This window comes from Pseudomonas sp. SH10-3B (assembly GCF_019891415.1).
Classification (GTDB): Bacteria; Pseudomonadota; Gammaproteobacteria; order Pseudomonadales; family Pseudomonadaceae; genus Aquipseudomonas.
In genome coordinates, this window is the sequence record NZ_JAFLXD010000045.1 from 1 (window position 1) to 52,310 (window position 52,310).

The window sequence follows — 52,310 nt, forward strand, 5'->3', positions numbered from 1 at the left end:
TCTCGCTCGCGAAGATCGTCAACGATAGCGGGGGGCATCTGACTCCCCGTGGCGTTCTCGGGCTTTTCGCGAGCAAGAACTAGGCGTCCCCCTCGCTCCTACAGAAAGCACAGCGTTTCACAGAGGTTTTTGAAATGAATGTTTTGATCATTGGCAGCGGTGGCCGTGAACACGCCCTGGCCTGGAAAGTTGCCCAGGACCCACGCGTCCAGAAAGTTTTCGTCGCCCCCGGCAACGCCGGTACCGCCATCGAAGCCAAGTGCGAAAACGTCGCTATCGACGTGCTGGCCCTTGAGCAACTGGCCGACTTCGCCAAGAAAAACGTCTCCCTGACCATCGTCGGTCCGGAAGTCCCACTGGTTGCCGGTGTCGTGGACCTGTTCCGCAGCCGTGGCCTGGATTGCTTCGGCCCCACCGCCGGCGCGGCCCAACTGGAAGGCTCGAAAGCCTTCACCAAGGATTTCCTCGCGCGCCACAAGATCCCGACTGCCGACTACCAGAACTTCACCGAGATCGAGCCGGCCCTGGCTTACCTGCGTGAAAAAGGTGCGCCAATCGTGATCAAGGCCGACGGCCTGGCCGCCGGTAAAGGCGTGATCGTCGCCATGACCCTGCAGGAAGCCGAAGACGCCGTGCGTGACATGCTCGCCGGTAACGCCTTTGGTGATGCCGGTTCGCGCGTTGTCATCGAGGAATTCCTCGATGGCGAAGAAGCCAGCTTTATCGTGATGGTCGACGGCAAGAACGTGCTGCCGATGGCCACCAGCCAGGACCACAAACGCGTCGGCGACGGCGACAGCGGCCCGAACACCGGCGGCATGGGTGCCTACTCCCCTGCCCCGGTGGTCACCGCCGACGTGCACCAGCGCGTGATGGACCTGGTGATCTGGCCAACCGTGCGTGGCATGGCCGACGAAGGCAATGTGTACACCGGCTTCCTCTACGCCGGTCTGATGATCGACAAAGCCGGCAACCCGAAAGTCATCGAGTTCAACTGCCGCTTCGGCGACCCGGAAACCCAACCGGTGATGCTGCGCCTGCAATCGAGCCTGGTGCTGCTGGTGGAAGCCGCATTGGCCCAGGCCCTGGACAAGGTTGAAGCGCAGTGGGATCCACGTCCGAGCGTCGGCATCGTGCTGGCCGCCGGAGGTTACCCGGCCGACTACGCCAAGGGCGATGTGATTGAAGGCCTGGACGCGGCGGCTACGCTGGAAGGCAAGGTGTTCCATGCGGGCACCGCGCTCAAGGACGGCAAGGTTGTCACCGCCGGCGGTCGTGTCCTGTGCGCCACCGCAATGGGCGCCAGCGTCGACGCTGCGCAGCAACAAGCCTACAAGCTAGCGGCAAAAATCGACTGGAAAGGCTGCTTCTACCGCACGGACATCGGCTACCGCGCCATTGCCCGTGAACGTGGCGAAAGCCAGTAACACTAGCTATCCGTTCGGTTAGGCAAGGGCCTCTGGCCCTTGCCGTATACAGGCCTCCCCGCGCATAGTTAACCGTGCATCAACCTACGAAGGGATTTCGCCGTGCGCTGGCTCAGGATCGCCATAGGTTTTACTGTCAGTCTGCTGACACTGCTCTGCTTGTTTCCGGCCCAGGCCGCCGCGCAAGGCAGTGGCTGGGCAGTATTGCTTGATGAACAGGCTGACCTGCAGCTGAGCGACATCCGCTCCTCGCGCTACACCAATCAATTCAGCCCCATCGAACTGGACCGCATTACCGCAGCGGCACCGGACGGCGCGTTGTGGGTACGTTTCAAGCTGCAGCCCGGCAAGCACGAGCAAGTGCTGCGGATATTCGCCCCGGACCTGTCGCACCTGAACCTCTATGTGCTGGACGGCGACTCCCTGGTCGAGCAGCAAAGCACTGGCACCCGCCAGCCCCAGGCGGAACGCCCATTGCCCAGCAGCGACTTCATGCTGCCGATGCCACAGAGCCCAAAGCCCCTCGACGTCTACCTGCGCCTGGTCTCGGAACACGAACTGCGCCCCTATATCACCCTGGAACCGGCCGTACTGGCCGCTGCGGACCAGACCCAGTCACTGATCTACGGCCTGCTGTTCGGCTGCCTGCTGATGCTGATCCTGCATAACCTGACGCGCTTCGCCTACCATCGCTCGCGCAGCAGCCTGTGGTTGGCGGCCTGCGAACTGCTGCTGATGCTCAGCCTGGCGCTGCTGCTCAACCTGGTGGGCCCTTGGTTGCCGAACTGGCACGCGGTCCAGACCCCAGGGGCCTACCTGGCCCTGCTGCTGACCGCGCCGTGCGGACTGATGTTTGCCTATCGCTTCTTCATGCCCCTCGGTCCGCACCCGCTGAACAAGCTGTTGATGGCCGACATCCTGTTTATCGTGCTGTGCGGCCTGTTGCTGTTGTTCGTCAACACCCTGCCACTGAACATCATCACCTACGCGCTGGTGGCCCTGGCCGGCCTGAGCATGCTGTTTGTCTCGGCGTGTCACTGGCAGAAAGGCTACCGCCCGGCGCGCTTGTTCGTGGCAGGCATGGTGGTGTTCAACATCGGTACGCTGATCATCCTCCCGGCGTTACTGGGGCTGACGATGGTGTCGCCCCAGGGTCTGATCGTGACCCTGCTGGCCTTTATCTGCCTGAGCGGCCTGTTGATGAGCCTGGCCCTCGGCGAGCGCCAGCGCGCCATTGTCGAAGCCCGCTTCAGCCTCAGCCGCGACCTGGCCGCGAGCAATGCCGAGATCGCTGCCAAGGCCGAATTCCTGGCGAAGATCAGCCACGAAATCCGCACCCCCATGAACGGCGTGCTGGGCATGACCGAACTGCTGCTGGGCACGCCGCTGTCGGTGAAGCAGCGCGACTACGTGCAAACCATCCACAGCGCCGGGAACGAACTGCTGACGCTGATCAACGAGATTCTCGACATCTCCAAGCTCGAATCCGGGCAGATCGAACTGGATGACGTGCAGTTCGACCTCAATGCGCTGATCGAAGACTGCCTGAGCATCTTCCGCGCCAAAGCCGAACAGCAGAATGTCGAGTTGATCAGCTTTATCCAGCCCCAGGTGCCGCGCGTCATCAGCGGTGACCCGACACGCCTGCGCCAGACGATGCTGAGCCTGCTGGAAAACGCCCTGCACAAAACCGACGAAGGCGAAGTGCTGATCGTCGTCGCCCTGGACGACCGCAGCACCAAGCCGCGCCTGCGCATTGCCGTGCAGGACAGCGGCCTGCCAATGGAAGCCGCCGAACGCGAAGCCTTGCTGCACAGCGAACTGCACAGCAAGAATTTCCTCTCGGCGACCCGTTTGAGCGGCCACCTGGGCCTGGTGATCGCGCGCCAATTGATCCTGTTGATGAACGGCGAATTCGGCATCAAGAGCGGCAGCCATCAAGGCAGCACGCTGTGGCTGACCCTGCCGCTGGACCCGGAACGCCTGGAACACCCCACCTCCGACCTCGATGGCCCGCTCAAAGGCGCGCGCGTGCTGGTGGTGGACGACAACGACACATGTCGCAAAGTGCTGGTGCAGCAGTGCACGGCCTGGGGCCTGAATGTCAGCGCGGTACCGTCGGGCAAAGAGGCCCTGGCGCTGCTGCGCACCAAGGCGCACCTGCGCGATTACTTCGATGTGGTGCTGCTGGACCAGAACATGCCCGGCATGACCGGTATGCAACTGGCCGCGAAGATCAAGGAAGACCCGAGCCTGAACCACGACATCCTGCTGATCATGCTCACCGGCATCAGCAATGCGCCGAGCAAGGTCATCGCGCGCAACTGCGGGATCAAGCGCATCCTCGCCAAGCCGGTCGCCGGTTACACCCTCAAGACCACCTTGGCGGATGAGTTGACCCAGCGCAGCAAAGGTGGCGTGCAGCCCCGCGCGTCCCTCAGCGCCCCGGCGGCGGTAATCGTGCCCAGCGATTTCAAGATCCTGGTAGCCGAAGACAACAGCATCTCCACCAAAGTGATTCGCGGCATGCTCGGCAAGCTCAACCTCAACCCGGACACGGCCAGCAACGGTGAAGAAGCGCTGGAGGCGATGAAGGCCCAGCGTTACGACCTGGTGTTGATGGACTGCGAGATGCCGATCCTCGATGGTTTCTCGGCCACCCAGCAACTGCGCGCGTGGGAAGTCAGCCACCAGCGCATTCGCACGCCGGTGGTGGCGCTCACCGCGCATATCCTCTCGGAACACAAAGAACGCGCACGCCAGGCCGGCATGGACGGGCATATGGCCAAACCGGTGGAGTTGTCGCAGTTGCGTGAGCTGGTGGAGTACTGGGTGGCGCAGCGTCAACAACGGCCTGAGCACGCGTCCTCTTGATCTGAAATGTTTTCCCCATGTGGGAGGGGCAACCCCCTCCCACATTTGCTCTGTATCGCCTGTTAGACTCTCCACACTTTCCCCGCCCGCGAGCCACCCCCATGCTCCACGTGTTATTCAGCGTTTACCTGAAGATGCTGGTGCTCTACAGCCCGTTCTTCGTGCTGTCCTGCTTTATCAGCCTGACCCGTGGCTATTCCAGCAAAGAGCGGCGGCGCCTGGCCTGGAAAGTGGCGCTGGCAACCCTGGTGTCGAGCGTGTTGCTCTACCTGTTCGGCCGGGTGATCTTCAGCGTGTTCGGCATCACCGTGGATGCCTTCCGCATCGGTGCCGGCAGTGTGCTGTTTATCTCCGCCCTGGGCATGGCCCAAGGCAAGTCGGCGGTGCAGACCGACAACGTGCAGCAGGACGTGACCATCGTGCCGCTGACCATCCCCCTTACAGTCGGCCCCGGCACCATTGGTGCGCTGTTGGTCATGGGCGTCAGCCAACCGCACTGGGACGACAAGCTCACCGCCATCCTCAGCATCGCCCTGGCCAGCCTCACGGTGGGCGTGGTGCTGTACCTGTCCAACCGTATCGAACGGATTCTCGGTGACCAAGGCTTACAAATTGTCAGTCGGTTAATGGGGTTGTTCGTATGCGCCCTCGCCGCGCAGATCATCTTTACCGGCGTGCGCGGTTACCTGGTGCCTTAGATACGGTACTTGGCAATCGCCAACTGCACCTTGTCGCCCGCGCTCTCGCGCATCAGTTGGATGGTTTTTTCGTTGACCACCGAGGTATTCAGCACCAGGCAGGTTTGCCCACTGAAAGCCTCGAACGAGGAACTGTCCCATTCCAGGAACGGCAGCCCCACCTGTTTGCTCACGCCCTGGGTGCTGTAGGTCACCAGCACCATCATCAATTCGCCGTCCGTTTCGGCGCAGGACGCCAGGCCGAAATCACCGCCCTGATGCACCGTGCTGTTGCGCTTGAACAGTTCGAAAGAGCTCGGTTGCTGCTTCAGCGCTTCCAGTGCATCGGCCGCCAGCTTCGGCAGCGCCGCGATCAACGGCGCCGAAACCGAGATTGTCGCCAACATCGCGCTGATGATATTCAGTGCGGCCAGTTGCACCGTCAGGCCCTTGCCCGAATGAGAGACCCGCTCGAAACTGCTGCGCACCGGCAGCCAGCCCAGACTGATCATCACCTTGATAAATTCGTCGTACCAGGCCTCGGTACCTCGGTGGATTTTCAATACATCGCTGACGTAACTGCTGGCCAGCAGATAGCTTTTGCGGATGTACTCCCGGTTCAGCCCGGACAAGCCCTCGGCAAACGAAATCACACTGTTGTTGACCACCGCCGCGTTGCTGTCGTCCTCCGTGTCGAGCGGCAATGAGGGCTGCACGCCTGGCGCCCTGGATAATGTGTAGGCGGCAATCAACTTGCGCCGTTTTGTGTTGTTGATCCTTCTGTGATGTCGCTCCATGTTCGGTTCTCCACAAACACCCCAACGCGGGGCTTGTGTCCACACTAGTCCAGTCACCGGCGGCTCTTCCAGGCCACAAACATCGCTTGCCGGCCCCCGGCAAAAAACGCTGCCCAGCAATGACGGGGCGCGCCTCCAGGCCTTCCGGCTTTCGTGATTCAAAAAAGAAAAAGCCCCGAGCGACAACAGATCATCACCCGTTGTCATTCGGAGCTTTCGTGCGGCCGCCCAGGCGTTTTCAGGACGTGGGCTTTTCGCCGTACCAGCGCGGCGTATAGACCCATTCACCGCCACCGGCGCGAGGGAATGTGCAGGTGGTGGATGAGCCGATCAACACCATGGTGCGCATGTCGACTTGGTCTGGCGTGAGTTGCCCCAGGGTGGTGACGCGCAAAGTCTGGCCCGGACGACCAATATCGCGGCCGAGCACCACCGGGGTTTCAGGCGTGCGGTGCTGCGCGACGATTTCCAGGGCGCGCCCCAGCTGCCACGGCCGCGAACGCGAGATCGGGTTGTAGAACGCCAGGGCCAGATCGGCCTGGGACGCAAGGTCCAGGCGCTTTTCGATAATCGACCAAGGCTTGAGGTTGTCCGACAGCGACATCACGCAGAAGTCATGGCCCAGCGGCGCACCGGCCTGGGCGGCGGTGGCCAGGGAGGCCGAAACGCCCGGCAGGATTTCCAGGTCAACCTGGTGCCACGCCGGGTCGCTGGACTCGTGTAACGCCTCGATCACCGCCGCAGCCATGGCGAAGACGCCGGGGTCGCCGGACGACACCACCACCACCGAGCGCCCCTGCGCGGCCAGCTCAAACGCGTGGCGGGCGCGTTGCATCTCTTCGCGGTTATCGGTGCAGTGCTGTACTTGGTCGTCACGGAACGGTCCGGCCATGCGCACGTAGGTTTCATAGCCCAACACATCGGTGCAACGCGCGAGTTCGGCCTTGACCGCCGGCACCATCAACTCGGCGGCGCCAGGGCCCAGACCGATCACGGCGAGGCGACCACGGCGGCGGCCGACCTGGGCCAGGTCCAGAGGCTGCTCGGCAACGCTGATGGCGATGTCTGCGCCTGGCGTCACCTCGGCAAAGCGCAGCGGCACACCCAACTGCAACGCGGCTTCATGCAGCGACGCTTCGGCCATCTGCCGATCACTGGCCAACAGGCAGGCCAGGGATTGCACGGCGATACCCGCCTCGTGCAACGCCGTGCGGACACGCTCCGCCAACTGCGCACCCGGCTGGCAGGTCACGCACACATTCTTCGGATAAATCAGCAACTCGTTGGCGGCGGGCGCGCGCTCGGCATTCCCCACATGGATGGCTAAATGCGCGTGCTGGTCCTGGGGCAAATTCGCCTGATCCAACCACGGCGCCGCACCTTCGATACGCACGCTTTCGCCGGCCAGCAGGTCCGAGACAAAGCGCTTGCCCAGCTCCAGATCCGCCAGTTCATAACCCGCAGGCGGGTTGAGCAGGCAGGTACCGAAGCGCAGCTCGCCACTGGTGGTGATCGCCGCAGCAACGCCTAGGGCCGCTGCGATGTCACGCGCCATGACGTTCACACCACCAAGGCCACCGAGCAACGGCACCACGGCGCTGCCATCCTCCGCCACAGCCAGTACGGCCGGCTCCTCGCCCTTCTCCAGCAGCAGCGGCGCCAGGGTGCGGATCACGATGCCCGCCGCACACAGGGCGATCAGCGGCGAGCCCTGCTGGTACAGCTGACGCAGGGTCGCGCCAAATTCGCGGTAAGTCTGGTCGGCACCTTCAACTCGCCCGACCAGTCCGTGGATCAGTGCGCCAGGGTAAACCTGCTGGATCCTGCGCGCGGTGGCCAGGCTGCCCTGGCCCAGAATGACAATCTCCGGGTTCATCAACCTTGCCACCTTTCACCCGGCACGATGATCAGCGAGAAGTACGGCGAAGACATCGGCTCCACCTGGTCCAGCGGCACGATTTTCTGGTTGGCCATGGTCGCGCGCTCCACATACAGCGCGCGCTCGGCCAGGCCAAGTTCTTCGAGGACCTGGCGCACCTTGGGGAAGTTGCGCCCCAGCTTCATGATCACCGCCGCATCGGCATCTGCCAGGCGGCGCTTGAGGTCTTCATGGGGCAGCACCCCCGACAGCACCGACAGGCTCTGGTTGCGATACACCAACGGCGCGCCGAGTACCGAGGCGCCGCCGAGCATCGAGCACACGCCGGGGATGACCTGGGCTTCATAGCGCTCGGCCAAACGGTCATGCAAATACATATAGGAGCCGTAGAAGAACGGATCACCCTCGCAGATCACCGCCACATCGCGACCGGCGTCCAGGTGCGCGGCCACATCGACACTGGCGGTGTCGTAGAAGTCGCTGATCACCTGTTCGTAGGACAGCGGCGCCGGCAGCGCTTCGGTGGTCACCGGGTACACCAGTGGCATCAAGGTTTGCTGAGGCACCAAGTGGTCTTCGATGATGCCGAAGGCGTTGCCCTTCTTGCCCTTGGCCACGAAATACGCCACCACTGGCGATTCGCGCAGCAGGCGCAGGGCCTTGACGGTAATCAACTCCGGGTCGCCGGGGCCGACGCCCAGGCCGATCAAACGTCCGCGTGCCGGCATTATTCGACCTCCGTGGCGAGCGCATTCACCGCCGCGGCGGCCATGGCACTGCCGCCCAGACGGCCCTGCATAATCACAAACGGTACGCCACGGCTATCCGCCGCCAGCATGGCCTTGGATTCGGCAGCGCCGACAAACCCGACCGGGAAGCCGAGGATCAACGCCGGTTTCGGCGCGCCGGCATCCAGCATCTCCAGCAGGTAGAACAGCGCCGTCGGCGCATTGCCGATCACCACCACGCTGCCTGCCAAGTGCGGACGCCACAGCTCCAGGGCGGCGGCGGAACGGGTATTGCCCAGCTCCCGTGCCAGCTCCGGCACGCTGTCATCGCGCAGGGTGCAGATCACTGGGTTGTTGGCCGGCAAGCGCGCACGGGTCACGCCTTCGGAGACCATCCGCGCATCACACAGAATCGGCGCGCCAGCGGCCAGCGCATCGCGCCCGGCCTTACCCGCGCCGTCGGAGAACTGCAGGCCATCGATGGCCTCGACCATGCCGCACGCATGAATCACCCGCACCGCGAGTTTCTCCAGGTCGGCCGGGATGCGCTCCAAGTTGGCTTCCGCGCGAATAATGGCGAAGGAGTTGCGATAGATCTCCTGACCGTCGCGGATGTAATCAATCATCGGTGTTGCTCCGTGGGCGAGCGCGCAGCAAGGCGCCTGCCGCTTCAATGGAAAGAGTGCGCGCGTGCAGCCGGCCAAAACCGGGTTGGGCTGCCTCGCGAAAATAGAGGTCGTAGTGGCCGGGGCTCACCGCCAGCAAGGTGACCGGCGCAACGTGCGCGGCGGCGCAGGAGCGCGAGCAGCCGGACAGGTGCACGTCATGGCCGGGATGCAGCGCGGCCAATTGCACGGCGTCGGCCTTGGTGTCGGCGAGGGCCTTGCCGCAGCCGCTGGAGCCGGTGCAGGCGATCATGTGCGCCAGGGGTTGGTCGACTGAGCAGAGAAAGCCCAATTGCTCCAGGTGTTGGGTCACGGCGTGGGGTTTTTCGACGTTGGGCAGCAGCACACCTTGCCAAGGGGTGAAGCGCACTGTGCCGTCGCCATGTTCGTCGGCGAGTTGCGCGACGCCCTTGAGCATCGTCGAATCCAGGCGCCCCAAGGGTGCGATGGCGGCGACATAGAATTGATTGTTCTGCGCTTGCGGATACGTTCCGAGGTGCAGCAACGCGCCGCTGGGCGGGCGTTTGAAGCCGTCGACCGGCAGCAACGACAGGCTGAGGCGGCTCAGCAACTTATCCACAGCCAGATGGCGCATGCGGGTTTGTTCTGGGGTGGCGAGGTCAAGAAACGCCTCCAGCACCGCCACCACCAACGCATGACCCTGCTCCAGCGGTACGGCGGCCAACGGTGCATCCAGTCCTGGACACCCTGCCAGGCCGAACGCGAGGAGCGTCTCGCCATTGCGTACGAACGCCGACAGCCACAGATCATGATGATGTTCGAGCATCGCCAAGGCTTCACCGCCATCCAGTTGTACGGCGAACTTGGCCGACAGCTCATGGAAACGCGGATGATTTTGCAAGGTGGCGAGTATCTGCTCGGCCAGCGGCCGGGTGTCGAACAGCATCTGCGGATCGATACCGGCGCTGGGGCTGAGCATCAGGTTGCGGACGTCGTCGCCAGCAGCGTTACTCGGGCCCAGGTCGGCAGCCAGCAGCATGGCAATCAAGGCGTCTTGCTCGGCACCGATCCCACGTATTTGCAAGTTGGCACGATTGGTCGCCTCGATCACCCCGCCCGCGTAGGCCTGGGCTGCATCCGCCACGGCATGGGCCTGGGCGGCGCTGATCGAGCCACCGGCCAATTTGATCCGGCAAATACCGCCATCCAACGCCTGGACGATACGCAGCAACCCCGGACAAGCCGAGGGGCGCAAGGTATTCACAGCGGGCGTTGGGTTCACGGGGCTACCGGTTGACGGGTAAAGGCGCGGTATTATGCCTGCTTTGTCCGGCGGCATGAAAAGCCTGCCCGTCGGATGTCGCTCAAGGAATTGATATGTCGCCCTGGCTGACGGTTGTAGGCATCGGTGAAGACGGCTTCAAGGGGCTGGGCAGGAATGCCCGGCATGCCCTGTTGCGCGCTTCGCGGATTATAGGTGGTCAGCGCCAGTTGGACCTGTTGCCGGTGTGTATTCGCGGTGAGCGCCAGTTGTGGCCAAGCCCTTTCTCCCTGGAACCGGTACTGGCGCGGCGTGGCGAGCCTGTGTGCGTGCTAGCCAGTGGCGATCCGATGTTCTATGGCGTGGGCGCCAGCCTGGCGCGGCAGGTGGCGGCTGAAGAACTGCTGATTTTGCCGGCGCCGTCGTCGGTGTCATTGGCGGCGGCGCGGTTGGGCTGGCCGTTGCAGGAGGTGGTGACGCTGTCCGTCGTGGCTCGGCCGGTGGCGGCGATCAATGCGCATCTGGCCACCGGTGTGCGTTTATTGGTACTGAGTAATGACGGCGGCAGTCCCGCGTTGATTGCTTCGTTGTTGGCTGAATCCGGGTTTGGACCCAGCCGATTGACAGTATTTGAACACCTGGGCGGCGCGGATGAGCGGCGCATCGACGGTTTGGCTGAGGATTGGCAGCACGCCTGTGTCGCCGATTTGAACCTGGTCGCCATCGACTGCCAGGCCTCCAGCGACACACCACGTCTGTCGCGCCTCGCTGGCTTGCCCGATTCTGCCTTCCAGCACGACGGCCAACTGACCAAGCGCGATGTACGTGCCATGACCCTCGCTCGCCTCGCGCCGATGCCCGGCGAGTTGCTGTGGGACGTGGGCGCGGGCAGTGGCTCCATCGGTATCGAATGGATGCGCGCCCATCCGAGCTGCCGAGCATTGGCGATTGAAGCAGACGAAGGCCGCCAGGACCTTATTGAACACAATCGCGACGCCCTCGGCGTGCCCGGTTTGCAGTTGATTCGTGGCAAAGCCCCGCAAGCGTTGCACGGCCTTACAGCACCCGACGCCATCTTCATCGGCGGCGGCGTCACCCGCGATGGCGTGCTCGACACCTGCTGGCAACACCTGCGCCCCGGCGGTCGCTTGGTGGCCAATGCCGTCACCCTGCAAAGTGAAATGACCTTGATGAACTGGCGCGCTCAACATGGCGGCGAACTGACCCGCATCCACGTCGCTCAGGCCCAGCCGCTGGGTGAATTCGATACCTGGCGGCAGGCGCTTCCCATCACCCTGTTGGAAGTGGTCAAGCCGCGATGAAACGCATCCTGCTGCTGGGCGGTGTGACCGAAGCACTGGCTATCGCGCGCACCTTGGGGCCGGCGCATATCTACAGCCTGGCGGGTGTGGGACGTGTGCCTACCGATCTCACCTGTCAGGTGCGTGTCGGCGGTTATGGCGGGGCTGAAGGCTTGGCGCAGTTTGTTCGCGATGAACAGATCAGCCTGATCCTCGACGCGACCCATCCGTATGCGGCGCAGATCAGCCAGAACGCCGCGCTGGCGGCGCAGTTGTGCGGTGTCCCCTGCTGGGCGTTGCGCCGACCGGCGTGGCAGCCGCAGGCCGGTGACGATTGGCGTGAGGTCAGTGATTGGGCCGAGTTAGTTGCGGCGTTGAAACCGTTCAAGCGCCCATTGTTCACCTTGGGTCGCGAGCCGTTGCAGCACCTTGATGAAATCCCGCCCGAGCAGTTCTGGACGTTGCGCGCGCTGGATGTGTATCCCGGCAATGATCGCTGTGAAGTGATTGGCGCACGCGGTCCGTTTCTGCTTGAAGATGAACGCGCGTTGTTTGAACGGCGCGGGATCGATGTGCTGATCAGCAAGAACAGTGGCAGTACCGCCACCGAACCGAAGCTGGAAGTGGCGCGGGAACGGGGGGTGCCGGTGTTGGTGTTGAAGCGGCCGGTATTGGCGGCGGTGGACCGGGAGTTCGCCACAGTGGCGGCGGTCTTGCAGGCAATCCAATCTCCCTGAACAACTCAGTTCAAATGTGGGAGGGGGCAAGCCCCCTCCCACATTTTGAACTGCATTGTTAGCTGCTCGCGGCGGACACCTGCCCAACGCCGCTGTGCACCCGATCAGCCAACAACTGCGCCAGTTCGATCAACTGAGCAACGCCCAGCAATTCCTCGCGTTTCGGACCTTCCAGGTCAAACGCCAGATCGCAACTCAGCGCATTGGCCGAGGCGAGTGTTTCGCTGAGATTGACCAACAGGTCTTCGGTGCTGATGCCATCGGCCACGGTGAACAGCCGGACGGGGGGATTGGGGGTGGGTTTGATCATTGTGAAGCTCCTTAATCTAAGTGGAGCTGCCACTGATCGCCGCGATGCGATGGGGGTGGCAGCTGTGCGCAGGTTCGCGGACCGGAGATCAAGGAAGCCGGCATACCCGAAGGTATCCCGCGCACAGCCACCATAGCGCCACACAGTAGACGATAAAAAAGCGTCGACTGAAAGGAGGCAATGCTTAATCAATCCGGGCCGCGACGCCCGTCCGCTGAGTTTTCAGCGGTGTCCGGAGACTAGAGATTGAGTTTCCTACCGGCAACCTCAAAGAGTTGTCGGAAGTTTCCGTGGAACGACCTCATATTCGGGCTGCGCGGCGGATCAAGGAGAATTTACCTACATGCGTAACGGAACCCGCTGACTACCTAGAACCACATACCCTTGGCGATGATCCTCGCCGCTTTGTCCTACGGCGTAAATATGAGGTTCACATGACTAACAAACCCCGTACGCAGCACCTGACTCGACCTGCTGAAAGCACAATTATCGAGCACATAATCGCGAACCCAGAGTTCGCGCACGCGCTAAGCCTTGAGGCCGACGAACTAAAATTGGATGAACCCGAAGTCGCAGCTCGATTAAACCAATGGCTGGAAAAAGCCCAATACCTATCTGACAGAAAGACAACGTTCACAGTTTTCGACGCTGCTGACCATCTCCACACACAAGAAGAGATGGATGCTTTCCTTGAAGCCTGTCTCGAAGAAGACCCAGGCGATGGCTCATTGATCAAGGTGGCGCGAGCCGACATCGCCCGCGCGACTCGCAGGCTCAACGCCAAGCAATAGCCAAACACAATCCAAAATGTGGGAGGGCCGTTGACTTGAAGATCGGCATCCCCTCAATTCCCCGTCTATCCTCAAACCCAGCACTGCGACACCAAACCACACCACCGCTTTTTACTTATCCCCTCCGATCAGGCTAAATACCCGCCTGATCGTTTAACCCTACGGATTGTCCGCCATGGCCCGTCAACGCTTTGCAATTGCCTGGATCGCCTGCCTTGCAGTGCTGTTCAACGCCGTTGCCATGCCGATGGCCAGTGCGATGCAGCAGTCCAAGGACCCTGTGCAGCAATTGCTGTGGGGCAGTTTCTGTTCGTCCAATGGCGCCAGCCTGAAGACCATTGCCCTGGGCAAGCTGGAGATTCCGGCGCCGCAGCAGGACGATCATTCCACCATGCAGCATTGCTGGTGTTGCTCCGGCTCGGCGCCGTTGGTGGCGTTGCCGGGGCATGTGCCGCAGTTGTATCTCACGCGATTCGAGACGCTACAGCGTCAACCACACACCCCATTGCAAACCCCAACCCCGCGCCAGCAATGGCCGAGCCTTAACCCCCGCGCCTCTCCAACGGCCTGATCTTCTTCGCACATCAACTGCGTTTAGAACCCTTCTGGAGAACTGCCATGCTCAAATCATCCCTGCTTCTGGCCGCCTTGCTGCTGCCGGTGTTCAGTGCTGCCAATGCCGAAGACTACAAGGCCGGCGACCTGCTGGTCAGCAATCCCTGGTCCCAGGAGTTGCCGCCGAATGCGCCGACCGTCGCGGCGTATTTCGTGATTCATAACACCGGCGAAAGCCCGGATCGCTTGCTCAGTGTCGACACACCGGTGGCGGACAAGGCTGAGCTGCATGAGCATGTGATGCAGGGCGACTTGATGAAGATGCAGCAAGTGCCCAGTGTTGCCGTACCGGCCAAGGGTGACCTTACCTTCGCGCCCATGGCGTATCACGTGATGTTGCTGGGCCTCAAGGACCGCAGCGTGCTGGCCGATGGCAAGCAATTCCCACTGACCCTGACCTTCGAAAAAGCCGGCAAGGTCGTGGTGGAAGTGTCGGTGCAAAAAGTGCCGCCGATGGCCGGCCACGCACATAAGCCCGTCCAATAGGCTGACGTTCGATGGGCGCCCCCCGCGCCAGGTTATCTCCACACCACCGCGTGATGCGCGGCAGTTGGATCAGCCTGTTCGCCATGCTGATGATCTTTATCGGTCCGCTGATTTCCCAAGCGATGCCGATGGATCATCACGCCGGTATGTCGATGGAAATGTCCATGGACATGCCCGGCGAGCATGGCGAAGGCCACCACCCTAAAGCCCCCGACGAACATCACGCACTCTGGGCCAAGTGCGGTTATTGCGACCTGCTGTTCAGTTGCCCGGCGCTGCCTGGCAACGTGTCATTCGTGGCCATCGGCACTCCGCCGCCGGCCAATGCCCTCACCCCCGCCCCGCGCCTGGGCCATGCCCGGCAGAGCATCTTCCCCGGCGCGCGCAGCCGCGCCCCGCCCATCGCCTCGTAAGCACCTGACACCGTTACTTCACCCCGGCCGACTTTAGACAGACAGCCGCAGGCTGCTGGCCGTGTTGTTTACGATTGATTGATGGAATTTGTCATGTCCAGGTTTACTGCTGACTCCCGTTTGGGATGCACCCCTGTGCTCGCTGCCCTATGCGGCGCCCTGCTCGCCCCCCACGCGCTGGCCGATGAACACGCCGAGCACGAGCTGACCCCCACCGTGATCACGGCGATCGCCCCCAGCTCGCCGCTGACCGTGGTCACCAACCCCAAGGACCCGCGCCAACCGGTGCCCGCCAGCGACGGCGGCGACTACCTTAAGACCATCCCCGGCTTCGCCCTGGTACGCAACGGCGGCACCAATGGCGACCCGGTGCTGCGCGGCATGTTCGGCTCGCGCCTGAACATCCTCACCAACGGCAGCATGATGCTCGGCGCCTGCCCCGGCAGGATGGATGCACCGACCTCGTACATTTCGCCGGAAACCTACGACACGCTCACCGTGATCAAAGGCCCGCAAACCGTACTCTGGGGCCCGGGCGCGTCGGCCGGCACCGTCCTGTTCGAACGCGAACCGGAGCACTTCGGTGAACTCGGCACGCGGCTCAATGCCAGTGTATTGGCCGGCTCCAACGGGCGCTTCGACAAGGTCATCGATGCCGCCGCTGGCGGGCCGCTGGGCTATGTGCGGGTGATCGGCAACCAGGCCCATGCCGATGACTACAAGGACGGCAACAACGACACCGTCGCCTCCCGTTATGACAAGTGGAATGGCGACGTCGCCGTCGGCTTCACCCCGGATGCCGACACCCTGCTGGAGCTCACCGCCGGCCGTGGCGACGGCGAAGCGCGTTACGCCGGGCGCGGCATGGACGGTTCGCAGTTCCTGCGCGAAAGCCTGGGCCTGCGCTTCGAGAAATCGAATATCGGCGAAGTGCTGGATAAGGTCGAAGCCCAGGTCTACTACAACTACGCCGACCACGTGATGGACAACTACAGCCTGCGCACGCCCTCGGGCACCGGGATGATGGCCGGGCCCATGGCCTCCAACGTCGACCGCCGCACCCTCGGCGCACGCATCAAGGCCACCTGGCGTTGGGCCGATGTGCAACTGATCAGCGGCCTGGATGCGCAGACCAACGAGCATCGCCAACGCAGCAGCATGGGCATCGACACCTACAAGGATTTGCCCAAGGTCAAGGACGCCAATTTTCACAACTACGGCGTGTTCGGCGAGCTCACCTGGTACGCCGCCGACCGTGACCGCCTGATCACCGGCGCGCGCCTGGACCGCGCCTCGGCCAAGGACTTTCGGCAAACCACCGGCTCGGGGATGAGTGCACGCGCCAACCCGACCGCCGACGACACCCGCGCCGATACCCTGCCCTCGGGCTTTATGCGCTACGAGCATGACCTGGCCGACAGTCCTACCACCCTCTACGCGGGCCTGGGTCACTCGGAACGCTTCCCGGATTACTGGGAGCTGTTCTCGCCCAACACCGGCGCAGTCGGTTCGGTCAACGCCTTCGACGGCGTGAAGCCGGAGAAAACCACCCAGCTCGACGTCGGCGCGCAATACAAGGCTGACGACCTGGAGGCCTGGGCGTCGGGCTACGTCGGCCAGGTACGTGATTTCATCCTGTTCGACTATCGGGCGGGGATGATGGGCACCACCTCCCAGGCGCGCAATGTGGACGCGCGCATCATGGGCGGCGAACTGGGCGCGGCCTACACGCTGACGCAACACTGGAAAGCCGACGCCACCCTCGCCTACGCCTGGGGCAAGAACAGCAGCGACGGCAAGGCCTTGCCGCAAATGCCGCCGTTGGATGCACGTTTCGGCCTGACCTACAGCGAGGACGACTGGAGTGCCGGCGCCCTGTGGCGGGTAGTGGCGGCACAAAACCGCATCGACCAGAACAAGGGCAACGTGGTCGGCAAGGACTACGACAAGAGCGGCGGTTTTGGCGTGTTCTCGCTCAATGGTGCGTACCGCATCAACAAAAACTTCAAGGTCAGCACGGGCGTCGACAACCTGTTCGGCAAGGCCTACGCCGAGCACTTGAACCTGGCCGGCAACGCCGGGTTCGGCTACCCGGCCAACGACCCGCAAGCCATCAAGGAACCAGGGCGCACCCTGTGGACCAAGGTGGACATGAGCTTCTAAAAGCATCGGGGGCAAGCCCCCTCCCACAGTTGGAATGCACTCCACATGTGGGAGGGGGCTTGCCCCCGATGGCGGCCTGACCAACGACAAAAATTCAAGCTTTGCGGAGCATCCCTGATGACCACTCAAAAAATCTCCTTCTACAACCTGGCCTGGCGCTGGCACTTCTACGCCGGCCTCTTCGTCGCCCCCTTCATGGTGCTGCTGGCCCTGACCGGCATCATCTACCTGTTCAAGCCCCAGCTCGACCCGCTGATGTACGGCGACCTGCTCAAGGTGCAAAGCGCCGAACACGCACTGAGCGCCGACGAGCAGTTGCAACGCGCCCAGGCGGCCTTTCCCCAGGGCAAGATCAGCAAGTACCTGCCACCCGCCGACGCCACCAGCAGCGCGCAGTTCGTGATGCACGACGGTGGTCGCGAAGTGACGGTGTTCGTCGACCCCTATCGCGGCACCGTACTCGGTGAGCAGGACGCAAAAAACAACCTGCAAGCCATCGCCCGCGCCCTGCACGGCGAACTGATGATCGGCACCGTCGGCGATCGCCTGATTGAACTCGCCGCCGGTTGGGGCGTGATGCTGGTGGTGTCCGGCCTGTACCTGTGGTGGCCGCGCGGCAAAACGTCGGCCGGGGTGTTATGGCCGCGTTTCACGAGCCGTGGCCGCGTGTTCTGGCGTGATCTGCATGCCGTCGCCGGCTTCTGGGGCGCGGCGTTTTTGCTGGTAATGCTGATCAGTGGCATGACCTGGACCGGCTTCTGGGGCAAGCAATACGCCGATCTCTGGAACACCTTCCCGGCGGCGATGTGGAACAACGTGCCGCAATCCGATCAGCAGGCGCGGGTGCTCAACACCGCGACGCAACAGACCGTGCCCTGGGCCATGGAAAACACGCCGATGCCGATGTCCGGCGCCCATGCCGAACACATGAACCATGGCGCCATGCACGCCGCTCCCGCCGCGCCCACGGTGCGCTTGCAGCAAGTAATGGACTTGGCCACTGCACGTAAAGTCGAGCCTGGCTACAGCATCACCTTCCCGACCACTGCCGAGGGCGTGTTCACCGTTGCGGTGTTCGCCAACGACCCGCGCAACGACGCGACCCTGCATGTGGACCAATACACCGGCAAGGTCCTCGCCGATGTGCGCTGGGAGCACTACAACATCGTGGCGCGGGCCACCGAGACAGGCGTAATGCTGCACGAGGGTAAGATGTTCGGCTGGGTGAACCAGCTGATCGTGCTGCTGATCTGCCTGATGATTCTGCTCAGCGCCGTGAGTGGCGTGGTGATCTGGTGGAAGCGCCGGCCCCAGGGCGGCCTGGGCGTTCCGCCACTGCGCCATGACCTGCCGAAGTGGAAAACCGCAATGGTGATCATGCTTGCGCTGGCGATTATTTTCCCGCTGGTGGGCGCTTCGTTGATCGTGGTCTGGGCATTGGATCGCCTGGTGCTGTCGCGGTGGTTCGGGCAACGTGAATCCACTTCCGGCCCGATATGATTCGTCCATGCCGCAGGAAGCGTTAACGCGTAACACTTCCTGCAGACCTCAGCTCGCCGCACCCAGCGGCGAGCACCACCTTGAATTGGCGGGTTGTTTTTTATTGGCCTGATGCGCAGGCGCTAAGGCCCTGGCTTACAACTCATCCCGGTCGCGCATCCCCAGTGCTTCATCGATCTGGGTTTCTTCGGTTGAGCTGCGTGGGTCTACCTGAGCTTCCAGCAGGCGCCCCTCGTACCTCCAGAAATCATCCCGATCCAGTACAACAAGCTGTCCGCTACCGGTCAGGTCTTTCAGGAAATCACTGGGCTGAGACCCCACACCCCGCACCATGACTTCGTCTTCCATCGGCGAATAACTCGGAATGTATTTGAGTAGCGCCCCTTCGCGAACCGACACGTAAACACTTACCCCTCGCCGCCCATACGCACGTAACGCACGCATGAACAAGCTGAGGAGTGCCGGGCCGACAAAGTTGTTTATCAGCCGCTGCTCATTGGGATCGTTGCTTTGAGTGCTTGGCATGGCACTGTAGACAAGCTGGGCGGCGACCACTTGATAACCCGTCGGGAATACCGGTGCTGGCACCGGGCGGCCAACCGGCGGCACCAGCGGCTGTATTGGCCCATGGTGCCCGGTATAGAAAAGAGCCAGTTGCTGCGCCAGACCGAGACCGGCTACCTGCGGCAACGTGGCGACAAACGAGATGCGCGTGCTATTGCTCAGCACCGCAGCCAGATACTCCTGGCCCCGATACGGCGCAAGACCGCGCTGCAAACCTCGGGCCGCATCGTCGGGATGGGAAAACAGCGGACTGCAGGCCTGCCAGAGTTCATAGAAACCCTGTCCCCTGCCTGGTTGCCAATCGGCGGAAACCCGCGTCGTTCCAGACCAGACCCGGCCCTCGATCAACACGTCCAGATTGCCCTTGGCAACCAGGCTGCGCACATAGTCGAGCATACGGGTTTCACCCTGCAGCAACTGCTGGCGCAATGTCTGCAAGGTGCCGAGAGTGTCCAGTTGCTCATCGGTGCTGAGGTACTGATACCTGAGCAGCCCGCCGTCCGGGCACGACAGGTAGAATCTGAGTTTCTTGTCCTTGAGCGCGTGAAGGCAAAAGCGTAGACCCGTATCAAAATCCGTGGGCAGGAAGAATGCCTGGTGCAACGGGTCCTCCACCGGCGTCAGCAACTCACTGGTAGCGCAGAGGTAGAGACCTTCCAGGGTATACCCCTGGGGCAGCAGGCCCTGGGGGAACACCTGGCCATAGTCGCGATAGCTCTCACGCACCAGCGGCAGGCTGACCATATAAAGCCCCAACTTGTGCGACTTGAAGACGTAGCCGAACTGCACGTTCTCGCCGTGCCGGCAGTGCTCGTGGGCATAGCGTACCGCGTCCTCTTCCTGGGTGAAGAGCGGGCTGAACGGTGGGTCGGACAGGGAGTTCCTGATCCATAACGGCTCAGGCACATCGGCGTTGGCAGTAAAGGGCGTGGTGATCCGGCGTGGCGGCCCCCACACCTTGCTTCCCGTTACCACCCGCAATACACCGGCCTCGCCCACCCGGGTGACGAATTCGACCGGGGTCAGCGTGCCCTCGCGCATCTGGCGCTCGATAAGGTTGTCCAACAAGTCTGCACGTTGCGGGTGCAATGGCAGCAGGGCTTTTTTCAGCGCCCCCTCGAGGGCTGTGTGGCTACGGGTATAACTCAGCACACAGCCGTCAGTGCCTAACAGATACTCACGGGTCAGGTGCGTGTCTGGCGACTGCAGCGATGCGCTGATCACTCGGGTGGAAAGCATATTGCGGTAGACGTTCTTTTGCGTGACCTCCAGGGCAAACGGCAACTCACGCACGGGGCTGGTGCGGTAACGCGCGACAATCGTATGACCGGCTGGAAAACCTCCTGTGGGGATTACCTCATCGGGAAAAATCCACTTGGGATCGAAGTCTTCGCGCGGCACCTTCAGCGGTTCGGTGGCCACGAACAGGCCGTCCGGGCGTTTGAGCACCACGCCTCCCAGCAACCCATTATCGTGATTATCCAGGCGTGAGCAGACATGGCGCACCGCGTCATCCTGCTCCTGGAAAACCGGCCCCAGGCAACGCCGGATAAAATGCTCGTAGGGGTGCCATGTCGAGTTGTTTTTGCTTACCGGCCCTCGTCGATCCCAGCACTGGCTGCTGTACAACACCCGCAGGTCACCGGCCTTGGCGATCAGCGTGACATACCGGCGGATATCCAGGGTGCCGCTACGCAGGTTCATGCCCTGGATCGTCACATCGTCTCCATTGTTGACCGACGTGAGCAATGAAGAGGCCTGGGGTTGATAACGCAACAAGGCGCCATCGAGGGTCGACACATACACCGGCAACACGTCGGGGCCCGAAGAAGATCGCGGCAAATACCGGGCATCTTCTTCGGCACGCAACAACAACTCGGGGGTGACAAAGAACTGGGTCAGCCAGCCCTCGGAAGTCGGCAGCCCCACGGGTAGCCATTGCTGTGAATACAGCAGGCCCTTGAGTACAAACCCCTTGGCGAAATCGCCACCGGCCAGATACCCGGCGCCCCTGGAGGAGTCGCTCAGCCAACGCCCGGGCGGCTTGATCGGCAACAGCTCGCTGACCACATATTCTTCGTGTTCAGGGTGCTTGAGAATGTAGGCCGTCGCTGCCTGCGCATCCAGGTTCCTGCCGTACCAGCGCACGTGAGCATTGAGTGCCGCTGCGTCCTGGCTACTGAAGATCGCCCCAAACGCCGGGGTTTGCAGATCGACCTGGGCATACTCGAAGTTGGGCGTCCAGTCGCTGTAGACCCTGCCGCGCGGCCCCCACAACAGGCTCCTGACCAGCACTTGCAGACTACCCGCATCCGCCAGGCGGCTAACGATGTCAACCGGCTTGAGCTTGCCGGTTTCCAGGCGCTCGAAATAACCATGCTGGCCGGGCTCGCGGGTGGTGTTGCTCAGCACCAGCAACTCATTGGCTGAGCCGCTGGGGGTGTAGCCGATCAGGTTGTTCGGCGAACCGCTCAGGTAGGCCGGCAGGCGGGATTCAATCACCGCCCGGATCTCCACATCTGAGAACATTGTGGCATTGACCTCAAGGTCCGCAAGGGTCCAGTCAAGGCGCCGCTGGCGGGCCAGGTCACTCAAGGACACCGCCCCATGGGAAGCGTAGCGCGCATGAATCTCATGGCCCACCGGTGGCACCAGCAAACCACCGCCCGGTCTCGGGAGCAGCAGGTCTGAGGAAAAGCCGCCGCCATGAATGGTCACAGGTTCGGTGAACACAAATCGCCCGTCTGGCCTTTTGAGAATGTACCCACCAAAGGCCGTCCCTCGGCGAAAGCCGATCTTCTCGTGGGCATGGCGCGCGGCATCATCCGCCGTCAGGAATGCCGCACTCAGCAACGTGGTACCCGAACCCAGCGGCAGACGCTCGCCGTCATGCATCGGCCCCAGTACGTTCCATAAATCGCCCTGCTGAATGACGTCCAACTCGCCCGCACGGATCACCCGGTGCACGAACTCCAGGGACGACAACGTGCCGTCGAGCAGTGCCGCCTGGTTGCCTTTGTCGGTCACCGTCTGGCCGGCCACGGTAAACAGTTCGTTGGCAGCGTCCGCACTCGGCACCTGCCACTGCAGCAGCGCCCGGTCAGGGGTTTGCAGATACAACTTGAGCCCCAACTCGGCGATCTGCAACCTGGAGGTAGCGAGGGCCTGGGCCATGGCCTCCACCCAAACCGCAGGTGGGGCAAACCGCTTGTACAGCCAGGCTTCATTGGCCGGTAACGGACTCAGCTCGGCGGCGAACACGTTACGGTAAATGCCAACCAGGCGATAATTTGAGGGCAGTTTTGCCTGACCGTTGGCACGGGCTGGGAACAGACTGGCCAGGGTTATGCCTGCTGCAACCGGTAGGGTAGCGATATAGCTCGGGGCGTTCTGATGCTTGAGTACAAAGCCCTGGTAAGCGCCCGCCGGCATGCCATTGATATGGTTCAGGGCGATCACCGCGGCGACATGCCCCGTGTTGGCCTGCGGCGTAAAGAACGGCTGCTCCTGCACGGTACCGTTGGGGACGACCGGATCGCCGACCCGCCACCCTCTGGCGACACGACCGCGAACACCGCCCCAGACACGGTTGGGCAACACCACCCGCAGGTCGCCCGCATCGGCAAAATTCCAGATAGTCCCTTCAAACTCCGTGATCGGCGGGATCTGCATCTTACCGGTCAGTTGCTTGAGCAGCGTCTGTTCCGTCGTTGAACCACTGCTCACGTACTTAAGCAACGAGCCCTGCGGGCCCGACAGGTAATGGGCCGGGGCAAACGTGCGGTTGTCAATGACAAACGCCTGGTCGGCCGACGAAAAAAAACTGATAAATGTCGCCACTTGATCGGGAGTGAACTGAGTGAGCAACCCCTGCTCACCTTCAGAGTCCGCCGGGTGCGAGTGGTAAAAGGCGTAGCAGTTGAAGGCGGCCGGTGCAATGAAGTGGTCCTGCTCATCGGTGGCCATGATGGCGCGAAAATCAAACTGAATCGACTCACCGGACACCGGTTCCGTGGCGAAATAACGCGCGCCTTGTTGCAGCACCGCACCGCCATACTCCTTGTCGCGTCGATCGCCGATCCGGTTGTGAGCCCAGCGCGCAGCATCATCGGCCGTGACAAAGGGCGGACTCAATACGGGCTTGGGAACCCGCGAGATGGCTCGCCACTGTGGGTTGACCGGACCGAGCTTGTCCCAGATCTTGCCGGCCCGGATCACCGACAGAGCCCCGCCTGCCGCCACGCGCAGGACGAAGTCCCGAGGGCGCAGCGTACCCGCGAGCAGCGCCGAATCAATCTGGTTATCCACCACCTGACCGTCCGGCTCGACGCGAAACAGTTCAGCCTCGGCAGTCGAGAACGCACACCTGTATTGCAACAACGCCCCATCATTGAGGTTGCGATAGAAAAACAGCCGACGCTCCGGCCCCAGCAAATCCCTGGACTGGAATCCATGGTAAAGCTGGATCGCCAACTCCTGCGGGCTAAAAAAGTTACGGTACAGCCACGCTTCCTTGGGCGCGAGACGCAGGGGCACCGGGGGCCGCCCCAGATACACAGCGACCCAATGGAAGCGCTCGTGTGACACGCGGCTACCATCCGGCGTGCGCGGGAACAGTTGCTGGATGGACACCGGAACCGGCCCACCGGCCGGGGGCTCGACCAGCACATAGTCTTCTTTGTTGGCATCCTTGAGGATGAAGGTGCGCTGTGGATCGCCTTGCTGCAACACGGCCAGCAGGGCATCAAGCCCGGCGTACACGGGCCCGCAGGCCGGCAGCTCGTAGGTACGCGAGACAAAGGCTGTAAACGGCCGCCATTGTCTGGGCACTGTTCCTGTCGAGCCGCCCCACAACGCACTGGGAACCACGATGGACAACTGGCTGACGCTGGCGGCCTTCTTGAAGAAGCTCTCCGGGCTGTTATCGGCCGGGCCATCCGCATGACCGAAGTGCAGCTTTTTCTCGAGCCACACACCAAAACGCTGCTCCTCAGCCGAACCGGTGGTGACATGCTTGAGCAACCCGCCATCGGGGCCAGACAGATAAGAGGCCGAAAAAAAACCTCGCTCCAGAATATTGATGGTCAGGTCAATATCCGAAAAAAAGCCATTCAGCCCTCTGACCTGACGCTCGGAAAACTCCGGGTTATTGACTTTAAACTCATCGAACATATCGGGGTGAGAGTGGTAGTCGGCCACGCACCGATAGCCTGGTGGGTGCAGGTACTGGCCATTGCTGTCGACTTTCAGCACCTTCCAGTGATCGAAGCTGTTGCGCTCGCCCGCTATCGGCTTGGTGGCATAGAAGTAGCCGTCCGCCAGGCTCTCCAGGATCACCCCGCCATACTCCATATCGCGCCGGCTGCCGATCTGTTGATGGGCATAACGAGCCGCATCATCCATGGTGACAAAGGCCGGTCCCACTGGCGGCAGTACCGCATCCGACTTCAAGTCGCCGCCGAGCCAACCGCGTTTAGGTCGTTCCATGACATCCCCTCAAATTTGCCCTGACCAGACGCTGGCCAGGGTCGCGACGATGTTCACCGTTGGCGCGAACGCGAGGGCGCTAAATAGTTATCCAGCGGGTCACACGCACTGCCCCGTTCGGGCGCGCGCCGCGCACCAACACACAAACCAGGCCCTCACTTGGTGCAGCGCGACTTGCCTGTCCAGTCGATTGCCCGCGCAACAGCGTGGTGCAGGCACTAGGCACAGCCTTTGCAAACACTCCAGTAACCGCCGTACCTACGCCCATAAAAATGTTGAGTTCTGGAGATCGCACCATGAAGCGTCGCAGCTTGATCAAGGCTTTCACCCTGTCAGCCTCCATTGTCGCCATGGGCCTGACCTGGACCGTGCAGGCCGCAGAGACCATCAAGGTCGGCATCCTGCACTCGCTGTCCGGGACCATGGCCATCTCCGAAACGTCCCTCAAGGACATGGCGCTGATGACCATCGACGAAATCAATGCCAAGGGTGGGGTGAACGGCAAGATGCTTGAACCGGTGGTCGTCGACCCCGCATCGAACTGGCCGCTGTTCGCGGAAAAGGGCCGGCAGTTGCTGACCCAGGACAAGGTCGCCGTGGTGTTTGGCTGCTGGACCTCGGTGTCGCGCAAATCGGTATTGCCGGTGTTCGAAGAACTCAACGGCCTGCTGTTCTACCCGGTGCAATACGAGGGTGAAGAGATGTCGCCGAACGTGTTCTACACCGGTGCGGCGCCGAACCAGCAGGCGATCCCGGCGGTGGAATACCTCATGAGCGAAGAAGGCGGCAGCGCCAAGCGTTTCTTCCTGCTCGGCACCGACTACGTGTACCCGCGCACCACCAACAAGATCCTGCGCTCGTTCCTGCACTCCAAAGGCGTAGCGGATAAAGATATCGAAGAGGTCTACACCCCATTCGGCCACGCCGATTACCAGACCATCGTTGCCAACATCAAGAAGTTCTCCGCGGGCGGCAAGACAGCGGTGATTTCCACCGTGAACGGCGACTCCAACGTGCCGTTCTACAAGGAGCTGGCCAACCAGGGCTTGAAGGCCACCGACGTACCGGTCGTGGCCTTCTCCGTGGGCGAAGAAGAACTGCGCGGCATCGACACCAAGCCACTGGTGGGCAACCTGGCGGCCTGGAACTACTTCCAGTCGGTGGAGAACCCCGTGAACACCAAGTTCGTCGCCGACTGGAAAGCCTATGCCAAGAAACACAACCTGCCGGGCGCGGACAAAGCCGTGACCAACGACCCGATGGAAGCCACCTACGTGGGCATCCACATGTGGGCGCAGGCGGCGGAGAAAGCCAAGTCCACCGACGTCGATAAAGTGCGTGAAGCGCTGGCCGGCCAGACCTTCGCCGCGCCGTCGGGCTTCACCCTGACCATGGACAAGACCAACCACCACCTGCACAAGCCGGTGATGATCGGCGAGATCCAATCCGATGGGCAGTTCTCGGTGGTGTGGCAGACCCAGGAGCCGATCCGGGCGCAGCCGTGGAGCCCGTACATTCCGGGCAATGACAAGAAGCCGGACTATGCGGTGAAGAGCAACTAAGTCTCACGACAGATCAAAAATGTGGGAGGGGCGGTGCGACGATTCGACTTGCCCCCGATAGCTGAGTGTCAGGCACTGCATGTGCTGACTGATGCACCGCAATCGGGGGCAAGCCCCCTCCCACAATTGACCGCGTACGATCAGGACAATTTGTATGCCCACTGCCCTGCACCGTTTCATCCTCACGGCCCTGCTATTGCTGCCTTTGGCGGCCCATGCCGGCGACGCCGAAGACTTCCTGGCCGCCAACCCGACGCAACAAGCCAAGCTGCTCCAGGACTGGGCCGCCCAGCCCGACCCGGCGCGCATCGAGTTGGTGGACGCCCTGCAACAAGGTCAGCTCACGCTCAACAGCGAGACCAAGACCGTGCGCCTGAACAACCGCCTGCGCGGCCTGATCGATAACGTGCAAGCCAGCCAGCAACTGCTCGCCGCCGACCCCAAGGTGCGCCTGGCTGCGGCACGCACCCTGCAAAAAAGCGCGCAACCTGCGCAACTCAAATTCCTCGACCAGCAGGTCGCCGCCGAGACCAACGAGGACGTGCACACCGCCCTCAGCCTGGCGCTGGCCAATCTGCAACTGGTAGACACCGACCCGGCCGTGCGCCTGGCTGCCGTGCGCCTGCTTGGCAGTACCGGCGACCCGCTGGCCCGCACCCGCCTCGAAGCGCTGCTGGCGCCCGGTGTGGAAACCGACGCCGCCGTGCACACCGCCGCCGAGACCAGCCTGGCCCAGGTCAAACGCAAACTGATGCTGGGCGAGATCCTCGGCCAGGCCTTCAGCGGCATGTCCCTGGGCTCGATCCTGCTGCTGGCGGCCCTGGGCCTGGCGATCACCTTCGGCCTGCTCGGTGTGATCAACATGGCCCACGGCGAGATGCTGATGCTCGGCGCCTACTCCACCTATGTGGTGCAACTACTGATGCAGCGCTACGTGCCGGCGGCCATCGAGTTCTACCCGCTGATCGCGCTGCCGGTGGCGTTCTTCGTCACCGCCGCCATCGGCATGGCCCTGGAACGCACGGTGATTCGTCACCTGTACGGACGGCCATTGGAAACCCTGCTCGCCACCTGGGGCATCAGCCTGATGCTGATCCAACTGGTGCGCCTGGTGTTTGGTGCGCAGAACGTCGAGGTGGCCAACCCGCAGTGGCTGTCGGGTGGCATTCAAGTGCTGCCCAACCTGGTGCTGCCGTACAACCGCATCGTGATCATCGCCTTCGCACTGTTTGTGGTGGTGCTGACGTGGCTGCTGCTGAACAAGACCCGCCTGGGCCTCAACGTGCGCGCCGTCACCCAGAACCGCAACATGGCCGCCTGCTGCGGCGTGCCCACCGGGCGTGTGGACATGCTCGCCTTTGGCCTGGGCTCCGGCATCGCCGGGCTTGGCGGGGTGGCGCTGAGCCAGATCGGCAACGTCGGTCCGGACCTGGGCCAGAGCTACATCATCGACTCGTTCCTGGTGGTGGTGCTCGGCGGTGTCGGCCAGTTGGCCGGTAGCGTCATGGCGGCGTTTGGCTTGGGTATCGCCAACAAGATCCTGGAACCACAGATCGGTGCCGTGCTCGGCAAGATCCTGATCCTCGCGCTGATCATTCTGTTTATCCAGAAACGCCCGCAGGGACTCTTCGCACTGAAAGGACGGGTGATCGACTGATGAACCAGCCACTGATGCTTACGGCCGCACAAAAGGCCGGCCCCAAGGTGACGATTGCAGTCGGCGCGGTGGTGCTGCTCCTGCTGCTGGCCCTGCCGTTGTGTTCGCTGCTGTCACCGGAAAACCCGCTGCATGTATCGGCCTACACCCTGACACTGGTGGGCAAGATCCTCTGCTACGCCATCGTCGCCCTGGCCTTGGACCTGGTGTGGGGTTATGCCGGGATGTTGTCCCTGGGCCACGGCCTGTTCTTTGCCCTCGGCGGTTATGCGATGGGCATGTACCTGATGCGCCAGGCGTCCGGCGACGAGCTGCCGGCGTTCATGACCTTTTTGTCGTGGACCGAATTGCCCTGGTATTGGGTCGGCACCGAGCACTTCCTCTGGGCCCTGTGCCTGGTGGTATTGGCGCCGGGCGTGCTGGCGCTGGTGTTCGGCTTTTTTGCGTTCCGCTCGCGGATCAAGGGCGTGTATTTCTCGATCATGACCCAGGCGCTGACCTTTGCCGGGATGCTGTTGTTCTTTCGCAACGAGACCGGGTTCGGCGGCAATAACGGCTTCACCAACTTCCGCAGCATCCTCGGTTTCGGCATTACCGAACCAGGCACACGGGCCGTGCTGTTCGTGGCCACGGTGGTGTTGCTGGTGGCGAGTCTTTACATCGGCTGGCGCCTGGCCCAGAGCAAGTTCGGCCGGGTGCTGACCGCCCTGCGCGATGCCGAGAACCGCCTGATGTTCTGCGGCTACGACCCACGCGGCTTCAAGCTGTTCGTGTGGGTGTTGAGCGCGGTGTTGTGTGGCTTGGCAGGAGCGTTGTACGTGCCGCAAGTGGGCATCATCAACCCGAGTGAAATGTCGCCGACCAACTCCATCGAAGCCGCCGTGTGGGTAGCCCTGGGCGGGCGTGGCACGCTGATCGGGCCGTTGCTCGGCGCCGGCGTGGTCAATGGCATGAAGAGCTGGTTCACCGTGGCCTTCCCGGAGTACTGGCTGTTCTTCCTTGGGGCACTGTTCATCATCGTCACCCTATACCTGCCCAAGGGCGTTATCGGGCTGTTGAAGAAATGAGGAACGTCATGCTCGAACCTATTTTCGATGCGGGCAGCGGCCGCGATGCGATCGGCATCGGCCAGGCCGCAGGCACCGGCCTGAACACCCGCCACGGCACCATCCTGACCCTCGAAGACATCAGCGTCAGCTTCGACGGTTTCAAGGCGCTCAACGACTTGAACCTGTACATCGGCGTCGGCGAATTGCGTTGCATCATCGGCCCCAACGGCGCGGGCAAAACCACCCTGATGGACGTGATCACCGGCAAGACCCGGCCCAGCCACGGCAAGGCCTGGTTTGGCGAAACCCTCGATTTGACCAGCATGAGCGAAGTGCAGATCGCCCAGGCCGGCATCGGCCGCAAGTTCCAGAAACCCACGGTGTTCGAAGCCCTGAGCGTGTTCGAAAACCTGGAGTTGGCGCAGAAGACCGACAAGTCGGTGTGGGCCAGCCTGCGTGCACGCCTGAGCGGGGAGCAAAAGGATCGTATCAATGAAGTGCTCGATACCATCCGCCTCACCGCTTCGGTGCATCGGCCCGCTGGGCTGCTCTCCCACGGGCAAAAGCAGTTCCTGGAAATCGGCATGCTGCTGATGCAAGACCCGCAACTGTTGCTGCTGGACGAACCGGTGGCGGGCATGACCGACGCCGAAACCGAATTCACCGCCGAACTGTTCAAGCGCCTGGCGGGCAAGCATTCGCTGATGGTGGTGGAACACGACATGGGTTTTGTCGGCTCGATTGCCGACCACGTGACCGTGTTGCATCAAGGCAGCGTGCTGGCCGAAGGGTCGCTGGAACAGGTGCAGGAAAATGAGCGGGTGATCGAGGTGTACCTCGGTCGCTAAGGAGAACTGAACATGCTGCAAGTCGACAAGCTGCACCAGTACTACGGCGGTAGCCACATCCTGCGCGGGCTGTCCTTTGACGTGAAGATCGGCGAAGTCACCTGTCTGCTCGGGCGTAACGGCGTGGGCAAGACCACCCTGCTCAAATGCCTGATGGGCCTGCTGCCGGCCAAAGAAGGCGTGGTGAACTGGGAAGGCAAGCCCATCACCGGCTTCAAGCCACACCAGCGGGTGCACGCCGGCATCGCCTACGTGCCCCAGGGTCGGGAGATTTTCGGGCGGCTGACGGTGGAAGAAAACCTGCTGATGGGCCTGTCGCGTTTTCCCGGTTCCGAAGCCAAGGAAGTGCCGGCGTTTATCTATGAACTGTTCCCGGTTTTGCTGCAAATGAAGCACCGGCGCGGCGGCGATTTGTCCGGCGGCCAGCAACAACAGTTGGCCATCGGCCGCGCCCTGGCCAGCCGCCCGCGCCTGTTGATCCTCGATGAACCCACCGAAGGCATCCAGCCGTCGGTGATCAAGGAGATCGGCGCAGTGATCAAGAAACTCGCGGCGCGCGGCGACATGGCAATCCTGTTGGTGGAGCAGTTCTACGACTTTGCCGCCGAACTGGCTGACCAGTACCTGGTGATGTCGCGCGGGGAAATCGTCCAGCAGGGCCGTGGTGAAAATATGCAAAGCGAGGGTGTGCGCGGTTTGGTTACCATCTAACCTGTAGCGTCCTAACGATAAGCACAAGAAACCATGAACCTGCCCGTTTCCCCTGCCCTGTTCACCCCCAGCTGGCACGCCGAGCTGGAACTCGGCTACGCGCGTTTCGGCGACACCACGCGCCCGGTGATGCGCCGCCACCTCGGCCCGCTGCGGGTGCAAAAGCACCTGTACGCCGAAGGCCCCGAGGTGTGCCAGCACATCATCGTGCACCCACCTGGCGGGATTGCCGGCGGTGATCGCCTGGACATCCGCGCCCATGTCGCCGAGGGCGCCTGGGCCCAGTTGACCAGCCCCGGTGCCGCCAAGTGGTATCGCGCCAGCGGCCCGGCGTTTCAGACGCTGGATTTAACCGTGGAGGCCGGCGCGACCCTGGAATGGCTGCCCCAGGAAACCATCGTGTTCAGCGCCGCCCAGGCCGAACTCAGCACGCGCATCGACCTGCACGGCGATGCCCGGTTGTTCTACTGGGACGTGATCGCCCTGGGGCGCCCGGCCAGTGGCGAGCGATTCGACCTGGGCCACTTTCAATCGCACCTGGATATCCGCCGCGACGGCCAGTTGCTCTGGCACGAGCGCCAGCGCATTGTGGGCGCCGACGGTCTGCTCGACTCGCCCATCGGCCTGGACGGCCAACCGGTATTCGCCACCCTGCTGGTGACCGGCGATATCGAGCCCGAATTACTCGAACACTGCCGCGCCCTGCCCCACGCCGTGCGCGGCGACCTGACCCAACTGCCCGGCTTGCTGGTCGCCCGCTGTCTGGCCAGCGAAGCGCTGCTGGCGCGGGGATGGTTGATTGATTTATGGAAATTGTTACGCCCCGCCATGTTTGGGCGAGAGGCGGTCGCACCACGAATCTGGAGCACATGAAGATCAACAGGTGGGAGGGGGCTTGCTCCCGATAGCGGTGGATCAGTGACAGATGTATTGCCTGACACTGCCCTATCGGGAGCAAGCCCCCTCCCACAGGGGATCTGCGGTGTTTTTATGAATGATGCTTGAAGGACCTTGAACCATGGACCTGACCCCACGGGAAAAAGACAAACTGCTGATCTTCACCGCCGGTTTGGTGGCCGAACGGCGCCTGGCGCGCGGTGTGAAGCTCAACTACCCGGAGACCATCGCCTACATCTCCGCCGCGCTGATGGAAGGCGCGCGCGATGGCCGCACCGTGGCCGACCTGATGCACTACGGCACCACCTTGCTCAGCCGTGAACAGGTGATGGAAGGCATCCCGGAAATGATCCCGGATATCCAGGTGGAAGCCACCTTCCCCGACGGCACCAAACTGGTGACCGTTCACCAGCCGATTGCGTGAGGGCTGGCCATGATTCGTGATGCAACCGAGCAAGACCTGCCGGCGATCCGCGACATCTACAACGACGCGGTACTCAACACCACGGCGATCTGGAACGAACAACCGGTCGACCTGGGCAACCGCCAGGCCTGGTTCAGCGCGCGCCAGGTCCAGGGGTATCCGATCCTGGTGGCGGTGGAGAACGACGAAGTCACCGGCTACGCCTCATTCGGCGATTGGCGCCCGTTCGAAGGCTTTCGCTACAGCGTCGAACACTCGGTGTACGTACGCAACGACCAGCGCGGCAAGGGCCTCGGCCCACGCCTGATGCAAACCCTGATCGAGCGCGCCCGCAGTGGCGGCAAACACGTAATGGTGGCGGCCATCGAAAGCGGCAACCTGGCCTCGATCCGCCTGCATGAACGCCTGGGTTTCGTCACCACCGGGCAAATGCCCCAAGTGGGCATCAAGTTCGGCCGCTGGCTGGACCTGACCTTTATGCAACTGACATTGAATCCGGGCGCGCAACCGCCCAAGGAGTGAGTTCGATGAACACCGCGCAACTGCGTCGAGTCAATGCTGAAAGTTTTGCCCACTACCGTCGGGGCCTGATCGAGCTGTTGCTGGATGCGGTCAGGCACGGTGCGTCGGTTGGCTTTATGTCCGACTTTGATGCGACTCAGGCCCGCGCCTATCTTGACGGCGTCCAGGCGAGCATTGAAGACGCCAGCCTGTTGCTGTGGGTGGTGGTGCGCGATGAACAGGTGATCGCCAGTGTGCAGTTGGCGCTGTGCCAGAAAGCCAACGGCCTGAACCGCGCCGAAGTGCAAAAGCTGCTGGTGCACAGCGAGGCTCGGCGCCATGGCCTTGGCCAGCAATTGATGAACGCCCTGGAACTCGCCGCACGCCAGCACAAGCGCGGCCTGCTGTACCTGGACACCGAAGCCGGCTCGCCTGCCGAAGCGTTCTACCAGTCGCTGCGCTACACCAAGATCGGTGAACTGCCCGACTACTGCCAAAGCCCGGACGGGCGCTACAGCCCGACCGCCATCTACTTCAAGACCCTGGGGCAACCTGCATGATTCCTGGCGAATATCAGATCCAGCCTGGCGAGATCGAACTCAACGTCGGCCGACGCACCGTCACCCTCAGCGTGGCCAACAGCGGCGACCGGCCGATCCAGGTGGGTTCGCACTACCATTTTTTCGAGACCAATGACGCACTGACGTTTGACCGTGCCTTGAGCCGTGGCATGCGCCTGAATATTCCGGCAGGCACGGCGGTGCGGTTCGAGCCGGGGCAGAGCCGTGAGGTCGAGCTGGTTGATTTGAGCGGCGGGCGGCGGGTGTTTGGGTTTGCCGGACGGATCATGGGCGACCTTTAGGGCCTCATCGGGGGCAGTCCCCTCCCACAGGGGAACGCATTCCAAAGGTGGGAGGGGGCTTGCTCCCGATAGCGATTTCACATTCAACACAAATATTTCAGGGCACACACATGAAAATCAGCCGCCAAGCCTACGCCGACATGTACGGCCCCACCGTCGGTGACAAGGTCCGCCTGGCCGACACCGAGCTGTTCGTCGAAGTCGAAAAAGACTTCACCGTCTACGGCGAAGAAGTGAAATTCGGCGGCGGCAAAGTCATCCGCGACGGCCAGGGCCAGAGCCAATTGCTCGCCCATGAAGTCGTCGACACCCTGATCACCAACGCGCTGATCATCGATCACTGGGGCATCGTCAAGGCCGACGTCGGTTTGAAGAACGGCCGCATTCACGCGATCGGCAAGGCCGGCAACCCGGACATCCAGCCCGGCGTGACCATGGCCATCGGCGCCAGCACCGAAGTGATCGCCGGTGAAGGCATGATCCTCACCGCTGGCGGCATCGACTCCCACGTGCACTTCATCTGCCCGCAGCAGATCGAAGAGGCGCTGACCAGCGGCGTCACCACCATGATCGGCGGCGGCACGGGGCCTGCCACCGGCACCAACGCCACCACCTGCACCTCGGGGCCTTGGCACCTGGCGCGCATGCTGCAAGCCAGCGACTCGTTCCCGATGAACATCGGTTTTACCGGCAAGGGCAACGCCAGCTTGCCCGAGCCGTTGATCGAGCAGGTCAAGGCCGGCGCCATCGGCTTGAAGCTGCACGAGGACTGGGGCACCACGCCCGCCAGCATCGACAACTGCCTGAGCGTCGCCGACCAGTACGACGTGCAGGTGGCGATCCACAGCGACACCCTCAACGAATCCGGCTTTGTCGAAACCACCCTGGCCGCGCTCAAGGGCCGCACCATCCACACCTACCACACCGAAGGTGCCGGTGGCGGCCACGCGCCGGACATCATCAAGGCCTGCGGCTTTCCCAACGTGCTGCCCAGCTCCACCAACCCGACGCGGCCGTTCACGCGCAACACCATCGACGAACACCTGGACATGTTGATGGTCTGCCATCACCTGGACCCGAGCATTGCCGAAGACGTGGCCTTCGCCGAAAGCCGCATCCGCCGCGAGACCATCGCCGCCGAAGACATCCTGCACGACCTCGGTGCGTTCTCGATGATCAGCTCCGACAGCCAGGCCATGGGCCGCGTCGGCGAAGTGATCACACGCACCTGGCAGACCGCCGACAAGATGAAGAAACAGCGCGGCGCCCTGCCCGGTGACGGCCCCGGCAACGACAACTTCCGCGCCAAGCGCTACATCGCCAAGTACACCATCAACCCGGCGATCACCCATGGCATCAGCCATATCGTCGGATCCATCGAAGTGGGCAAGTGGGCTGATCTGGTGCTGTGGCGTCCGGCGTTTTTCGGCATCAAGCCGACTCTGATCCTCAAGGGCGGCGCGATTGCGTCCAGCCTGATGGGCGATGCCAATGCGTCGATCCCCACCCCGCAGCCGGTGCATTACCGCCCGATGTTCGCCAGTTTTGGCAGCTCATTACATGCCACCAGCCTGACGTTTATCAGCCAGGCAGCGCTGGACGCGGGCTTGCCGCAAGCGCTGGGTTTGAAGAAGCAGATTGGGGTGGTGAAGGGCTGTCGCGACGTGCAGAAAACCGACCTGATCCACAACGATTACCTGCCGGACATCGAGGTGGATCCACAGACCTACCAAGTCAAGGCCGATGGCGTGCTGCTGTGGTGTGAGCCGGCGGATGTGTTGCCGATGGCGCAGCGGTATTTCCTGTTCTGACTTGAAACCTGTGGTGAGGGAGCTTGTGCCCTCACCACAAATCCCCTTAGAACTGCTCGCGCGGATTGAACGCGGCTTTTTTTGCCAGCTCCTGCCACAACGCCTTCACGTCGTCATCGCCTGCCGGTGGCATCACCGCCTTGAGCTGCACGTACAAGAAGCCACGCTGCCCGGCCTTGTTCAGCAAGCCGTGGCCCTTGGCACGCATGCGCTGGCCGTTCTGGCTGCCGGCAGGCACCTTGAGGTTGATCTTGCCGGTCAGGGTCGGCACTGCCACTTCCGCGCCCAGCGCCAATTCCCATGGTGCCAGCGGCAGGTTGATGATCAGGTTTTCGCCGTCCACTTCGAACTTGGGGTGCGGCGCAAACTTGATGATCAGGTAAAGATCGCCGTTGGCCCCACCGCCAACGCCCGGTGCGCCCTGGCCTTTGAGGCGGATACGCTCACCGTCGGCCACACCGGCGGGGATCTTCACGTTCAGGCTCTTGGTGGTGTTGCTGACATGCCGGCCCGAGGCGTCGTATTGCGGCACCTGAAAGGTGACCTGCTTGGACTCGGTGGACAGCGTCTCTTCGAGGAACACTGACAACTGCATCTCGACGTCCTGGCCTTTACGCCCGGTTGGACGACGCTGGCCGCCACCGAACGCATCGCCGCGACCGCCAAAGATCGAGCTGAAGAAGTCGGAGAAGTCTTCGGTGCCCTGGCCACCGCCAAAACCGCCACGGCTCTGCCAGCCTGGCGGGCCCTGGAATGGCTGGCCATGCTGGCCGTATTTGCGCAGTTCGTCGTATTCGGCGCGCTTGTCGGCGCTTTTAAGCGCTTCATAGGCTTCGGACGCGTCCTTGAACTTGGCTTCGGCGTCTTTTTCCTTGCTGACATCCGGGTGATATTTGCGCGCGAGCTTGCGATAGGCAGCCTTGATTTCCTTGTCATCGGCGGTCGGCTCGACACCCAGAATCTTGTAGTAGTCTTTGAAATCCATCGGCGGTTCACCATCCTTTATCGAGATCGCACAGACCGGGGCACAACGTGCGTTACCTTGCACCTGTAGAGTGTCGTGGCCGGGGGTGCGTCAAAGTGTTATCGGCGCTAGCCGTATGCACCAGATGTGGGGGCAAATGCTGAACTTTCAAGCACGATTTAACGGATGGTCGGCCTACGCATCCGCCCTCGACTGGCATACACTGCGCGGCCGTTTTTCAACCGGAACCCGATAGACATGAAAAACCCATCCCCAGCCCGTGCCTGCGGTATCGACTTCGGCACGTCCAACTCCACCGTCGGCTGGATACGCCCCGGCATGGAAACGCTTATCGCGCTGGAGGACGACAAGATCACCCTGCCGTCGGTGGTGTTCTTCAACTTCGAGGAGCGCCGCCCGGTCTACGGTCGCCTGGCCCTGCACGAATACCTGGAAAACTACGAAGGCCGGCTGATGCGCTCGCTCAAGAGCCTGCTGGGTTCCAAGTTGATCAAGCACGACACCAGCGTATTGGGCACGGCGATGCCGTTCACCGACCTGCTGGCGCTGTTTATCGGCCAACTCAAGAGCCGCGCCGAAGCCACCGCCGGCCGCGAGTTCGAAGAAGTGGTGCTGGGCCGCCCGGTATTCTTCGTTGATGACGACCCGATGGCCGACCAGGAAGCCGAAAACACCCTGGTCGACGTGGCGCGCAAGATCGGTTTCAAGGACATCTCGTTCCAGTACGAACCGATTGCCGCCGCCTTCGACTACGAGTCCACCATCGAGAAAGAAGAGCTGGTACTGATCGTCGACATCGGCGGCGGTACGTCAGACTTCTCGCTGGTGCGCCTGTCTCCGGACCGCCGCCACAACGACAACCGCCAGGACGACATCCTCGCCACCGGCGGCGTGCACATCGGCGGTACCGACTTCGACAAGCAACTGTCCCTGGCCGGCATGATGCCGCTGTTCGGCTACGGCAGCCGCATGAAAAGCGGTGCGTACATGCCCACCAGCCACCACATGAACCTCGCGACCTGGCACACCATCAACTCGGTGTACTCACAGAAATCCCAGCTGGCCCTGGGCAGCATGCGCTACGACATCGAGGACACCGGCGGCATCGACCGCCTGTTCAAGCTGATCGAACAGCGCGCCGGCCACTGGCTGGCCATGGAAGTGGAAGAGACCAAGATCCAACTGACCCACGACGACAACCGCCATGTGCTGCTGGACCGAGTCGAGCCCGGGCTGAGCGTGAACCTGAGCCGTACCTTGTTCGAATCGGCCATCGACGGCTTGCTGGAGCGCGTGCGCAACAGCGTGACGCAGTTGCTCACCGATGCTTCGGTGGCGGTGGCCCAGGTGGACACGGTGTTCTTTACCGGTGGTTCCAGCGGTATTCCAGCGCTGCGCCACAGCATCTCGGCCATGCTGCCGAATGCCCGGCATGTGGAAGGCAATATCTTTGGCAGCATTGGCAGCGGTTTGGCGATTGAGGCCAGCAAGCGCTACGGCTGCTGAGTGTCACCTGAAATACCGTGGTGACTTCATCGGGACAAGCCCCCTCCCACACTGACCGTGTTCACAAGTCGAGCTGTGTAAACACCGTAAATGTGGGAGGGGGCTTGCCCCCGATAGGGCCCGCCCAGGCAAAAGACGGCTTAAACCATTCCGCCGAGCTTGAGCTCACTCTTCAAATACGCGTAGTAAATCGGTCCCGCCACCACCCCCGGCAAACCAAACGCGGCTTCAAACACCAGCATCGCCAGAAGCAATTCCCACGACTTGGCACTGATCTGCCCGCCGACAATGCGCGCGTTGAGGAAGTACTCGACCTTGTGGATCACGATCAAATACCCCAGCGCCGCCACCGCCACCCAGATCGACAGCGACAGCGCGACGATGGTGATCAGGGTGTTGGACATCAGGTTGCCGATCACCGGCAGCAGGCCGAGCAGGAAGGTCAGCACGATCAGGGTCTTGGTCAGCGGCAGGTGAATACCGCACAACGGCAGCACCACGGCCAGGAAGATCGCGGTGAAGGCCGTATTGAGCGCGGCGATCTTGATCTGCGCGAAGACGATATTGCGAAAGGCCTGGACCAGCAGGTGCAGGCGGTCGAACAGCGCGGCTGCCAGGGGTTTGCGCTTGGTCAGGTCGGGCACGCGCTGCAGGGCGATGATCGCACCCAGCACCATGCCGATCAGCAGGGTGACGAACATGTGGGCGGCGTCTTTGCCGACCAGTTGCAGTTCGCTCAGGTGCTTGCTGAGCCAATCGCCGATGGCCACGCGAAATTCGGCCGCGCTGGCGGGCAGGTAGGCATCGAGGAACGGCGGCAACTGGCCGCGCGCGCGGTCGACCACACCCATGAATTTATCCAGGGAAGCACCGGGGTTTTCCGCTTCGTGAAGCAGGAAACTGATGGCGCCGGCGAAGATCAGGGCGAGCACGCTGACGATCAGGGTGCCGAGCAAGGCCACCGCCAGCCAGCGCGCACGCCGGCCTTCGATCAACCGTTGCAGTTGGGGGGTGAGCATGTTGACCAGTTCATAGACCAACAGGCCAGCCAGCAGGCTGGGCAGCAATTTCAGCGGCAATACCAGCAACAGTCCGCCGAAAATGATGATGTAGCTGGCCAGCAACAACACATGACGCTGAGAAAACGTTGGCATACAGCCTCAAAACGAACGGCGTTAAAGGATGTGTAGGAGCGAGCTTGCTCGCGAAGGTCGCCAACGATAACGCGTTTATTCTGAATAAACGCGGGGTAATTGCGTTCTTCGCGAGCAAGCTCGCTCCTACAGGGGGGCTGTGTACGAGTGTCGCAGCCTTCTATGGCCCGGGGCTATTATTTCTTCAGGCAAGTGCTCATAAAGGTCTTGCGCGCATCGCCGGTCAGCGCCTTGGTTTTGGCGTCGGCATTGCAGTCCTTCATCTTCTGCTGCTGCGGCGTGAGCGTCTTCGCATCATTGGCCGCCGGGGCCGACAGGCAGGTCTTCATGAAGGCCTTGCGCTCGTCGCCCTTGAGCGTCTTGGTGGTGGCTTCGGCATTGCAAGTGGTCATCTTGTTTTGCTGGGCGGTGGCGGCGAAGCCCTGGGAACACAGCAGCAGGCCCATCATCAACAACGGAATACGCAGCATCTTCATGGAGTTTCTCCCTGTTACCACGCCGAGGGGCGCGGCCTACACCGCAGTGTAGCCAAACCTTGTTACATCTTCATCGGCCACGAATATTCGTCCGCCGGTATTGCTCCGGGGTGCAGCCGGCCTGGCGTTGGAACATCGCGATAAACGCCGAGGCGCTGCTGTAGCCGAGGTCAAACGCCACATTTTGCACACTGCGCTCGCTGTCGAGGGCTTCGATGGCGGCGAGGTAGCGCAAGCGCTGGCGCCATTCGCCGAAGCTCATGCCCAGCTCGCGCACAAACTGCCGCGCCAGGGTGCGCTCGCTCACATGCACCTGCTCGGCCCAGTGCGCCAGGGGGCGGTTGTCACCGGGGTCGGCCTGCATGCCTTCCAACACGCCGAGCAGCCCCGGGTGGCGGGCGTAGGGCAGGAAACAATCGTGGATCGGCGCCTGCTTGAGCTGATCGACCAGCACGTGGGCCAGGCGAATATCGGCGTCGGTGTGCGGGATGTTGACGTCACGCTGGGCGAAGTCGCTGAGGATGGCCTTGAGGATTTCGCTGATCGCCAGGGTGCAAGGCTGCTTGGGCAATTGCTCGCAGAGTGACGGCGAAAGGCCCACCGAGCGGTAGACAATTGCCTGGGCGTTGTAGGAACTGTGTTCGGTATCGGGTGGGATCCACACCGCGTACTGCGGTGGCGACATAAAGCGGTTGCCGGCCACTTCCATGCGCATCACGCCACTGGCGGAGTAGTCCAGCGAGCCCCAGACATGCTGATGCGGGGTGCACTCAGTGTCGGGGGCAAAGTCGGAGTAGCGGAAGTACACGGGGCTTGGCAGGTGGCCAAAATCCGCGAGGCGTACGGTGTGCCTGGCCATATTGTCTGGATACAGAGGTCGTTTGTCTGGATCGCAGTATAGGCTTCGATCCAGACAAGAGATAATCCTTCCTCATCAACACAGGTGGTTTCTTTCGATGCAATACGCGTATCCCCTGCTGGCCATCTTTATCTGGGCCGGCAATACCGTGGTCAACAAACTGGCCGTGGGTTCGATTTTCCCGGCTGAAATCGGCTTTTACCGCTGGTTACTGGCCGCGCTGCTGTTTACCCCGTTCATGCTCAAGCCGGTTATCGCGCATTGGCCGCTGATCCGCCCGAACCTGGGCAAAATCTGCATCCTTGGGGTGCTGGGCATGGCGGTGTACCAGAGCCTGGCGTACTACGCCGCTTCGCTGACCAGCGCCACCAATATGGGCATCATCCTGTCGTTGATGCCGTTGATGGCCCTGACGGCGGCAATCATCAGCCTGGGTCAGCGCCTGACCTTTGGCGCGCTGACAGGTGCGGTGCTGTCGTTCGCCGGGGTTGTGGTGGTGGTGTCGGCCGGCAGCCTCGGCGCGCTGCTGCAGCACGGCGTGAACCTGGGCGACGCGATGATGCTGGTCGCGACCCTGGCCTACGCGGTCTACAGCACCCTGTTGAAAAAATGGCAACTGCGCCTGCCGCCGCTGGTGCTCCTGTATTTGCAGGTGCTGGTGGCAGTGGTGGTGCTGTTTCCGCTGTTTGTGTTTTCGACGAAAGCCGGCCTGGGCTGGACGAATATTCCGCTGGTGCTCTATGCGTGCTTACTGGCTTCGATGCTGGCGCCACTGGCGTGGATGCATTCGGTAAAGACCCTGGGACCAAGTCGCACCACGCTGTTTTTCAACCTGCTGCCGTTGATCACTGCATTGATTGCCGCCGTGGTGTTGAAGGAAGAGTTGGCGTTGTATCACCTGGTGGGCGGCTTGCTGACCTTGGGCGGGGTGATTTTGTCCGAGCGCTGGACCACGCCAGTGCGCCGCCAGGCTTAAACCCCGGCCGCCTTCAGGCGCTGGGCATGCTCGACGAACAACCGGATCGGCTCGGCGCCCTTGCCCACCAGGCCCATGGACTGGTTGACGATATCGAAATGGTCGAGGGCGTAGTCATCGCCAATCACCACCCCCAGGTGTGAACTGTAGCGCCCGACCATGCCATCGCACTGGCCCTTCTCGCGCACGAAGCTGCGGGCGAACAATCGGCAACTTCGATTTGTCCCGTCCAGCAGGTTGCGTCCACGGTCGGTCTTGCCTGGTTGCAAGGTGCCGGACCATGAGTAGTAGCGCACCCCATTGACCACCTCCGCCCCGTGCCCGCCCCAGGTGTGCGGCAGCCCTTGGGGATACTCGCGGTTGAACAGCGCCACGCCTGCGCTGGTCAGGGAATGGTGGGATGCCTGCAAATCCGCCTTGAAGCGCGGGCCGCGATAGCCGGTTTCCAACAGGCTCATCACCCCGGCAACCAGATGAAACAGCGCACTCATAAGCCGCCCCTTCACGCTGTCGGCCGGATAATGCGCGTGGATATGGTCCGCCAGTTCCGAGCCGTGGTTAGGCCCGGCCACCGACGTCACCGATGCCACCCATTCCGGGCGCTTGGCCGCCGCATAACGGGCGGTCAGCGCGCCTTGGCTATGGCCGATCAGGTTGACCTTGTCGGCACCGGTTTCAAGGCGAATCCGCTCGATCTGCGCCAGTAGCTGCTCGCCACGTACCTCGCTGGAATCCAGCGGCGCCACCTGAATGGGAAACACCTGCGCCCCGCCCGCCCGCAATGCCGGAACAATGCCGTACCAGTAGGGGAATACGCCCAGGCGCACGAACCCCAGCATGCCGGGCACCAGCACCAGGGGATAACGCGTGGCTAACAACTGCGACATGAAGCGAACGTCCTTGATCAAGAAAGGATGATGGCAGGCTAGCGCAATTCCGGCGACGCGCTGATGACACGCCAGGCAAATCCAATAAAACTTTTTGCTGCACCCGCGACTCACAACTTGGAGCGATCACGCCGACAGAGCGTGGCGTAAACCGGATTAGCCCCAGGAGATTGAGATGACTGAAGCAAATTTGACCGACGTTGCGACCCTGCGCAGCCGCGCCCGCCAGAACGTCGAAAACGGTGCCGTGACCGAGGGCTATGACGCCGACCGCGAAGAAATCATCCGCTTGCTCAACGGCTCACTGGCCACTGAACTGGTGTGTGTGCTGCGCTACAAGCGTCACTACTTCATGGCCAGCGGCGTTAAAGCGGCCGTCGCCGCGCAGGAATTCCTCGAACACGCCACCCAGGAAGCCGAGCACGCCGACAAACTTGCCGAGCGTATCGTGCAATTGGGCGGCGAGCCGGAATTCAACCCGGACCTGCTGTCGAAGAACTCCCACGCCCAATACGTGGCCGGTAACAGCTTGAAGGAAATGGTCTACGAAGACCTGGTGGCCGAGCGGATCGCGGTGGACAGCTACCGTGAAATCATCCAGTACATCGGTGATAAGGATCCAACCACGCGCCGTCTGTTTGAAGAGATCCTGGCTCAGGAAGAAGAGCATGCGGACGATATGGCCGACATCCTCGAAAGCCTGTAAATAGCGGCGCAAAAAGGTGGGGAGAGTTGGTTAACCGGCTCTCCCCACTTTTTCTGCCATGACCGTTATCCAGTCAGAAACCAAGACAGGGCCATTCCAGCGAAGGAAGACATAGTGAGCAGGTAGGGAACTACAATCCAAAGCTTGAGACTTCTTGGAATACGTTTCACATCCTCAACGAGTACGAGGTATCTCCATTGAAAAAGCCTCGGCATAAGGATGACAGGGGCAATAGCGAAGAGACGTTTCAACTTCCCACCAAACGGTCCGAATCCAAACCTGTATTTGAACGTCACTATGAATGAACTGAACTTGAGATAGTCTTCAGCCTCTTCAAGCCTTGTATAGATGACATATAAATTTAAGGGAACGCTCAGCAACATCAACACACCCGACCACATACCGATGGACTCTGGCATCATTCCCACCCTGAAACTTCATAAAGGCGGGTTCCTATTTGCTCACCCGTGTGGCTTCCTAAAGCACCCACGGCGAGGCCACCAATGGCCCCGCCCACTATGGCGCAGCCTAGCGCACTCGCTCCGGCGGTAGGTATGGCAAAAACTGCTGCACATACGGCAACCCCAAGTCCCACTCCTGCGTACCCCCCGTAAGCGGCGCCACCAACTCCTAACACCAGCTTCCCTCCCTCCACAAACTTCGCCCGAGTACATTCCTGCTCGCGCCCGGTGGAACATGCCTCCGTTATTTCCAAGGCCGTCGCTCCAACATCCAGTGCGATACCGATATAAGTACCCTTTTTCAACATCTGTGATGCTTTGGCGATGCGCTTGACTGTCTCTTCGTACTTACGAATTTCACCGTGATGCCAATAGCTTTTAGTAGAAATGCCCAACATTCTTTTGATCGACCCTTCATTTTTCAAGCCCGTACCCAAACGAGCCATACCCGAGAGCTGCCCCTCCAGCTTTGCAAACAACACCCTGCGTTTTGCCAGAAACTCATCCCTCGCGGCCGTTGTACCCTTGCTCAAGTACTGCTTATGCAAAGCGTCGATTTCGTGGAGTGTCCTCTCGACTGCCGCAAGATGCTTACTCCAGGCACTGCTGGCACTCCCGACACCGATCGAAGCGTTGGTCATGATGATCTGTAGTAGATCGTAGTTTTTGATCAAAAACTGATCGGTTGCGGAATGCGCCAGCAAAGCCTGTTTTATGTTCTGCGCTGAGCGCATCAGTTGCGCTTCTTCAGCGGTGCAAGACGCCGTGCGCGCATCAGGAATGATCACCAACTGCCCTGGCAGTACCACGACATTGCGGATGTGCTGGTTGACGATGTCGAACTTTGTTTGTGTATGGGGGGTAAGAGAAAGGCTGAGCTTGAGCATTGGATAAGGCTGCGGTCGCTCATTGATAAATGCGTAGGCTCCCTGCATGGATTACACCTCCAAGTGACTGTGGCGGCCGACTATAGGAAGGCAACCCAGGAGGCGTAAGGGGAATCAGGGGCGGTTTTAGCGCTTCAGAAATGAGCTACACAAGACTAGGATCATACTTACGGCGCCGTGATAAAAAAGGCGACCCGAGGGTCGCCCTTTCTGACAATTTCGACGATCAGCCTTTAACCGTCTTCGGCGCCTTGCCTTCCTTCATCTGCTGCAACAACGGCGCACACTGGTTCGGTGCATCGGCGCTCGGTGCCACCAGCGCCAACAGACCTGCTGCCGGGCCGGCGATCACTCCGAGTGCCACCATGCCCGCGCCACGCAGGGCCAGGGGGATAGCTTTCACACCCGCATTGGGTTTGATAAACGGCCCGTTGACGTACAACGGCGAACGCAGGGAAAACAAGCGAAAGCCTTTGGACTCAGGGGTGACCGTCAGATCCAACTGCTCGGTGGCCATGTTGGCGGTGCCATCGATGTAGATAATCGCGCTCTCGGTATCGAACACGAACAACCGCGTGGTTGCCAGGCCGGTCTTGATGCCGAAATCCGCCGCCGCGCAGTTGATCTTCACTTCCTTGTCGCCGAACAGGCGGCCCACCACATAGTTGCCGACGTTGAGCCCGGCAATTTCCATCAGGCCACGGCTGATGGCGCCGTCGTTGATGAGCATCTTCAGGTCACCGTTGGAGCTGCCCAACAGCGCCGCGACGGAGTTACCGCGCCCGGAAATATCGGCATCGCCGTTGAGTTCACCAAAGCTGGTTTTCATCGGCTCGAAGGTCGGGAACAACTGCTTGAGCTTGAAGTTGCGCGCGGTGAGTTTGGCGCGGCCTTCCATGGGCGTGGTGCGGCCGTTCAAACGGATCTGCGCATCGAGCTTGCCGCCGGCCACGCCGAATCGCAGCGGTTCCAGGCTCAGTTCGCCGTCGTTGAGCACCAGGTGGGTGTAGAGGTCGGTGAACGGCAACTCGGCACTGTGCACGATGCGTTTGCCGGTGAATTCCACATCGGCATCCATGTCGCGCCAGCGCTCGGTGCGGAACTCTTCCACCGGCAGCACTTTGGTCGCCGGTTGTTTGCTCATCCCGCCACGCGCTTTTTGTTTGGCGTTGGAGTCGGCACCGATCAGCGGCGCGAGGTCGGTCATCAGCAACTGGTTGGAGACCAACGCACCGCTGAGCTTGGGACGTGGCTGGCTGGCAACATAGGCGAGATTGCCATGAATATCGCTGTTGCCGATCTTGCCGTTGAAGTTTTCGTAGCTGAATGACGCGCCGCTGGCCTCGTGCAACTTGGCGATCAAGTGGCCGTCAGTGGAGTAGGCCGGTGAATCCGGCAAGGTGACGCCGGTCAGCGGGTAGAGGTTACCCAGGCTGCTGCCGGACAGTTTCAGGCGCAGGTCCAGGGCGCCGAGGTTCAACGGGTCGGTCAGGGTGCCGGCCAGGGCGATGCTGGTATCGGCAATCTTGACCTGGGCTTGCAGCGGAAACGGCTTTGCCGCGTCCTGCAGGGCCAGCAGGCCACCGATCTTGCCGCTGCCGTCGAGTTTCTGGCCGTGATACTGGCCTTTGACCTTGAGGGCGAACGCATAATCCTGGGGGGCGGAGCCTTTTTCCAGGGCCTTTTTGGCATCGGCGTCGCCGACGATTTCGCCGAACGGGATCGGTTTACCCAGCGGGTCGATGATCACGTCCAGCTGAGTCTTGAGGGTCTGGTCGTCGAGGGTCACGTGGCCCTTGTCGAAGCCAATGGCGCCAATGTCCACCACCCAGCTGGACGGTTCGGCGTTGGGGTCCTTGGGGTCGAACTTGAACGTCCAGTTGGCGCGGCCATCGGCCAGGCGCTGCAACTCGGCACTCGGCTCGGTGAGGTCGATACGCGGGATCACCACGCGCTGCACCAGCAAGGCCAGCGGCGAAATACGCAGCTCGACTTTTTTCAGCGTGACCATCTGCGGTTTTTTCGACCACTCGGGGTTGCCCAGGGTCAGGTCCTCGGCAATCACATGGGGCCACGGCACCCAGGCGCGCCAGCCGCCTTCATCGGGCTCACGTGCCCACACCACTGCCAGGTTGCCGTTGATGGCAAACGGACGATGCAGCTCTTCGGAGACTTTGGCATTGAGCGGAGGCTTGATGCGGTTCCAGTCAAAGAACACCAGGACCAGTACCACCACAGCGATTAACACAACGAAGCTGGCGCAGCTCCAAGTGACGATTTTACGAGTGCGCGTCATTGCACAGAACTCCTGAATACGACCGGCTGAACCAACACCTGTAGGACAGCTTATAAAACTACGACTGGCAAACCACCCATGGGTTTAACCCAATCTCCGATTTACCGGTAAAAACCTGCTTTCCTGACCGTTTCGACAGATTCGATCATTCGCGACGCACCATTGTTACCCAGGTTCGTGTCGAAAATACCCACCCAGGTGCAAAAGCGCGTGCTTGAGAGGCTCGATCTAGAGCCTCTCTCACGAACAATCAATTCCGTTGATTATTACCATTGTGTTTATGAACTTTTATATCGACATATCGAGAGTAGCATTAGTCCTGTACCCACTTTATCGCCCTCCCAAGGAGCAACCCATCATGAAACGCCAAGTACTCGCTACCGTCCTGTTGTCCATCCTGGCTTCCAGCGCCTTCGCCCTGCCAGCCGCCGAACAGGTCACCCCACAAGTCAAAGCCGACGCCGTTCACTTCAACCAGACCCTGGCCCGCAGCGGTTCGCAAGAAGACGAGAACCGTGACTACGCCAAAGGCGCTGTTGCTGAAAACGGTTCGGAACACGCCAACAAACGCGCCTACACCGAAGGCGTTGCCGAAGGTGGCCGTGATCGCCTGGAACAGAAAGGTCTGGTTGAAGGTGGCGCCGAACAAGCCAACGACCGTGTCTACGCTGAAGGTGTTGCCGAAGGTGGTGCTGACCGCCTGCAAGAACAACATCAAGCACAGAGCTAATCCGTGGTAGCCCAGAAAAAAGCCCGATCACCCGATCGGGCTTTTGACTTTCTGGCGTTTTGTTTCAGGTAGCCCCCTCCCCCGCGCCAAGTTCGACGCCGACGAAGCTGTTTTGCTAGAGTGCATCGCTGTACTCGCCGACAAAGCCCTCCCGCCCATGCTGCCCCGCGCCGAACAGAAGCAACAGACCCGCCTCGCCCTGATGGACGCTGCCCGCCATCTGATGGAGTGTGGCCGTGGATTTGGCAGTTTGAGCCTGCGTGAAGTGGCCAAGACCGCCGGCATTGTACCGACGGGTTTCTATCGCCACTTTGCCGATATGGACGAGTTGGGCCTCGTATTGGTGAGTGAGGTGGGCCAGACCTTTCGCGCCACTATTCGCCTGGTGCGCCACAACGAATTCATGATGGGCGGCATTATCGACGCCTCGGTGCGGATCTTCCTCGATGTGGTCTCGGCCAACCGTTCGCAATTCCTGTTCCTGGCGCGCGAGCAATACGGCGGTTGCCTGGCTGTACGCCAAGCCATCAGTGCCCTGCGCGAAGACATCACGCGCGACCTCGCTGCCGACCTGACCCTGATGCCCAAGTTGCAGCACCTGGACGCCGAAGGCCTGCACGTGATGGCCGACCTGATCGTCAAAAGCGTGTTCGCCACCCTCCCCGACATCATCGACCCACCGGCCCAGGCCTTGCCTGAGCACCTCTCGCCCCAGGCGAAAATCACCCAGCAACTGCGCTTTATCTTTATCGGCCTCAAGCATTGGCAAGGGCTGGGCAGTACGGAGTAGGCCGGTCAGCCAGCGGAGTGAAAGCGCTTGGCGGTGCTGTAGTTTTTGTTCCAGTAGCGATTGCTCAGTGAATCGATTCGCACCTTCTTACCCGTGCGCGGCGAATGAATGAATTTGCCCTCGCCTATATAGAGGCCGACATGACTGACCTGGCTGCGCCCATTACCCTTGAAGAACACCGCATCCCCAGGTTTCAGGGCATCGCGTTTGATTGTCATCGCGTTTGAACGGTGCATGGCCGCCGTGGTGCGTGGGATACGAATATTGGCTTCGGTCTTGAACAGGTAAACCAGCAAACTGCTGCAGTCGAAGCCCTGCTCCACGCTACTTCCACCCCACTTATACGAGGTGCCCAGCAATTCATGGGCGCGGTCAATCACGTTTTCGATGGCTGGCCGCTCTTGCAACTCTTGCAGTGATTGCAGGGGCGTCGCGATCTGGATAGGGGCCACCATGCGCTGTTGAATATTGGCCGATGAGGAGGACGTGAGCAGGTAAAGACTGAAAATGAATAAACACACAATTGATTTGAACATAACGGAACTCGCCGTGGACATTTAGCACAGGGCAAATCCTAACGGTCCAGCACGTAAGCAGATGAACTCCAAATCTTGAGACCCGGTAGGAAAAATCCGAAAATACATCTCACAAAGCGGATGATGGAAACCTCAAGCTTTAAACAATACCCGCCCAGGAAAAATGCACCTGTTTAGTGCCTTAAACTCAACAGCGCACCAACATAAAACACCCTCGCACTTCAGTAACGCCCTATTCGGTAGCATTCCCACAAGCACCGACAGAGAATTCCTACATCAACCCGTGATTGGCAAGCCCCTTGCTCTAGCTGTTTCATCGCTCATAGCTGGAAGCTTCCTGATGCTGGTGATCCACCGCCGAATCGCCCCTCAAGCCCTCTGGGCCGCTGAATTGCTGCTGAATTTCGAAGCACGTAGCAAGAGCCGCCTGCGCTGTTTCAGTGCCGACGGTGAAGACGTCGGCCTGTTTCTGGAGCGCGGCCAGCCGCCGTTGCACGACGGCGAATTCCTACAAGCCGAAGACGGACGTGTCGTACGTGTCTGCGCTCGTCCTGAACAACTGCTGCACGTCACCTGCAGCAGCGCCTTTGAACTGACCCGCGCGGCCTATCACCTCGGCAACCGCCACGTGGCGCTGCAGGTCGGGGATGGCTGGCTGCGCCTGCTGGATGACTACGTGCTCAAGGCCATGCTTGAACAGTTGGGCGCGCATACCGAAACCCTCGAAGCACCCTTCCAGCCGGAACACGGCGCTTATGGCGGTGGCCACCATCATTCGCGCCACGGCGATGAAGACTTCAACTACCCGCCCAAGCTGCATCAGTTCGGCGTACGTCCATGAACCCAGCCTGGGCGCTGCTGCGTCTGGCCAGTCCGCAATTGCCGATTGGCGGCTACAGCTATTCCCAGGGCCTGGAAATGGCCGTTGAGAATGGCCGCGTGAAGGATGCCGCCAGCGCTCGCCGTTGGATCAGCGACCAATTGCTGCTCAACCTTGCGCGCTTCGAAGCCCCGTTGTTGCTCGCCCACTGCCGCGCCGCCGCAGAGCAGGACTGGTCAGCATTGGCGCAGCTGTGCGAAGCGCATCAAGCCAGCCGCGAAACCCGAGAGCTGTATCAGGAGAGCCGGCAGATGGGCTATTCCCTGCAACAGTTGCTCAATGGCCTGCCGGAGCTGGACAGCGACGCCCGCACCTTTCTTGAAGAACGCCGCGAACCGCACCTGGCCCTGGGTTGGGCCCTGGCCGCACGCGCCTGGGCCATCAGCCCCGACGACGCACTCGCCGCCTGGCTCTGGAGCTGGCTGGAAAACCAATTGGCCGTGCTGATGAAAACCTTGCCCCTGGGCCAGCAAGCCGCGCAACGCCTGACCAGCGAGCTGCTCCCATTGCTGCAACAGGCCCAGCAAGACGCGGCCCGTATCGACCCCCACCATTTCGGCAGCGCCGCCTTTGGCCTGTCCCTGGCGTGCATGGCCCACGAGCGCCAGTACAGCCGACTGTTCCGTTCCTAGGGCTTTAATTTTTGGAGAAGCAGATGAACACACAACCCCTGCGTGTCGGTATCGGCGGCCCGGTAGGCTCCGGCAAGACTGCCCTGACCCTAGCCCTGTGCCTCGCGCTGCGCGATCGCTACAACCTGGCGGTGGTCACCAACGACATCTACACCCGCGAAGACGCCGACTTCCTGGTGCGCAACCAGGCCCTGGCGCCGGAGCGCATCATCGGCGTGGAAACCGGCGGCTGCCCGCACACGGCGATTCGCGAGGACGCCTCGATCAACCTGGAGGCGGTGGACCAACTCAACCGCCGCTTTCCCGGCCTGGACCTGATCCTGGTGGAGTCCGGCGGCGACAACCTCTCCGCCACCTTCAGCCCGGAGCTGTCGGACCTGACCATCTACGTGATCGATGTGTCCGCTGGCGACAAGCTGCCGCGCAAAGGCGGGCCTGGTATTTGCAAATCCGACCTGCTGGTGATCAACAAGATCGACCTGGCGCCGCTGGTGGGCGCCTCACTGGAGCTGATGAACAGCGACACCCAGCGCATGCGCAATGGCAAACCCTTTGTGTTCAGCAACCAGAAAACCGGGGTCGGCCTGGAAGAAATCGTCGCCTTTATCGAACGCCAAGGCCTGCTGACCGCCGCCTGATCAACCCATAAGGAACCTGTTTATGAGCCTCAATAAACTCTTCGCAGCCGCCGCCCTACTGCTCGCGCCTGCCCTGGCTTTCGCTCACCCTGGCCACGGCGACAACGGCCTGGTGGCCGGTATCAGCCACCCGCTGGGCGGCCTCGACCACTTGCTGGCCATGGTTGCGGTCGGTCTGTGGGCCGCACAACAAAAAGGCGCCGCGCGCTGGGCCCTGCCGTGCACCTTTGTCGGCACCATGCTGATCGGCGGGATGCTGGGTTTTGAAGGGCTGCAATTGCCCGCGCTGGAAAGCGGGATTGCCGCCTCGGTCCTGGCCCTGGGCCTGGCGGTAGCACTGGCGGTGCGTCCGCCATTGTTCATGGCCGTGGGTGCGACGGCCTTGTTTGCGCTGTTCCATGGCGTGGCCCATGGCTTGGAGCTGCCGGACATGTCGAGCCCTTGGGCGTATGCCGCAGGGTTTGTCGGCGCCACCGCGGCACTGCACGCTGCCGGGTATGCGCTGGTGCGCTGGCTGCCGGCTGCGGCGGCGCCGTTGGTGCGCATTGCCGGGGCGGCTTCGGCGGCGACTGGGATGTGGCTGCTCGCCAGCTAAACGTCGCACGCTACAAGCTGCAAGTAAAAGCCGAACCGCTCTTACTTGCAGCTTGCCGCTCACAACTTAACGCTGCCCCTCTGCTACCATGCGCGCCTACACCCCTGCCGTGACGACGCCAGCCGATGCCCATCGCTCCAAGCTCCGCCCCCCAGCCTTCATTGAATGCCGTGCTCACGCACTTCCACACCCTGATCGTGCCGCTCTGGCAGGGCCCGGGCTGGAATGCCGAATTGGCGCTGCCCTATGAGGCACTGGACGCCGATCACCGCCCACTGCCCCCGCAACGCTACCGCGCCATGGCCTGCGCCCGGCAGTTGTACCTGTTCGCCAGCCTGATCGGCGAGCCAGGGGCGGCCTTCGCAGAAGAGCGCGCGGCGGTGCTGTTCCGCTCCCTGCAACGGCACTTCCACGATGGTGAGCACGGCGGCTGGTTCTACAGCATCGACCCCGCCGGCCAGCCGCTGGACAAGCGCAAAGACCTCTACACCCATGCTTTCATCATTTTCGCCTGCGCCCATTACTGGGCCAAGGTGCGTGAGCCGCTGGTGGAGTCGGTGCTCGATGCGGCCCTGGAAGTGGTCGCCACACGCTTTGCCAGCGGCGACGGCCTCTACGAAGCGGTATTGGAGCGCAACTGGTCATCGCTCAAATCCGGCCCCCTGCAAAACCCGCTGATGCACCTGGCCGAAGGCTTCCTCGCCACGCTGGCCGTGCGCGAAGATGCCATCACCCAAGACGCCCTGCTGGACTTGGCCACCGCGATGCAGAAGCACTTTATCGACCGTCAGCACGGCGTGATGATGGAAAAACCGTTGGGTGCTGTGGATAACTGGTTTGAGCCGGGACACCAGTTCGAATGGTTCTTTTTGCTTGAATCGTCGGATGTGCTGCGCGGCACACCACTGCATGCCTCACTGACGCGGGCATTTGCCTACGCAGAACTCAAGGGTGTGGATAACGCGACCGGGGCGGTCAGCGGCATGTTGGCACTCGACGGCAGCGTACGCGACGGCACCCAGCGTATCTGGGCCCAGGCGGAATACCTGCGGGCACTGACCTTGCGGCCTGGCAGTGAGGCGGTGCTGCAGCGCCAATTGCTCGCGCTGCAACAGCACTTCCTGCATGAGAAAGGCTGGCATGAATGCCTGGATCCCAAGGGTGCGGTGAGCCGGCGGGATATGCCATCGACCACACCGTATCATTTGGCAACCTGCTACCAGGGGCTGATCCAGCATCTTGGGTGACCTGCAGGGCCTCATCGGGAGCAAGCTGAACTGGCCTAATGATTTTGGACACTTCAATCGGGCGCTATGATAGCGCCCAAATCTGAGGTGTTTGGTTATGCGTAAATCTTA

The 52,310-nt window shown here is 61.7% G+C and carries 47 protein-coding genes; 32 read left to right on the top strand and 15 right to left on the bottom strand.

Features of this window, described 5'->3' with window-relative positions:
- Window positions 1-134 precede the first annotated feature (134 nt).
- The 3 genes from purD (at window position 135) to J1G35_RS25095 (ending at window position 4,999) form a co-directional block, all read left to right on the top strand.
- Window positions 135-1,427 (top strand): phosphoribosylamine--glycine ligase, encoded by a 1,293-nt coding sequence (gene purD, locus J1G35_RS25085; RefSeq protein ID WP_223016306.1) that lies wholly within the window; start codon window positions 135-137, stop codon window positions 1,425-1,427.
- A gap of 102 nt (window positions 1,428-1,529) precedes the next feature.
- Window positions 1,530-4,301 carry a hybrid sensor histidine kinase/response regulator gene (locus J1G35_RS25090; RefSeq protein ID WP_053134604.1) on the top strand — a complete coding sequence of 924 codons (2,772 nt, stop codon included), beginning with the start codon at window positions 1,530-1,532 and terminating at the stop codon, window positions 4,299-4,301.
- A gap of 101 nt (window positions 4,302-4,402) precedes the next feature.
- Window positions 4,403-4,999 carry a MarC family protein gene (locus J1G35_RS25095; protein ID WP_003171467.1) on the top strand — a complete coding sequence of 199 codons (597 nt, stop codon included), beginning with the start codon at window positions 4,403-4,405 and terminating at the stop codon, window positions 4,997-4,999.
- Here J1G35_RS25095 and J1G35_RS25100 read toward each other — a convergent pair.
- The 5 genes from J1G35_RS25100 to cobG all read right to left on the bottom strand — a co-directional run bounded on the left by J1G35_RS25100 (window position 4,996) and on the right by cobG (window position 10,347).
- Window positions 4,996-5,775, bottom strand: a complete 780-nt coding sequence (locus tag J1G35_RS25100; RefSeq protein ID WP_223016307.1) for a hypothetical protein — start codon at window positions 5,773-5,775, stop codon at window positions 4,996-4,998. The genes J1G35_RS25095 and J1G35_RS25100 overlap by 4 nt on opposite strands.
- Window positions 5,776-6,013: 238 nt before the next feature.
- The gene (gene cobJ / locus J1G35_RS25105) at window positions 6,014-7,651 is read right to left on the bottom strand and encodes a precorrin-3B C(17)-methyltransferase (protein ID WP_223016308.1); all 1,638 of its coding nucleotides are present in this window, start codon (window positions 7,649-7,651) and stop codon (window positions 6,014-6,016) included.
- Window positions 7,651-8,382, bottom strand: coding sequence for a precorrin-2 C(20)-methyltransferase (locus tag J1G35_RS25110; RefSeq protein ID WP_053134593.1), 732 nt, complete (start codon window positions 8,380-8,382; stop codon window positions 7,651-7,653). The genes cobJ and J1G35_RS25110 overlap by 1 nt, the downstream gene beginning before the upstream one ends.
- The gene (locus tag J1G35_RS25115) at window positions 8,382-9,008 is read right to left on the bottom strand and encodes a precorrin-8X methylmutase (RefSeq protein ID WP_053134590.1); all 627 of its coding nucleotides are present in this window, start codon (window positions 9,006-9,008) and stop codon (window positions 8,382-8,384) included. Before J1G35_RS25115 ends, J1G35_RS25110 begins: the two co-directional genes overlap by 1 nt.
- Window positions 9,001-10,347 (bottom strand): precorrin-3B synthase, encoded by a 1,347-nt coding sequence (gene cobG / locus J1G35_RS25120; RefSeq protein WP_223016309.1) that lies wholly within the window; start codon window positions 10,345-10,347, stop codon window positions 9,001-9,003. The genes J1G35_RS25115 and cobG overlap by 8 nt, the downstream gene beginning before the upstream one ends.
- A 38-nt stretch (window positions 10,348-10,385) precedes the next feature.
- On the opposite strand from cobG, the gene cbiE reads away from it, so the two are divergent.
- Window positions 10,386-11,591, top strand: a complete 1,206-nt coding sequence (gene cbiE / locus J1G35_RS25125) for a precorrin-6y C5,15-methyltransferase (decarboxylating) subunit CbiE (RefSeq protein WP_223016310.1) — start codon at window positions 10,386-10,388, stop codon at window positions 11,589-11,591.
- Window positions 11,588-12,307: a cobalt-precorrin-6A reductase gene (locus tag J1G35_RS25130; protein WP_223016311.1), complete on the top strand. Its 720-nt coding sequence runs from the start codon at window positions 11,588-11,590 to the stop codon at window positions 12,305-12,307. The genes cbiE and J1G35_RS25130 overlap by 4 nt, the downstream gene beginning before the upstream one ends.
- A 58-nt stretch (window positions 12,308-12,365) precedes the next feature.
- Here the strand turns inward: J1G35_RS25130 and J1G35_RS25135 are convergent, their stop codons facing one another.
- Window positions 12,366-12,617, bottom strand: coding sequence for a DUF6124 family protein (locus J1G35_RS25135; protein WP_150056059.1), 252 nt, complete (start codon window positions 12,615-12,617; stop codon window positions 12,366-12,368).
- Between the two features lie 434 nt (window positions 12,618-13,051).
- Here J1G35_RS25135 and J1G35_RS25140 point away from each other — a divergent pair, with 434 nt between their 5' ends.
- The 6 genes from J1G35_RS25140 to J1G35_RS25165 all read left to right on the top strand — a co-directional run bounded on the left by J1G35_RS25140 (window position 13,052) and on the right by J1G35_RS25165 (window position 18,585).
- A complete protein-coding gene (locus J1G35_RS25140; protein WP_223016312.1) occupies window positions 13,052-13,408 on the top strand; it encodes a hypothetical protein in 357 nt (118 codons plus the stop codon).
- Window positions 13,409-13,583: 175 nt separating this feature from the next.
- Window positions 13,584-13,979 (top strand): DUF2946 domain-containing protein, encoded by a 396-nt coding sequence (locus tag J1G35_RS25145; RefSeq protein ID WP_223016313.1) that lies wholly within the window; start codon window positions 13,584-13,586, stop codon window positions 13,977-13,979.
- Between the two features lie 47 nt (window positions 13,980-14,026).
- Entirely contained in the window at window positions 14,027-14,509 is a 483-nt protein-coding gene (locus tag J1G35_RS25150; RefSeq protein WP_223016314.1) for a copper chaperone PCu(A)C, read from the top strand.
- Between the two features lie 11 nt (window positions 14,510-14,520).
- Complete coding sequence (locus J1G35_RS25155; RefSeq protein ID WP_223016315.1) at window positions 14,521-14,922, top strand: DUF2946 domain-containing protein; 402 nt, start codon at window positions 14,521-14,523, stop codon at window positions 14,920-14,922.
- A gap of 93 nt (window positions 14,923-15,015) precedes the next feature.
- Window positions 15,016-17,085, top strand: coding sequence for a TonB-dependent copper receptor (locus J1G35_RS25160; protein WP_223016316.1), 2,070 nt, complete (start codon window positions 15,016-15,018; stop codon window positions 17,083-17,085).
- Window positions 17,086-17,202: 117 nt separating this feature from the next.
- A complete protein-coding gene (locus J1G35_RS25165; protein ID WP_223016317.1) occupies window positions 17,203-18,585 on the top strand; it encodes a PepSY domain-containing protein in 1,383 nt (460 codons plus the stop codon).
- A gap of 135 nt (window positions 18,586-18,720) precedes the next feature.
- Here J1G35_RS25165 and J1G35_RS25170 read toward each other — a convergent pair whose 3' ends face one another.
- Entirely contained in the window at window positions 18,721-24,636 is a 5,916-nt protein-coding gene (locus J1G35_RS25170) for a DUF4329 domain-containing protein (protein ID WP_223016318.1), read from the bottom strand.
- A 296-nt stretch (window positions 24,637-24,932) separates the two neighbouring features.
- Here J1G35_RS25170 and urtA point away from each other — a divergent pair, with 296 nt between their 5' ends.
- The 11 genes from urtA (at window position 24,933) to ureC (ending at window position 34,958) form a co-directional block, all read left to right on the top strand.
- On the top strand, window positions 24,933-26,198 hold the full coding sequence (gene urtA, locus J1G35_RS25175) for an urea ABC transporter substrate-binding protein (RefSeq protein ID WP_053134568.1): 1,266 nt from the start codon (window positions 24,933-24,935) through the stop codon (window positions 26,196-26,198).
- Between the two features lie 154 nt (window positions 26,199-26,352).
- A complete protein-coding gene (gene urtB / locus J1G35_RS25180; RefSeq protein WP_223016319.1) occupies window positions 26,353-27,855 on the top strand; it encodes an urea ABC transporter permease subunit UrtB in 1,503 nt (500 codons plus the stop codon).
- On the top strand, window positions 27,855-28,922 hold the full coding sequence (urtC, locus tag J1G35_RS25185) for an urea ABC transporter permease subunit UrtC (protein ID WP_053134562.1): 1,068 nt from the start codon (window positions 27,855-27,857) through the stop codon (window positions 28,920-28,922). Before urtB ends, urtC begins: the two co-directional genes overlap by 1 nt.
- Window positions 28,919-29,752: an urea ABC transporter ATP-binding protein UrtD gene (gene urtD, locus J1G35_RS25190; protein ID WP_223016320.1), complete on the top strand. Its 834-nt coding sequence runs from the start codon at window positions 28,919-28,921 to the stop codon at window positions 29,750-29,752. Before urtC ends, urtD begins: the two co-directional genes overlap by 4 nt.
- A 12-nt stretch (window positions 29,753-29,764) precedes the next feature.
- A complete protein-coding gene (gene urtE, locus J1G35_RS25195; RefSeq protein ID WP_053134556.1) occupies window positions 29,765-30,463 on the top strand; it encodes an urea ABC transporter ATP-binding subunit UrtE in 699 nt (232 codons plus the stop codon).
- A gap of 33 nt (window positions 30,464-30,496) precedes the next feature.
- The gene (locus J1G35_RS25200; protein ID WP_053134553.1) at window positions 30,497-31,336 is read left to right on the top strand and encodes an urease accessory protein UreD; all 840 of its coding nucleotides are present in this window, start codon (window positions 30,497-30,499) and stop codon (window positions 31,334-31,336) included.
- A gap of 145 nt (window positions 31,337-31,481) precedes the next feature.
- On the top strand, window positions 31,482-31,784 hold the full coding sequence (ureA, locus tag J1G35_RS25205; protein ID WP_003171437.1) for an urease subunit gamma: 303 nt from the start codon (window positions 31,482-31,484) through the stop codon (window positions 31,782-31,784).
- Between the two features lie 9 nt (window positions 31,785-31,793).
- Window positions 31,794-32,306, top strand: a complete 513-nt coding sequence (locus tag J1G35_RS25210) for a GNAT family N-acetyltransferase (protein ID WP_053134550.1) — start codon at window positions 31,794-31,796, stop codon at window positions 32,304-32,306.
- A gap of 5 nt (window positions 32,307-32,311) precedes the next feature.
- Window positions 32,312-32,845 carry a GNAT family N-acetyltransferase gene (locus J1G35_RS25215; protein ID WP_053134547.1) on the top strand — a complete coding sequence of 178 codons (534 nt, stop codon included), beginning with the start codon at window positions 32,312-32,314 and terminating at the stop codon, window positions 32,843-32,845.
- A complete protein-coding gene (locus J1G35_RS25220; RefSeq protein WP_065947146.1) occupies window positions 32,842-33,147 on the top strand; it encodes an urease subunit beta in 306 nt (101 codons plus the stop codon). The genes J1G35_RS25215 and J1G35_RS25220 overlap by 4 nt, the downstream gene beginning before the upstream one ends.
- Window positions 33,148-33,257: 110 nt before the next feature.
- Entirely contained in the window at window positions 33,258-34,958 is a 1,701-nt protein-coding gene (gene ureC / locus J1G35_RS25225) for an urease subunit alpha (RefSeq protein WP_053134545.1), read from the top strand.
- A 46-nt stretch (window positions 34,959-35,004) separates the two neighbouring features.
- On the opposite strand, the gene J1G35_RS25230 is transcribed toward ureC, so the two are convergent.
- Window positions 35,005-35,943 carry a DnaJ C-terminal domain-containing protein gene (locus J1G35_RS25230; protein WP_223016321.1) on the bottom strand — a complete coding sequence of 313 codons (939 nt, stop codon included), beginning with the start codon at window positions 35,941-35,943 and terminating at the stop codon, window positions 35,005-35,007.
- Window positions 35,944-36,180: 237 nt separating this feature from the next.
- On the opposite strand from J1G35_RS25230, the gene J1G35_RS25235 reads away from it, so the two are divergent.
- Entirely contained in the window at window positions 36,181-37,449 is a 1,269-nt protein-coding gene (locus J1G35_RS25235; RefSeq protein ID WP_223016322.1) for an Hsp70 family protein, read from the top strand.
- 140 nt (window positions 37,450-37,589) lie between these two features.
- On the opposite strand, the gene J1G35_RS25240 is transcribed toward J1G35_RS25235, so the two are convergent.
- The 3 genes from J1G35_RS25240 to J1G35_RS25250 all read right to left on the bottom strand — a co-directional run bounded on the left by J1G35_RS25240 (window position 37,590) and on the right by J1G35_RS25250 (window position 39,938).
- Window positions 37,590-38,603, bottom strand: coding sequence for an AI-2E family transporter (locus J1G35_RS25240; protein ID WP_012721958.1), 1,014 nt, complete (start codon window positions 38,601-38,603; stop codon window positions 37,590-37,592).
- A gap of 176 nt (window positions 38,604-38,779) precedes the next feature.
- Window positions 38,780-39,079 carry a PsiF family protein gene (locus J1G35_RS25245; protein WP_024073127.1) on the bottom strand — a complete coding sequence of 100 codons (300 nt, stop codon included), beginning with the start codon at window positions 39,077-39,079 and terminating at the stop codon, window positions 38,780-38,782.
- A gap of 70 nt (window positions 39,080-39,149) precedes the next feature.
- Window positions 39,150-39,938, bottom strand: a complete 789-nt coding sequence (locus J1G35_RS25250) for a helix-turn-helix transcriptional regulator (protein WP_223016323.1) — start codon at window positions 39,936-39,938, stop codon at window positions 39,150-39,152.
- Between the two features lie 97 nt (window positions 39,939-40,035).
- On the opposite strand from J1G35_RS25250, the gene J1G35_RS25255 reads away from it, so the two are divergent.
- Window positions 40,036-40,914 carry a DMT family transporter gene (locus tag J1G35_RS25255; RefSeq protein WP_223016324.1) on the top strand — a complete coding sequence of 293 codons (879 nt, stop codon included), beginning with the start codon at window positions 40,036-40,038 and terminating at the stop codon, window positions 40,912-40,914.
- On the opposite strand, the gene J1G35_RS25260 is transcribed toward J1G35_RS25255, so the two are convergent.
- Window positions 40,911-41,801 (bottom strand): triacylglycerol lipase, encoded by an 891-nt coding sequence (locus J1G35_RS25260; protein WP_223016325.1) that lies wholly within the window; start codon window positions 41,799-41,801, stop codon window positions 40,911-40,913. The two genes, J1G35_RS25255 and J1G35_RS25260, sit on opposite strands and share 4 nt — an antisense overlap.
- 175 nt (window positions 41,802-41,976) lie before the next feature.
- On the opposite strand from J1G35_RS25260, the gene J1G35_RS25265 reads away from it, so the two are divergent.
- The gene (locus tag J1G35_RS25265) at window positions 41,977-42,507 is read left to right on the top strand and encodes a ferritin-like domain-containing protein (RefSeq protein WP_027607715.1); all 531 of its coding nucleotides are present in this window, start codon (window positions 41,977-41,979) and stop codon (window positions 42,505-42,507) included.
- A gap of 418 nt (window positions 42,508-42,925) precedes the next feature.
- On the opposite strand, the gene J1G35_RS25270 is transcribed toward J1G35_RS25265, so the two are convergent.
- Complete coding sequence (locus J1G35_RS25270; RefSeq protein ID WP_223016326.1) at window positions 42,926-43,903, bottom strand: hypothetical protein; 978 nt, start codon at window positions 43,901-43,903, stop codon at window positions 42,926-42,928.
- 178 nt (window positions 43,904-44,081) lie between these two features.
- Window positions 44,082-46,151: an AsmA family protein gene (locus J1G35_RS25275; RefSeq protein WP_223016327.1), complete on the bottom strand. Its 2,070-nt coding sequence runs from the start codon at window positions 46,149-46,151 to the stop codon at window positions 44,082-44,084.
- 358 nt (window positions 46,152-46,509) lie between these two features.
- Here J1G35_RS25275 and J1G35_RS25280 point away from each other — a divergent pair, with 358 nt between their 5' ends.
- The gene (locus tag J1G35_RS25280; RefSeq protein WP_053134520.1) at window positions 46,510-46,881 is read left to right on the top strand and encodes a hypothetical protein; all 372 of its coding nucleotides are present in this window, start codon (window positions 46,510-46,512) and stop codon (window positions 46,879-46,881) included.
- Between the two features lie 157 nt (window positions 46,882-47,038).
- Window positions 47,039-47,671, top strand: a complete 633-nt coding sequence (locus J1G35_RS25285; RefSeq protein ID WP_223016328.1) for a TetR family transcriptional regulator — start codon at window positions 47,039-47,041, stop codon at window positions 47,669-47,671.
- A 5-nt stretch (window positions 47,672-47,676) separates the two neighbouring features.
- Here J1G35_RS25285 and J1G35_RS25290 read toward each other — a convergent pair whose 3' ends face one another.
- Complete coding sequence (locus J1G35_RS25290; protein ID WP_053134516.1) at window positions 47,677-48,207, bottom strand: C40 family peptidase; 531 nt, start codon at window positions 48,205-48,207, stop codon at window positions 47,677-47,679.
- A gap of 340 nt (window positions 48,208-48,547) precedes the next feature.
- Between J1G35_RS25290 and ureE the strand changes: the two genes are divergently transcribed.
- From ureE to J1G35_RS25315, 5 genes are all read left to right on the top strand, one after another.
- Entirely contained in the window at window positions 48,548-49,048 is a 501-nt protein-coding gene (ureE, locus tag J1G35_RS25295) for an urease accessory protein UreE (protein WP_053134514.1), read from the top strand.
- On the top strand, window positions 49,045-49,719 hold the full coding sequence (locus tag J1G35_RS25300; RefSeq protein WP_223016329.1) for an urease accessory protein UreF: 675 nt from the start codon (window positions 49,045-49,047) through the stop codon (window positions 49,717-49,719). Before ureE ends, J1G35_RS25300 begins: the two co-directional genes overlap by 4 nt.
- A gap of 23 nt (window positions 49,720-49,742) precedes the next feature.
- Window positions 49,743-50,357, top strand: coding sequence for an urease accessory protein UreG (gene ureG / locus J1G35_RS25305; RefSeq protein WP_012721947.1), 615 nt, complete (start codon window positions 49,743-49,745; stop codon window positions 50,355-50,357).
- A gap of 22 nt (window positions 50,358-50,379) precedes the next feature.
- Entirely contained in the window at window positions 50,380-50,952 is a 573-nt protein-coding gene (locus tag J1G35_RS25310; protein ID WP_223016330.1) for a HupE/UreJ family protein, read from the top strand.
- 125 nt (window positions 50,953-51,077) lie between these two features.
- On the top strand, window positions 51,078-52,199 hold the full coding sequence (locus tag J1G35_RS25315; protein WP_223016331.1) for an AGE family epimerase/isomerase: 1,122 nt from the start codon (window positions 51,078-51,080) through the stop codon (window positions 52,197-52,199).
- Window positions 52,200-52,310: the final 111 nt, after the last annotated feature.

Coding starts and splice junctions, on each gene's coding strand:
- urtC (WP_053134562.1), top strand. CDS start 27,855: ATGAACCAGCCACTGATGCTTACGGCCGCACAAAAGGCCGGCCCCAAG.
- J1G35_RS25280 (WP_053134520.1), top strand. CDS start 46,510: ATGAAACGCCAAGTACTCGCTACCGTCCTGTTGTCCATCCTGGCTTCC.
- J1G35_RS25150 (WP_223016314.1), top strand. CDS start 14,027: ATGCTCAAATCATCCCTGCTTCTGGCCGCCTTGCTGCTGCCGGTGTTC.
- cobJ (WP_223016308.1), bottom strand. CDS start 7,651: ATGAACCCGGAGATTGTCATTCTGGGCCAGGGCAGCCTGGCCACCGCG.
- urtE (WP_053134556.1), top strand. CDS start 29,765: ATGCTGCAAGTCGACAAGCTGCACCAGTACTACGGCGGTAGCCACATC.
- J1G35_RS25215 (WP_053134547.1), top strand. CDS start 32,312: ATGAACACCGCGCAACTGCGTCGAGTCAATGCTGAAAGTTTTGCCCAC.
- J1G35_RS25100 (WP_223016307.1), bottom strand. CDS start 5,775: ATGGAGCGACATCACAGAAGGATCAACAACACAAAACGGCGCAAGTTG.
- J1G35_RS25165 (WP_223016317.1), top strand. CDS start 17,203: ATGACCACTCAAAAAATCTCCTTCTACAACCTGGCCTGGCGCTGGCAC.
- J1G35_RS25315 (WP_223016331.1), top strand. CDS start 51,078: ATGCCCATCGCTCCAAGCTCCGCCCCCCAGCCTTCATTGAATGCCGTG.
- J1G35_RS25210 (WP_053134550.1), top strand. CDS start 31,794: ATGATTCGTGATGCAACCGAGCAAGACCTGCCGGCGATCCGCGACATC.
- J1G35_RS25245 (WP_024073127.1), bottom strand. CDS start 39,079: ATGAAGATGCTGCGTATTCCGTTGTTGATGATGGGCCTGCTGCTGTGT.
- J1G35_RS25310 (WP_223016330.1), top strand. CDS start 50,380: ATGAGCCTCAATAAACTCTTCGCAGCCGCCGCCCTACTGCTCGCGCCT.
- J1G35_RS25290 (WP_053134516.1), bottom strand. CDS start 48,207: ATGTTCAAATCAATTGTGTGTTTATTCATTTTCAGTCTTTACCTGCTC.
- urtD (WP_223016320.1), top strand. CDS start 28,919: ATGAGGAACGTCATGCTCGAACCTATTTTCGATGCGGGCAGCGGCCGC.
- J1G35_RS25130 (WP_223016311.1), top strand. CDS start 11,588: ATGAAACGCATCCTGCTGCTGGGCGGTGTGACCGAAGCACTGGCTATC.
- J1G35_RS25135 (WP_150056059.1), bottom strand. CDS start 12,617: ATGATCAAACCCACCCCCAATCCCCCCGTCCGGCTGTTCACCGTGGCC.
- purD (WP_223016306.1), top strand. CDS start 135: ATGAATGTTTTGATCATTGGCAGCGGTGGCCGTGAACACGCCCTGGCC.
- J1G35_RS25155 (WP_223016315.1), top strand. CDS start 14,521: ATGGGCGCCCCCCGCGCCAGGTTATCTCCACACCACCGCGTGATGCGC.
- J1G35_RS25235 (WP_223016322.1), top strand. CDS start 36,181: ATGAAAAACCCATCCCCAGCCCGTGCCTGCGGTATCGACTTCGGCACG.
- J1G35_RS25275 (WP_223016327.1), bottom strand. CDS start 46,151: ATGACGCGCACTCGTAAAATCGTCACTTGGAGCTGCGCCAGCTTCGTT.
- cobG (WP_223016309.1), bottom strand. CDS start 10,347: ATGCCGCCGGACAAAGCAGGCATAATACCGCGCCTTTACCCGTCAACC.
- J1G35_RS25285 (WP_223016328.1), top strand. CDS start 47,039: ATGCTGCCCCGCGCCGAACAGAAGCAACAGACCCGCCTCGCCCTGATG.
- J1G35_RS25250 (WP_223016323.1), bottom strand. CDS start 39,938: ATGGCCAGGCACACCGTACGCCTCGCGGATTTTGGCCACCTGCCAAGC.
- J1G35_RS25110 (WP_053134593.1), bottom strand. CDS start 8,382: ATGCCGGCACGCGGACGTTTGATCGGCCTGGGCGTCGGCCCCGGCGAC.
- ureG (WP_012721947.1), top strand. CDS start 49,743: ATGAACACACAACCCCTGCGTGTCGGTATCGGCGGCCCGGTAGGCTCC.
- J1G35_RS25260 (WP_223016325.1), bottom strand. CDS start 41,801: ATGTCGCAGTTGTTAGCCACGCGTTATCCCCTGGTGCTGGTGCCCGGC.
- cbiE (WP_223016310.1), top strand. CDS start 10,386: ATGTCGCCCTGGCTGACGGTTGTAGGCATCGGTGAAGACGGCTTCAAG.
- J1G35_RS25095 (WP_003171467.1), top strand. CDS start 4,403: ATGCTCCACGTGTTATTCAGCGTTTACCTGAAGATGCTGGTGCTCTAC.
- J1G35_RS25230 (WP_223016321.1), bottom strand. CDS start 35,943: ATGGATTTCAAAGACTACTACAAGATTCTGGGTGTCGAGCCGACCGCC.
- J1G35_RS25240 (WP_012721958.1), bottom strand. CDS start 38,603: ATGCCAACGTTTTCTCAGCGTCATGTGTTGTTGCTGGCCAGCTACATC.
- J1G35_RS25160 (WP_223016316.1), top strand. CDS start 15,016: ATGTCCAGGTTTACTGCTGACTCCCGTTTGGGATGCACCCCTGTGCTC.
- J1G35_RS25220 (WP_065947146.1), top strand. CDS start 32,842: ATGATTCCTGGCGAATATCAGATCCAGCCTGGCGAGATCGAACTCAAC.
- J1G35_RS25170 (WP_223016318.1), bottom strand. CDS start 24,636: ATGGAACGACCTAAACGCGGTTGGCTCGGCGGCGACTTGAAGTCGGAT.
- J1G35_RS25200 (WP_053134553.1), top strand. CDS start 30,497: ATGAACCTGCCCGTTTCCCCTGCCCTGTTCACCCCCAGCTGGCACGCC.
- ureC (WP_053134545.1), top strand. CDS start 33,258: ATGAAAATCAGCCGCCAAGCCTACGCCGACATGTACGGCCCCACCGTC.
- J1G35_RS25300 (WP_223016329.1), top strand. CDS start 49,045: ATGAACCCAGCCTGGGCGCTGCTGCGTCTGGCCAGTCCGCAATTGCCG.
- ureA (WP_003171437.1), top strand. CDS start 31,482: ATGGACCTGACCCCACGGGAAAAAGACAAACTGCTGATCTTCACCGCC.
- J1G35_RS25140 (WP_223016312.1), top strand. CDS start 13,052: ATGACTAACAAACCCCGTACGCAGCACCTGACTCGACCTGCTGAAAGC.
- urtB (WP_223016319.1), top strand. CDS start 26,353: ATGCCCACTGCCCTGCACCGTTTCATCCTCACGGCCCTGCTATTGCTG.
- ureE (WP_053134514.1), top strand. CDS start 48,548: ATGCTGGTGATCCACCGCCGAATCGCCCCTCAAGCCCTCTGGGCCGCT.
- J1G35_RS25145 (WP_223016313.1), top strand. CDS start 13,584: ATGGCCCGTCAACGCTTTGCAATTGCCTGGATCGCCTGCCTTGCAGTG.
- J1G35_RS25265 (WP_027607715.1), top strand. CDS start 41,977: ATGACTGAAGCAAATTTGACCGACGTTGCGACCCTGCGCAGCCGCGCC.
- J1G35_RS25270 (WP_223016326.1), bottom strand. CDS start 43,903: ATGCAGGGAGCCTACGCATTTATCAATGAGCGACCGCAGCCTTATCCA.
- J1G35_RS25255 (WP_223016324.1), top strand. CDS start 40,036: ATGCAATACGCGTATCCCCTGCTGGCCATCTTTATCTGGGCCGGCAAT.
- urtA (WP_053134568.1), top strand. CDS start 24,933: ATGAAGCGTCGCAGCTTGATCAAGGCTTTCACCCTGTCAGCCTCCATT.
- J1G35_RS25115 (WP_053134590.1), bottom strand. CDS start 9,008: ATGATTGATTACATCCGCGACGGTCAGGAGATCTATCGCAACTCCTTC.